This is a genomic window from Bacillus changyiensis, from assembly GCF_027706145.1.
GTDB lineage: Bacteria > Bacillota > Bacilli > Bacillales > Bacillaceae > Bacillus > Bacillus changyiensis.
The window spans coordinates 1151154-1208824 of record NZ_JAQFWW010000001.1 but is presented as its reverse complement, the minus strand read 5'-3'; the positions used below and the strand labels follow the sequence as shown (position 1 = coordinate 1208824).

Sequence of the window (57671 nt, the reverse complement as noted above, 5' to 3'; positions counted from 1 at the left end):
ATGATACCGAAAAGTCCGTTCATTTATTTGAACAAGTTAAACCGATGCTAGCAGAGATAGAGGAGGAACGAGAAATTTTAACCTACTTTTCTTTGCTGGAGTTAAAACATAAACTAATGCTGTACGAAACGTTAGGGCAAACTATTGAACATCATCAGCTAAGTACTGATCCTAATATGACTTCTTACTATTATTACCTATTTTCAGGTGCTTATGAAGTCTATCAAAACAATTATGAAAAAGCGATTAGCCTTTATAAAATTGCCGAAAAAAAACTTGCTCATGTGCATGATGAAGTCGGAGTTGCTCAATTTCATGATAAAGTAGGGAAATTATATTATTATTTAGGCCAGAATTTAGTTTCACTAAATCATACCCGCCAAGCCTTAGACATCTTTAAAAGTTATCAAGGGCATGATATGAATCTTGTCTCTACATATATTACGATGGCAGGCAATTACACTGAGATGGGGAAATATAGAGAAGCAGAAGCTTATTTAACCGAAGCTCTCAGTAAAGTAAGAGATGCAGGTGATCATTTCAAAGAAATGCAGCTTTTACATAACTTTGGCCTTCTTTACTCGACGATGGACAAACCGGAAAAGAGTCTTCAATATTTGGAGACTGTTTTATCTGATCAAACATATGTTGCTTCAGAATATTATTTTAGTGCTGTTTTCTTGATGATTAAAGAACTGTTTAAATTGGGGGAACACGATCGGGCTATTGCTTTTTATCAAGAAGGGAAGGAAAGATCAAAAGGTTTGCGGAATAAAGTATTTGATGCAAAAATCAATATTTTATACACGACTTATGCAATAGGAGATGAAAAAGCGGTCCAACATAGTAAAGCGGATTTTGAGATCTTGTTCAACTCCAAGCAATACGACAGTGTGCGAGAATTAGCACTATTAGCGGCTAATGTTTACAGGAAGAAGTCTCTTTATAAAGAGGCAGCCTATTTTTTCTTGAAAGCTATTAAAGCAGAAGAAAAAATGAAAAAAGTGGAGGGAATGTTATGAAAAAACGGTTCATAATCACTGTACTGACTGCTGTTGTTTGTTTATCTAGTGAGATGCATATGCTTGAAAAAATGGTTGGGTAATATGTGTGATGCACATCTTTTATAATGAAATATGACTTTCATCGTTATTGGATCTGTTTGTGGGTGTTACGATGAGGTATTCTAAAGCAGTTGGTCATACCATGTAAACTAACTGCTTTTTTGTTTTTTCGAAGAGCTGTCTAACTCGGTATTTTTTGAAGTAGAGCTGATATGTGGCAGAATCTCGAGGTTGATCAAAAGCTGTTATTAAGAAGGTGTGAAGTGAAAAATCGTGAATGGTTGATAAGCGTCATATAAAGGATCGGTTTGAAACCTTGTAAGCTCAGTAGAGTCTGAAAAGCTAACAGCTTTAAACCGTTCGAATCTAAATACGCGAATTGGAGCTGTAATGCAAGGTCTATTGCTTAACTCCGCAAACATCAGTCGAATAATCAATGGATGATATCATGAAGCTCGTTCATTAGAAAAATTGCCGGAACCTCAGTTCTGGTTTTTTTCATGAGTGAGTGAACATAACGCAGAGAGAATATGAATAAACTAAATTAGATTCTATTATAAATAGAGGTGAACCGAGTGAAGCATTCTGAGGAATCATTCACCAAAGTAAAATCATATCGCCCTTTTCACAGTGCCTTTGATCCATGTCCACCGCTTGGGAAAAGATACTACCGAACACCTCCCAATTTATATTTAGGTTTTCAACCCCACGGTCTTCAACAATTCGCGCCAATGGAAGCTTTAAGAAGAGGAACACTTTGGCCTATTTTTTATGATCATTATGAAAATCCGTATGAAAATGGGAGGGAAGGAGGATGAAGAACACTTTAACACAAGACTACTATGAAAAGCTTCTTGAAATTCAGGCGGTAGATTTTGTGCTCGTTGAATTAACGCTGTACCTTGATACACATCCAGACGATATGGATGGGATTCAACAATATAATCAGTACGCTAGATACTCAAAAAAATTGAAAAAGAAATTTGAATTGAATTACGGCCCTCTTCTTCAGGGCAATCCAGATGAGACAGAATCGTACTGGAGTTGGAAAAGAAGTCCTTGGCCATGGCAAGTTTAAAGACGGAAGGGAGTCAATCTCATGTGGCTGTATGAAAAAAAATTGCAATACCCTGTGAAAGTGAGGGAATGCAACCCAAGACTTGCTAAATTTTTGATTGAGCAATACGGTGGAGCAGATGGCGAATTGGCAGCGGCCCTTCGCTATTTGAACCAGCGCTACAGTATCCCTGATAAAGTGGTCGGCCTCTTGACGGACATTGGTACAGAAGAATTCGCACATTTAGAAATGATTGCTACGATGGTTTATAAATTAACAAAAGACGCAACACCTGAACAGTTAAAAGAAGCCGGCCTCGGTCCCCATTATGCAGATCATGATAAAGCCTTGTTTTATCACAATGCCGCTGGTGTTCCATTTACAGCTACATACATCCAAGCCAAAGGTGATCCGATTGCAGATTTATATGAAGATATTGCCGCAGAAGAAAAAGCGAGGGCGACATATCAATGGCTGATCGATATGTCTGATGATCCTGATTTAAATGATGCGTTGGCATTTTTAAGAGAAAGAGAAATTATTCACTCACAACGATTCCGTGAAGCCGTTGAGATTTTAAAAGAAGAGAGAGATAGTAAAAAAGTGTTTTAAACAGATGTAAGCCGAAAACTCATGATTTTTATGGAGTTTTCGGCTTTTCTAATGCTGAAACCACAAAGTATTGAGCGATTCCTCCCGAAATGATCATTGCGCAACACGTCAGAAAAAGTACAGTACCACCAAATTTAATCAACATCAGCCCTCCTAAAAAAGGTCCAATTGTCCGGGATATGTCCCAGTTTAAACCGAAAAAAGCAAAATAGCGACCACGCATATGGACAGGAGCAAGCTTAGAGACAAAACTTTGCATATGATGTAACAAAATGCTTTCCCCACAAGTAAATATAAAGATTGATAATATGAGCCAAACGAGTGATGAAGAAAACGCAAAACCTAATGCAGAACCTGTATAACAGCTATAAGAAATCATTATAATCGTTTTCATCTCTAGCTTTTCCGAGCCTTTCACAAGGGGGATTTGCAGGGTTATACCTAGTAATGCATGACAGACATTAAAAATAGTAAGAATCACTAAAAAGTGATCAAAAAGCACTTCTAAGTAGAACCGGTAATTTGTTTCAAGCTGTGAATATAACAAACTGATTGGAAGCATAAACAACATCAGCACTAAAACTGAATCATGTCCTTTAACAGAAAAAGATTTTTTTTGCTGGAAAATCTTTTTTTGATGTTTTGACGGATATGTCTCTGGCATTTTAAAATAAACAGCAAACCAATATAGAAGAAATGAGCATGCTTGAAAGCTGAATACCATGGAAGGATGATAAGAATAGACAGCAACTCCAATAACCGGACCGATTGTTGCACCAAAGCGTTCAATAACATGAATGACAGCAAACACTTCAGCTCGCATCCCGCTTTTGGTACTGTCAGTGATTTGTGCTCGTTGAGTAGGGATGTATAAGCCGGCTCCAACACCGTTCATCGTATAGAAAAGTGCTAATAACCAAATATTTTCTACCATCATAAATCCGCATGCCGAGATTAAAGCTGGACAAGCCATCCAAGGCATTGTCCTAAACCAAGAAGGATGGATCAATTTTTATGATCTTTGGTTTCGAAAGCATTCGAAGTTGATGTGATGTTTCCAACTTTATGATGGTTCTTCGTTCACCCTTTTTCATGTATGGATAGCTATAACTATGAGCATGATTGTGATCAATGACATTTCAAAAAAATGAAGTTTGACGTAAAATAATCCTTAGCGCAGAAAACGTGTGAATTGGAGTGAAATTAATGAAAAAACGGTTTTTACTGGTTGTAGTGTTATTGGTTACTGTAGTTATTGGTTTGGGCTGTCAGTCTGAAAAAGGTGAATTAAGTCAAGACCATGAGAATGTGCAACTTACGGTTTCCGCAGCAGCTAGTTTGAAAGATGTTCTCACTGAACTAGCGTCCAAATATGAGAAAGAACATGGAAATGTCAAAATCAGGTTCAATTTTGGTTCATCAGGTGCTTTGCAGCAACAAATTGAACAGGGAGCTCCAGTAGACTTATTTTTTTCGGCTTCTGAAGATAAATTCAACAAATTGGTAGATAACGATTTCATTTCACAAAATAACTCCGTCAAACTGTTGAAAAATGACTTGGTCCTGATCGTTCCAAAAGGAAAAACAGATATTAAAAGCTTTAAAGATTTATCAAAAGATAGTGTTGAAAAACTTGCCATCGGCATCCCTGAATCAGTTCCTGCTGGAAAATATGCGAAGGAAACTTTGTCAAATCTTCATCTATGGAATCAAGTTCAATCAAAATTTGTTTATGGAAAAGATGTAAGACAAGTGCTTTCATATATTGAAACAAATAATGCAGATGCTGGCTTTGTTTATCAGACGGATGCTCTTGCTTCCGACCAGATCGAAATAGTAGACATCGCTAAAAACAATCTACATAGCCCGATTATCTATCCGCTTGGTATTGTGAAAAATACGAAGCACCGCAGACAGTCTGACGAATTATATCAATTTCTGCATAGTGATCAGGCCATTGAAGCGATGGAAAAGTACGGATTTAAGAAAGGCTGATCACTGATATGCTGTCTGAGGAATTTCTTTCACCTATTAAAATCTCTATCCAAGTGTCAGTTGCTAGTGGGATCATTGCTGTCTTGTTCGGGACTATTGTCGCAAGAATTTTAGTGCGTAAAACTTTTAAAGGAAAATCCGTCATCGAGACAATGATGATGCTACCGCTCGTTCTTCCTCCAACTGTTGTTGGTTTCTTCTTAATTGTCATATTTGGTAGACAAAGCGTAATCGGTCAGTTGATTGAAAAGGTATTTCACGCGCCGATCATCTTTACTTGGTGGGCAGCGGTCATTTCGGCTGCAGTTGTCGCTTTTCCGCTTATGTATCAGTCGGCAAAGTCAGGGTTTTTGAGCGTTGATCGTGAAATAGAAGATGCCGCAAAAGTTGACGGGGCAAGCGAGTGGCAAGTATTTTTATTCGTGACACTACCGCTCGCTTCAAATGCAGTTATAACTGGTAGTGTACTTAGTTTTGCTAGAGCACTCGGTGAGTTTGGGGCTACACTTATGTTTGCTGGCATTATACCAGGGGAGACACAAACGGTTCCTACTGCGATCTATATGGCGATAGACTCAGGGAATTTAGAATTGGCCTGGTTGTGGGTAGCATCAATTGTACTCATCTCATTTTTGATGTTGTTTTTTGTACAGTTTAAACAAAAATAATAAAATTCCACCTCATTTTCCCTAGTTTTGGAGAATGGTTATTTTATTGCAGGTTCGATAAAATAAAAGAAAAGAACGTAGAAAGGAGCCGGACACGTGGGAGTATTATTTTTATCAGGCAGGTCCGGGAGTGGGAAAACGACGTTTATCTTAGATGAAATGAGGGGGAAACTTCGCCGTCACCCTCTCGGTAAACCGATCATTTTTCTAGTCCCGGATCAGATGACGTTTTTAATGGAATATGAGCTTAGTATGACCCCTGATTTAGGTGGAATGTTTCGAGCTCAGGTTTACAGCTTTTCAAGGCTAGCCTGGTGGATTCTCCAACGTACTGGGGGAATCAATCGTAAGTTTCTAACAAGTTCAGGTATTCAGATGTTGCTACGCAAGCTGATTGAAGAACATAAAGCAGAGTTTAGAGTTTATCAGAATGCGAGTGATAAGAACGGTTTTACTGAACAGGTCGAACGGATGTTAGCCGAATTTAAAAGGCATTGTCTGTCACCTGAACGTATTCGGGAGGTTATGCAGGGTAGCGAGGTATCAGAATATGAGGATGAACGAGTTCTTTCTGATAAGTTGCATGATCTATATATTTTATACAGAAAGATGGAAGAAAGTCTTGAACATCAATATGTTCACTCAGAAGATTACTTGCAACTTTTGGCAGAGCAAATTCCGTATTGCGAAGAGCTCAAAGATGCTGTTATATATGTTGATGGTTTTCATCGGTTCACACCACAGGAGATGAACGTTCTTGAAAAGCTGATGGTTCACGCGCAAGAGATGACGTTTTCTTTCACAACGGACGAGCCTTTTACTGAACAAGTCCCTCATGAATTACACCTATTTCGGATGACAGGAAAGATGTATTTTGACCTTTATCAGAAAACAAAAGAACTTGGCCTTAACATGTCAGTAAAGCATTTGACAAATGTGAACCGTCACAAGCATGTTGAGGAGTTAAAACATTTGGAACGATATGTGGCTGAAAGGCCGTTAAAAGTGTATAAGGATAGAGCAGAAGCACTGTGCGTCATGCAAGCGGCAAACAGAAGAACAGAGATAGAAGGAATCGCAAGAGAAATTAAATCCCTCGTTCGGACAGGTCGCCTCCGCTTCAAAGACATTGCTGTCATTGCCCGCAATGTTGAAGACTATAAAGATACGATAAAAGAGGTATTTAAAGATTATGAGCTAGCTTTTTTTATAGATGGAAAGGAACCGATGCAGAACCATCCACTGATTGAATTGATTCGTTCAACCCTAGATGTGATTAAAGGAAATTGGGGATATGAAGCAGTGTTTCGTTGCATAAAAACAGAACTGTTGTTTCCTCATGACGAACCGAAGAACCTCGTACGTGAACAGGTTGACCAGTTGGAAAACTACTGCATTGCACATGGGATAAAAGGAGATCGATGGACAAGAAAAGATCGTTTTATTTATAGAAGATATGCTTCTTTGGATGAAGACTTTGTACAGACAGACCGAGAAATAGAAATCGAGAATATGCTTAATAAGCTAAAAGACTGGATTGTGCCACCTGTTTATCGGTTGCAAAAACGCATGAAAGAAGCGAAATCAGTCAAAGCAATGGCTGAAGCTGTGTATCTTTACCTTGAAGAGGCTGAAATTCCGCTGAAACTTGAAGAAGAAAGGCTGAATGCAGAAGAAAACGGCAAAATCTTAGAATCGAGACAACATGATCAAGTATGGAACGCTGTTATTCAATTGTTGGATGAGTTTGTTGAAATGATGGGAGATGAGGACATATCGTTTTCCTTGTTTCGACAAATGATGGAGACTGGTTTGGATACGTTGAGGTTTGCGCTAATTCCACCAGCCCTTGATCAGGTATTTATCGGCAATATGGATCTTTCAAGAATGTACGATGTGAAATGTACGTTTATGATTGGGGTTAACGATGGTATTCTGCCAGCAAAGCCAGACGATGATGGCGTGCTGTCAGATGATGACAGGGAGTGGTTGAAAAGAAACGGTGCGGAGCTTGCGGCAACTGGAAGAGAACGGTTGTTAGATGAAAATTTTTTAATCTATATGGCTTTATCAAGTCCTTCTGAAAAGCTTTACGTGTCATATCCTATTGCAGATGCCGAGGGGAAAACATTGCTTGCTTCAACAGTTGTGAAACAGTTAGAAGAGCTTTTTCCTGGCCATGGTAAAAAGTTGCTGAGCAATGAACCTGAACAACTAAATGATGAAGAACAACTTGAATTTCTTGTCAATAAAAGTACTGCATTAAGTTATTTGGCAAGTCAGCTTAGCCTTTGGACAAGACAGTATATGATTAGTGATGTCTGGTGGAGTACATACAACTTTCTGATGAAAGGTTCGGACCGCTCTTTTTCTCAAAACATTCTCTCAAGTTTGTTTTTTAGAAATAAGGTTCACAACCTCAATCAGCATATGACGCGTGAGTTGTATGGGGAGAATATTCAAGGAAGCGTATCACGGATGGAAACGTACAATGCCTGTCCATTTTCTCATTTTGCTTCACATGGATTAAAGCTGAAAGAACGGCAAATTTTTAAACTTGAGGCTCCTGATATCGGTCAGTTATTTCACTCTGCACTAAAGTTAATCGCAGACCGTCTCCATGAGTTAAAGCTTGATTGGCGTGACTTGACAAAAGAACAATGTGATAAATTATCTTTTGATGCGATTGAACGACTTGCACCCAAATTACAAAAAGAGATCTTACTTAGTTCAAATCGTCATCATTATGTGAAACAAAAACTGCAGAAAATTATTGCTCGGGTATCAGGCATTTTAAGTGAGCACGCGAAAGCGAGCGGGTTTACCCCAGTCGGCCTTGAGCTTGGATTCGGTGGCAAGGGGCCGCTTCCCCCGATGCGGTTTACCCTTAAAAACGGCTACACCATGGAGCTTGTAGGGCGAATTGATCGGGTAGATAAAGCTGAAAGTTCAAAAGGACTGTTGCTTCGCATTGTTGATTATAAATCAAGTGATAAAGGACTTGATTTAGCCGAAGTATATTATGGTCTTGCATTACAGATGCTGACCTACCTAGATTTATCCATCACATATTCAACTGATTGGCTTGGAATGAAGGCAACGCCTGCAGGTGTCCTGTATTTTCACGTTCACGACCCAATGATTCAGGCTTCCGTTCCACTCGGATTTGATGAAATAGAAAAGGAAATTTTTAAGAAATTTAAAATGAAAGGTCTTCTTTTAGGTGATCAGGAAGTTGTCAAACTGATGGATACGACACTTGAACAGGGCAGATCTGACATCATCAGTGCGGGCTTAAAAAAAGACGGCTCACTCCGTTCTGATTCGGCTGTTATTAGTGAAGACCATTTTCAATTATTAAGGCATCACATCCGTCGAACTTTTCAAAAAGCCGGAGAGGAAATTACCAATGGTAAGGTATCTATTGAGCCATATAAACTAAAAGATCGAACACCATGTACATTTTGTTCTTACAAGTCATTTTGTCAGTTTGACGAATCACTTGAGGAGAATCAGTATCGAGTATTAAAACCGGAAAAAGACAATGTGGTATTGGACTGGCTGAAAAAGGAGGATGAGACAAATGGAGATTGATAAGCCTAAAGATAGCATCTGGACTGATGATCAATGGAAAGCGATTGTCTCATCTGGCCGTGATATTTTAGTTGCTGCAGCTGCAGGTTCCGGAAAAACGGCTGTCTTGGTTGAACGAATCATTCGTAAGATTACAACAAAAGATAACCCAATTGATGTTGACAGACTCCTTGTTGTAACATTTACAAATGCATCAGCAGCTGAGATGAAGCACCGTATTGGTGAGGCGCTTGAAAAGGAACTCGCCGAAAATCCGGCTTCTCTACATTTGCGCAGACAACTTGCCTTATTGAACAAGGCCAATATATCAACATTACACGCATTTTGTCTTCAGGTTGCTCGCAAATATTATTATATGATCGACATTGATCCAGCCTTTCGCATTGCCGATCAGACAGAAGCTGAGCTTTTAAGTGATGAGGTGCTGGATGAGCTGTTTGAGGAACAATATAAAAAAGGAGATCCTGCATTTTTCGAGCTTGTCGACAGATATACGACAGACCGTCATGATCTGGATTTGCAATATTTAGTGAAGCGAATCTATGAATATTCTCGTTCACATCCCAATCCGGAACAATGGCTTGAAACATTTGTCCATTTATATGATATTGCGTCAGATTCCAAAGTGGAGTCGCTTCCATTTTATACTATTATTCAAGAAGATATTGCGCTTATTCTAGAAGGTGTGCGGAAAATGCTAAAGCGGGCACATGAAGTAACAAAACAGCCAGGTGGCCCCGCTCCCCGTGCTGAAAATTTGCTCGATGATTTAGCGCAAATTGATCAGTTGATCAAAAATCAGGATGATTTTGTAGCACTGTATGAGCTTGTACCGACTGTTTCTTTTACAAGAGCCAAACCCTGTAAAGGGGACGAATTTGATCAGATTTTAATAGAAGAGGTGACAGAGCTTAGAGGCAGTGCAAAAAAACAGTTAGAAAAGCTAAAAAGTGATTATTTCATGTGGAGTCCTGACCAGCATCTCAAGAGCCTGAAGGAAATGAAGTCCGTTATCCAGACGCTTGTTCAACTTGTTATCTCTTATGGAAAACGTTACATGGCTCAGAAAAAGGAAAAAGCAATTGTTGACTTCTCAGATCTTGAACATTATTGTCTTGCAGTTTTAACAAGGAAAAATGAATCTGGGGAAACAGAACCGAGTGAAGCAGCTCAACACTATCAACATCAATTTCATGAAGTGTTGGTTGATGAATATCAGGATACAAACCTTGTTCAGGAAGCTATTTTAAAGCTTGTCGCCAAAAAGGAACACGAAGGAAACCTATTTATGGTTGGGGATGTGAAACAATCAATTTATCGCTTCCGTCTTGCTGAGCCTCTTTTATTTCTATCAAAATATAAACGATTTACAGAAGATGGTTCAGGCAGCGGTCAAAAAATTGATCTGAATCAAAATTTCAGAAGCCGGTCTGATATTCTGGATAGTACGAATTTTTTGTTTAAACAGTTGATGGGTGGAAAAGTTGGCGAAGTTGACTATGACGAACAAGCTGAATTAAAACTCGGGGCATCATACCCTCCTCATGAAGCAACGAAAACTGAAGTCTTAATCATAGAAAATCAAGCGCAATTAGAGGATGAAGAAACCGAAGAACTTGAGACGGTTCAACTTGAGACAAGAGCAATAGCCAGCCAAATTAGGCGCTTAATTTCCGGGCAGTTTCAAGTTTATGATGGCAAAACAAAAACAACCCGACATATCCAGTACAGGGATATCGTGGTTTTGTTGCGGTCAATGCCTTGGGCTCCACAGATGATGGACGAACTTAAACAGCAGGGGATACCAGTTTATGCCAATCTAGCATCAGGGTATTTTGAAGCGACTGAAGTTTCAATCATTATTTCATTGCTCAAAGTCGTTGATAATACCTATCAGGATATTCCGCTTGCTTCCGTTCTTCGATCACCAATTGTTGGTCTTAAGGAAAATGAACTATCATTAATTAGAATTCAAGATCAAAAAGCGCCATTTTATGAAGCGATGAAAGCATATCTAGCTACTTCTGACAAGGATGACAAGCTTTATGAAAAGCTTTATCGTTTTGACCGGTTTCTTAAAAAGTGGCGGACATATGCGAAGAACCATTCAGTGGCTGAACTGATCTGGGACATTTATCGCGATACAAAGTATTTAGATTATGTCGGTGGAATGCCAGGTGGGAAGCAACGTCAGGCCAATTTGCGCGTCCTTTATGATCGGGCCAGATCATATGAAGCGACATCGTTTCGCGGATTATTTAGATTTTTAAGGTTTATTGAACGTATGCGAGAACGAGGCAATGATCTTGGAACGGCGAGAGCACTGAGTGAACAGGAAGACGTCGTCAGACTGATGACAATTCACTCAAGTAAAGGTCTAGAGTTTCCGGTCGTGTTTACAGCAGGTCTAGGTCGGAGTTTTAATACGATGGATTTAAATAAATCCTATTTGCTTGATAAAGAGCTTGGCTTTGGGACAAAATTTATCGATCCGAAGTGGCGGATTAGCTACCCAACATTGCCGCTAATTGCAATGAAGAAAAAAATGCGCCGTGAACTTTTGTCTGAGGAACTGCGTGTTTTGTATGTTGCACTTACTAGAGCAAAGGAAAAACTTTATTTGATCGGTACAGTAAAAGATAAAGAAAAATCTTTAACGAAATGGCGTTCAGCCGCTTCACAGACTGAATGGTTACTTCCTGATTTTGAACGTTTTCAGGCTAGATCTTATATAGATTTCATTGGACCTGCTTTAATGCGGCATAGAGGTATGGAGGATGCCAGTCTCCATCCATTAAATGAAGAAATTTCTCATCATCCGGCCCGTTTTGCTGTCAACTGGCTGTCTCTTTCAGAGCTTCAGGCTGAAAATCAGGTGCAAACGGAAGCGGGAAAACAAGAGTTGCTCGCTCTGATCAAAAAAGGACAACCTATCGAAGGTACTTTTGCTTATCAAAATGAGGTGCAAGCACGGCTGACATGGTCATATTCTCATCAGGATGCAACACAAGTTCGCACGAAACAGTCAGTATCAGAAATTAAACGACAAAAAGAATATGATGATGAATATGGAGATCGTTCTTTGGTTCGTCAAGCTCCAAAGGTATCCATGTATAGTAGACCTATCTTTATGATGACAAAAGGATTGACCCCTGCCGAACGAGGAACAGCCATGCATACAGTGATGCAACATCTTTCCTTGACACATGTATATGAAAAAGACGAACTTGGCTGTTTTCTAGACATGCTTGTCGAAAAAGAGCTTTTAACAGGAGAACAGCGGGAGGTCATTGACGAAGCTGACATCCTCGCATTTTTTGATACAGACATTGGTAAAAAGATACAGAGTGCCGCTTGGGTTGAACGTGAAATTCCGTTCAGTATGACAATTCCATCTAAGGAGATTTACCCTCATTTAAAAACGACTGATCCGATATTGATTCAGGGGATGATTGATTGTTTGTTTGAAACGGAAGATGGTATTTATTTGCTTGACTATAAAACAGATCGAATCCACGATAAATTCCGAAGTGGCTTTACAGAAGCCGAACCCATTTTAAGAAAGCGTTATGAAACACAGATCAAACTTTATGCACGAGCGGTTGAAACGATCATCAAGAGGCCACTTGTAGGTCGCATTCTTTACTTTTTTGATGGTGGATATGTGCTGAATATTTAACATGAAGGTGCTTTCCTTTGACACAGTTTGTCAAGGGAAAGCTTTATTACAAGAGGAGTGAATAGGTTTGCGAATTTTACATACCGCTGACTGGCATTTAGGAAAAACACTTGAGGGCAGAAGCCGGTTAAAGGAACAGGAGGACTTTCTCGACGAGCTCACAGAGATTGTAAAAGACGAGAAAATCGATGCCATTGTGATGGCCGGAGATGCTTTTGATACAGTGAATCCACCAGCTCATGCCGAACAGCTCTTTTATGAGAGTCTCTCCTCACTGTCTGACAAAGGAAAGCGTCCAGTCGTTGTTATTGCTGGAAATCATGACAACCCTGATCGTCTTTCAGCTGCGTCTCCGCTAACGGTAGACCAAGGTATCTACTTAATTGGGTACCCGAAAACAGAACCAATTGATATAGAAGTTACTTCTACAGGAGAAATTCTTTCGATAGCAGCACTAGCGTATCCTTCTGAATCAAGATTAAATGAAGTTCTTTCTGAGACATTTGCTGAAAAGTTGCTTCGCGATCAGTATGACATAAAAATTAGACAGACGTTCCAACATATGGGTCGTCAGTTCAGAAAAGATGCTGTACAAATCGCGGCTAGTCACATATATGTTGCAGGTGGTAGCCAGACTGATTCAGAACGGCCGATCGAGGTTGGGGGCGCATATACAGTGGCTGCAGAAAGCCTTCCTGCAAGTGCTGCTTATGTAGCACTTGGACATCTTCACCGACCACAAATGGTAAAACGTGCCGAGACGGTTGCAAGATATTCCGGTTCTCCACTCGCTTACAGCTTTTCAGAAGCGGGCTATGCAAAATCTGTTACAGTTGTTGAAGCTTTCCCAGGTAAGCAAGCATCTTGGAAAGAGGTTTTCTTGACAAGTGGCAAACCGCTTGTCAAATGGAAAGCAGAAGAAGGTGTTTCTCAAGTATACAGTTGGCTTGAAGAAGGGCGTGACCAAAATGCATGGATTGATCTGGAAATTCATTTAGACGATCAGCTTTCAATTGAAGAGATTCATCACATTAGAAAAGCGCACCAAGGGATTATTCATATTCGCCGGTTCTATCATGACAATCCAGCAGTCCAAAAAACGGTTCAGTCGCAACATGCCCCAATTGAAGAGAGGTTTAAAGCGTTCTATGAAAGGCAAACAGGCGGAGCAGTTCCTGATGATGAGACTGTTAAGCTGTTTTTAGAGCTCGCCTCTGGTACGGAACAAGAAGAGGGGGATGAAACATGAAGCCCATTTCCCTATCCATTAAAGGTTTACACAGTTTTAGAGAAGAACAAGTCATTCATTTTGAAAACCTTTGTGATGCAGGTGTATTTGGGATATTCGGTCCGACTGGAAGTGGAAAATCGACAATTCTTGATGCTATGACACTGGCTTTATATGGGAAAGTAGAGCGAGCCTCCAACAATACACAAGGTATTATCAATCATGCTGAAAATCAACTTGCTGTCTCTTTCACATTTAAACTTCAAACCGGTCATGAGACAGCTTATCGCGTCGAGCGAGTTTTTAAGCGAACAGACGATGTGAAAGTAAAAACCTCTATTTGCCGCTTAATTGAGATAAACGAAGAACGAACAGTTTTGGCTGATAAAGCAAATGAAGTTAGCCGCAAAGTTGAGGAGCTGCTTGGCTTAACGATCGATGATTTTACAAGAGCGGTCGTTTTGCCACAAGGAAAGTTTGCCGAATTTCTTTCATTAAAAGGAGCGGAACGAAGGCAAATGCTTCAGCGTCTTTTCAATCTTGAGCAGTATGGTGACCGCTTGGTTAAACAGCTTAAAAACGAAGCGCAAAAAGCGAGTGCAAAAAAAAATGAAATGCTTGCTGAACAGTCAGGTCTTGGTGATGCTGGAATAAATGCGCTACATCGGGCGGAACAACAGCTTGAAGCAACTGAAAAATCTTTAAAAGCTAAGGAAGCTGAACGCAACAGAGAGCTGAAGCGATTTAACGAATTTCAGGAGATTTGGGAATTACAACAGGAACAACAAAGCTATCTTCATGATGCAGAAAGGCTTAGAAAGCAAAAAGAAATCATCAAGGAAAAAGAAGATCGGCTTCAGCTTGCTGAGATGGCAAATACATTAAAACCGTATGCAGATGGGTATCTCGAAGCTCGGAATGCTGTTGCCTCTGCTGAACAAACAGAAAACAAGGTTTTGACGGCATTGCGGAATCAACAAGCCAATTATGACAAGATTCAGCAAAACTATGAAAAATTTAGAAATGAAAAAAATGAAATCGAACCGCAGCTTCGTAAACAAGAGGAACAACTTACGGTGTTAAAAGAAATTGAAACAAAGCGGACTGCTGTCGAAAAACAAGTGAAAGTCAAACAAACAGAAAAATTTAAAAAAGAAGAAGAGATCAAAAACACTGCTGATCAATTGGCTGAGGAGAAAGAATGGCTTGAACGTGGGACAAGTAAGCAAAACCAGCTGAAAGCTAAGTTGAAATCTGTTCAAGTATCAAGCGAAGAACGAAAACAGTGTCACAAAGCGATACAGCTTGCTCTTCAAATCAAGCAACGTAAACAGGAGCTTGAATTAGAACAAAAGCAGGCTGAGAAGCATCAGATAGAGCTTTCTCAACTACAGCAACAAAAAAAAAGCTTAGAAAAAGAAATGAAAACTGAAGAAGATCATATTGGTCATGTTTTTGTTGCTGTTCAAAGGGTTTATGCGTTGATTTGTGAGACGGAGAGATCTCTATCTGAAACTGTTCATCTTGCAACTGTTAAGCGTGAGAACATTTTAGCAAAACGGGACCAAGCGAAATTTGATCAGCTGACTAGAGAGCTTTCCAAACAGCTCAAAAAAGGAGAACCTTGCCCTGTCTGTGGCTCTACACAACATGAAAAGTTGGTCCATACAGATGTAAAGAACCTATCTTTCAATGAGTCCGAACTACATGAAGTGGAAAAATTAATGAGTGAATCAGCAGTATTAGCTCAAGAATTTTTTACAGCAAAGGTGAAACTTGAACAACAGTCGGATTATTTAATGAATGAGTGTCCTTTTCTACAAAAGAGTGAATCAGTGGCAGAGGTTGCCGCATCACTTGAGGGCGACTCAATTTCTAAACGGTTCGAGCAAATTAACTTTGAATGGAAGGGAATTAAGCAAGATTTATCAGGAACAAAAAGCCGGGTTTCCAAGATTCTCACCGCTTACAAACAGGCTACGAAAAAACATGAACAGCTTTGTGAGCAGATGAACTATGAATCAAAGGAACAGGAGCGCCTTCAAAAACGCTATGATGAACTTACTGCTATATTGAGCGGATTAGTGAACAATTTGAGTAGACAATTTGCTGGAATCTCTTCTGAACAGGCAGAAAAGTGGCAAGAGATCATTGAAGAAAAAGACCGTGCCGCAGAAAAATGTGAAGAAGCTATTGAAAAAAGTGTTCATTTTCTAAAGGAAAAAGAACAGCTGAAAGAGAAATTGACCGAGCATCTTTATACACTTGAGAAAGAACAGTTAGATCTTCACTATTCCCTTGAAAGTCTGAACAATGAATTAAGTGAATATCAAAAACAGCTGAAAGATTATCCTGATACAGATGTAATTGACGAACAGCTTCAAGCCACAAGAAGCAAATTGACAAAGTTGAATGAACAGGACCAGACACTTTATGATCAATTGAAGAAAACAGAGGCGAATGTCAATCAACTAAGCGGTCAGGCGAAAGCCTGTCAGTCGGCTTTACAGGAAGCCATATCAAGGCTTGAGAAGGTAAAAGAAACCTGGGTAGAAAAATCGGGAAGTACCGTATTTGCAGATGTTGCAGATGTTCAAAACTATATCATTGGCCGTGCAGAGTTCAATCAACTAAAACAAGACATTGAAGTCTATTGGGATCAAATCAAGCAAAGTGAAGCTAATATAAAACGAATCACATATAAACTCAATGGTCGCTCACTTACTGCGGAAAAATGGGAACAAGCTGCTCAATTTAGAAAACAAGCAGAAGATTCGTTTACAGCTGCACTTGAGGAAAGGGGTGCGGCAAGAAAAGCGTTGCTTGTCATTCGTGAGAATCATAGAAGATTTAAGGAGCTTGAAGCAGCTCTGAAAGATTGGCAAGCCTATATTGACCGTCTTGATAAACTTCAAGCTGTATTTAAAGGCAATGCCTTTGTGGAATATTTAGCAGAGGAACAGCTTGAAAGTGTAACAAGAGATGCTTCAGCCAGACTTGGTGAATTGACAAGACAAAGATATGCGATTGAGGCTGATTCAGAAGGGGGGTTTGTGATGAGGGATGATGCCAATGGTGGAGTCAAACGTCCTGTTACTAGTTTATCAGGTGGTGAAACCTTTTTGACATCTCTGGCACTTGCTTTAGCCCTGTCCGCTCAAATCCAGCTTCGGGGTGAGTATCCGCTACAATTTTTCTTTTTAGATGAAGGATTTGGAACACTTGATCAGGAGTTGCTTGATACGGTGATTACCGCTTTAGAAAACCTTCAATCTGACAATTTATCAGTTGGTGTTATCAGTCATGTTCAAGAGCTGCGGGCAAGACTTGCCAAAAAACTGATTGTCCACCCAGCTGAGCCAAGCGGAAAAGGAACCGTCGTTTCTCTTGAAATGATGTAATTGCCCACCTAAATAAGCAGTCTCCTCCAAAGTGGAAGAGGCTGCTTCATTTATGCATTACCAGCAATATTTTGGTCGCTTACATCAGGGTCTACATAGTTTGTTGCATTTATTCCACTGTTTACAACAAGGAAGTCTCCTGTATTACCAGCACCAGAACCGAGTGCAGATTTTGAAGAGCTTTTCGGAGAAAGGTAAAAAGAATCACCAAAATTTACTACTCCACCTGAGATTGTGTTAATTTTAATAGGTCCGACTATGGCTGGCATAATTGATCGACACCTTTTTTTGAAGTCTTAAAAATAGTATATGCCGGCGTGTTTTTATTGTGAGGCAGTACGAGGAAGCTGTCTAATATGTTTGACTCTTATATCGGCATTAATTCGCTTTGTCGAGCCCACCTGTACAACCGAGGATGTGCCAATACCACCGATTTTTACTGCCCTAACACGAATCACCGGGATTTCATGAAAAAATGAGGAACTTACTCCGGTTTCCGGTAGCAACTGAGGAATTGGCTGCTGAAAAAGCGGAAAGTCATCCTGTTTGAAGGATCCCTCATGACCGTGAAAACGAGAGCGATACCTTTGAATAGCAAGAACTTTTGCTTTAAGTACAAGCTCTTCTGTATCACCGATTTGCAGGGCACTCGTCGTTACAACAGTCTGTGCTTTTAAAAATTGTACTTTTGATGTTCTCATCTTCTTGTTTCAGGTGCCAGCGGTGTAAATGGTCCAATAATAAGAGATTCCGGAGGTGTATCAAAAATGGAGGAAAGTGAAATGCTTTCGGTATCTCCAATTAAAAATACAGATGAGCTAGAAACAGCAGTAATTCTAATGTTGCCTACATCAAAAGAGCGATTCACAACGGTAAAATTCATTCGTTTTCATTTCCTTTCATTTCTTCAGGTAACGATTTTAAAAAGTGTTCGATGGTTCTAGTAATATCTTGTTTTACATATTGGGCCAGCCGGTCAGCATGTTCTTTAGGAGAAGCCGATTCCTCCTGTTTTAAATGTTGGGCGTAATAGCGGATGCGGCTGTCTATTTGTTTGCGAATGTCTTCAATCATATGATATCTGTTTGAATCATCCAGTTTACTGTCATATCGGTCTTCCAACTGTTCTAGAAGCAGTGGCATTTCTTCATTGAAATATGCATCAATCAGCTGTCTTGTTTGTTGTAGCAATTGGCTGTCAAGTTCTTGCTGAAGTTTTCCGATTCCCGGTTTTTGCTGACTGATTTCAAAGTTTTCGACACCATCGGGATCTAACGGATTGAGTCCAATATTAAGCGTTCCATCCAATTTTTCAATCTTTAATTGATCAAATTTATACTCAATTCGGTCGATTCGTGTTCTCGGCTGTTCCCTTATCCGAATTAACTCTTTTTGCAGGGCGGCGAGTTGTCTTTCAAGCTGTTGAATTTTTGTAGTCTGTTGTTGGAAATAGTCAGACCAGCTATGTGTATAAGAGGGATTATAATTCATAGATTCGATCTCCCTTTCATCATATTGTAATCGCAGGTGCCGTGAGAGGAACAAGTGTAGAAGGAGGCTCCTCTTCAAAGGTTTCCTGTACTATTTCTTCTTCAGGAGGGACAGGCGGTGCAGGCTCTGTAAAACTTCCAGTATTATAAAGGTTGGAGAGTGTTTTAATTGACCCGGCACTTCCAATCTGTAAAACGGAGGAATTGCTGATTCCTTCTACTCGTAAATAATTGATTTGAATTGTCTGATTGATATAGAAGTTCATTGTCTCACCCCTTACAAATTACCTACAATTGGTTGATCAATCCTATCGTTATCATATGTGTTTGTAATGCTGTTCTGGTTGTATACGCTAACTCCATCACCGGTATTAAAGCTCCCGGCACCCGCAAATGTTTTAACTTCAGCATAAGGAGAAATCGTAATACAATCACCTACATGAATAACTCCACTTGTACCGACGGCATTAACTTTAAAAGCTCCGACAATGGCTGGCATAGAATAACACCCTTTTCATTGAAACTGGGCTATACACCATATCTTATGTATATGTGGCATAGTTGTGATAAAAAATGAGGGGATGATCTCAGGCGAACGTTCAATAGTATTTGAGCTAAACATTCTTGTTGAGGGTTTGTCATGGAATGTTGTCACTATTTTTTTGTTTTAATGGAACTTTCAAGTTTCTGCATTCTTTCATTCAGGAGGTTGTCCAATTCTTGACTACATTGAATCGCCTCTTTTGAATTGATTCCAAATTTTTCAGCTGTTTCAATCAAATGTAATCGTTTTGCTTCAATTTTACTGTTCAACATGGCAGTCTCCAACTTTCGAAAGGAATTTTGAATATGCTATAGATAGTATACCCTAATTTGTGATAAAAGGATTTTTTTCGTCAATATGACAATAAATGTGACATTTTTTTTAACTGTTCTAGAAAAAATGGAGAGCTGTCTGGCTTACAGCCGAGAAAGCTCTGAAAGTAAAAAGCGTTTTCTTTTTTCAATGTAATCAAAAATCTGCTTTTGTTCATCTTCCAGGTGAGCAGTGGTAATATTTGTATAGGGATCATATTCAAGGTAAGGACTGATCTCAGTATGCCAGTTTAGTAAATATGGGGATAGTTTTCTAATTGTGAAATCATGTTGCAACACGTTTCTCATCAGGAGAAGGTATTGAGACTGGAAAGCTGGAATATCAAGAAGCCTAGCGGATAATGTATTGTAGCCTGTTAACGGAATTCGATCATAATTCATCTTCTCCCCGTTAATATTCCGGCCCCAAGTAGCATCATAATCCCAAGGGATGATTTGAAATGTGTTTGTTTGTTCGTTTAAATATAGCGCATAATTATGAACAAATCCATCGAAGTTTTGTGTACAGACAACACCAATTAACCATAACAAATATTGTTTTACATTAAGATAGTTTTTAATATCTTTTTCAAAAATGTCATCTTTTGCAGTATTTATAAAATAGATGAATTCTTCTAAGTATCTGTCATGATCTGTCGAGCCAAGTTTTTTTTCATAGCCGAGCAGCAAATTCTGTTTAGCTTGTTTCTCAAAAGAACTCAGCAGAGAAAAATTGGCATCATCATCAACTGCATAGTAAATGGCCCCACTTTCTAAATTTCGTCTTTTTAAGAAATGATCATCAACAGATTCTATTTTTAAATATAGTCCCTGTTTTTTTTTGTTTAAATAAAGAAAAACATGTGAAGCTTTTGGGGAAAGGACACCGATTTTCTCAAAAAAAAGAAAGGAAAGTCGATTGCGGATGTATGATGGGTCATTGTACTCAGCGTTTAAGTGAAATTCAGTTTTTTTTATCGTCTGTTTTCGAGATTTAATTAAATAGGATTTTTTTGTTAATTTGCGAATATGGTTCCCTCTAAAAGATACGACCACAGGAGCTGTTGCTGTATCGGATTTCAGTACACCCGGAACACCTTCATCATTCCACACATCTCGTTTAAGCTCGTGCAGGTAACTGGGATGGATATGCATCCTCATCGTTGGGATCGCACTCATCATGATTTCCTCCTTTTTCAGCTAAATTATTATATGTGAAGAAATCTTGGGAGTGAATCGCCTAAGTTTCAGTAAAACAGTCATTTGCCTTAGTACACCTGTCTTTCCCCTCGCGTAAGATAAAACCAGGATATATATCAATTAAGATAGGAGGTTTAATCGTGAGTGATGTCCATGAACATGATATCAAAAAGGCTGTAAATCAGTTGAAAAGCGAGGGAAGAGATCAATATTTAGACCGTGAACCTGACTCATCAAGCTCGAGCAAAAAGAGACAACATGACTTCTGGGATCTGTGGTGGGGGATAAAACCGCACCGGAGTGAGAAACATCACAAAAGCAAGTCCCATAGAAGTAAATCATATAAAAGCAAGTCTCACAAAAGCAAAAAACATGACGATTGCAAGAAGTCTCACAAAAGCAAAAAACATGACGATTGCAAGAAGTCTCACAAAAGCAAAAAACATGACGATTGCAAGAAGTCTCACAAAAGCAAAAAACATGACGATTGCAAGAAGTCTCATAAAAGCAAAAAGCATGATGATTGCAAGAAGTCTCATAAAAGTAAAAAGAGCAGTCATAAGAAGCCGAAGCATCACCATGGCAAAAAAACACATCACCATAAAAAAGACAAAAGTGGCTTTCATAAATATACAAAGTGGTCTGAGGGGAATTTAACAGAAGTTAGATATATAAAACGCTAACATCTACGGCTTACAGATTTGTGAGCCGTCATTTTTTTGATGATAAAATGGGTCTTTAGAATTGGTTTCAGAAAATGAAAAGGGTTTTTGAAAGTTATGCAGAAATATTTTGTAAGTAATAATTAAATGGAAAAAATAACTGCGGGGGAGTCTCTAATGAAGTTTGCGACAGCCGAGTTGCACAGTCGGATATTTATAGGACTGGTGTTGGATGATAAAATAATGGATTTGCAAAAAGCGGAAAAAAAGCTATTTGAGTTTGAAACGATACCTGACACACTTATTGAGTGTGTTCGTGAGGGAGAAAAGTTTGTCCAACATATCAGCCAGCTTGTTGAATGGTACAAGAAGAAAGACAATATTGAAAGCGCCTCGTTTATTTATCCGCTGGCAGATGTCAAATTGCTTGCACCTTTTCCTAAGCCGCAAAAAAATATATTTTGCATCGGTAAAAATTACCGTGAACATGCAATTGAAATGGGGAGTGAAGAAGATATACCGGAGGAAATGATCGTCTTCACAAAAGCTCCAACCGCGGTGATTGGGCATCAGGAGGAAATAGATCTCCATCAAAATGTGACAGCAAAGCTTGATTATGAGGGTGAACTTGCAGTTGTCATTGGGAAAGGTGGCAGATCGATTTCAAAAGATCAAGCGCTTGATCATATATTCGGTTATACCATCATAAACGATGTGACAGCTCGGGATCTGCAGAAGATACATAGACAGTTCTTCATCGGAAAAAGTTTAGATACATCATGTCCAATGGGACCGTTTCTTGTCCATCATTCAATGGTGAAAGATCTAGAACATTTGAAAGTGGAAACTCGTGTGAATGGAGAGCTTCGTCAATCGGGTTGTACAAAAGATATGCTGTTTTCGATTCCCGAAATCATTGAAACACTCTCAAGAGGAATGACCCTTGAGGCCGGAGATATCATTGCGACAGGAACACCATCTGGAGTCGGAAAAGGCATGAATCCACCGAGGTTTCTAAAGGAAGGCGATCAAATCGATATTACAATCCAACCGATTGGAACTCTTTCCAATCAGATGAAATTGTTGTAAGATTATCATTTATTTTATATAATATAAACGATAAATCTACGAAATGAGGGATGTGCGATGAAACAAACAAATTTAATTTTGGAGTGTCAATTGTTCAGAGCACAGCCCATGTAAAATAAATGACTGGTTATCTTCAGATGATCTGGTGATATTCCATGGGCTGTCAACGCAGTTCATGGTTTTTTTATTTTTATGAAAATCACCAGAAAATGAGGAGGAAACCTAATTGAATTTATCAGCATGGGGTGTCAATTATATCAGTAAGGAATTAAAAGAAACAGAGTTTATCCTAGGAAGGGTTGTCCTTGAGCATAAAAGATTATACAGGGTGTGGACAGAACATGGTGAGTGGCTGGCTGAAGTTTCTGGTCGGTTTAAGTTTATAGCAGAACACCGTGATGATTATCCAGCTGTGGGAGATTGGGTGTATATGCGGCCACGCGTCCATGAGAAAAAGGGTACGATCGTGGAGATTGTTCCCCGTTTTAGTAAGTTTTCTCGCAAGGCCGCCGGTGAACGAACAGAGGAGCAAATCATTGCTGCAAATATCAACACGATTTTTCTTGTGAATGCCCTTAATCAAGATTTTAATGTGAGAAGAATTGAGCGATATTTATTGCTTGCGTGGGAAAGCGGGGCGAATCCCGTGATCGTCTTGACAAAGGCTGATATTGGCAGTCTGATAGAAGAAAAGGTTCGTCTGACAGAATCTGTTGCATTTGGTGTACCGATTCATATCGTCAGTGCACACCAAGACAGAGGAATGGATGACCTGAAAACATACTTGAAAGAGGGGGAAACAGTCGCTCTTTTAGGCTCATCAGGTGTTGGAAAATCAACCATGATTAACTATTTTTTAAACGAAAAACGGCAAGCTGTTCAAGAGGTCCGTGAAGCTGATGACAAGGGCAGACATACGACAACGCATCGAGAGCTGTTTTTATTACCTGAAGGCGGGCTTTTAATCGATACTCCTGGAATGAGGGCATTGGAACTTTGGGAATCAGAAGCAGGGCTTGAGCAAAGTTTTGCTGATATTGATCAGCTTGCGCTTCATTGCAAGTTTACGGACTGTCGGCATGATCAAGAGCCGGGTTGCGCTATACAATTGGCGATTTCGGAAGGGAAAATAGATCAACACCGATTCGAAAGTTACCTAAAATTGAAAAAAGAGCTTGCATACCTCGCTAGAAAAACGGATAAGTTGGCCATGAAGCAGGAAAAGAACCGTTGGAAACAAATATCGAAAAGTGTGAAAAAGTATAAAAAAAGATAAGTGAAAAGGCGCTGTGTTGATGATCAGCGCCTTTGTTGCTAAAAACATACAATATTCACATCTTTTGTTTAATAGACCGTTTCATGCTAATATGAAAGCGATACATATGACGAAACAGGGGGAAATTTGTATGACGACACATTGGCACATTACGGCGTGGTTGATTACGCTTATTCTAGTAGTTGTTGTTTATGCACAGTATTCTCGAGGCGGCGGGAAAGGTGCAAAAATTACGCATATGATTCTTCGTGTCCTCTATTTACTTGTGATCTTGACAGGGGTGGAACTGTTTTATAGGTTTACCATTTGGAACGGTGAATCAATTGCTAAGGTAGTTCTCGGTGTTCTTACTATCGGGCTGATGGAAATGCTTTTAATCCGCAAGAAAAAAGCAAAATCAGTCACCGGGATGTGGGTCGGCTTTATTATCGTCTTACTTTTAACACTTGCACTTGGACTTCGTCTGCCTTTAGGTTTTAAAATTTTTTAAGTAGGAGGGCCTTCAGCTGAGATTGTTACAATCCGTTCTCCGTCTGAAGTTGTCCATTCAAATCTGTCTTTTTTCTTATCTGCCCGCTCGTAGTGATGTTGTAAGGCGCATTGCTTTACATCATTTGAAAACTGATAAAACGACACACCCTTTGTCATATCAGGATGAACTGAAAAACTTAATCCATTATATGCGTAAACACAATCAAATACAGAGAATCCAAGACTGTTTAATTGATCCATTAAAGAGTAAAATTGTCCATCTTCCAAATCGTTCAAAAAATCTGCTAAGGCTTGTTTGACATTTTTTAAATAGCGTATTGATTCACCACCTGTTAATTGAATCTGTCCGAATCGTTCTGTGACAGCAAATGGAGCGATCAGTTCTGTTTTCAGCCATTCACCGTCTATTTGAATATAGACACCAGGGCTTAGCAAACTTTCAATTAACAATAAGTCACCTGCCTGGTTTTCAATCAGGCAGATCCCCTCTTCAATGATAATCGTACCGTACATCCATTTTCGTTTTTCATTATAAATTCGTTGTTCTCGTTCACTGTCCATCTCATAGTGCTCCTTTCCTTCTTTTTTCTTTCCAAAACGGGCTTGTCTCATACAAGTGTTGGTGGACAATTCAATTATCTGCAAATGACGCATAAAATAAAAAAAAGGAGGCTAAAAAGAGAAAGAATACGAGAATTGGAGCTGATCGACAATGTGTGGAATTACGGGGTGGGTAGACTTTCAAAAACCGCTTATCCGAGAGCGGCCGATTATGGAGAAGATGACTGAAACACTTTCAAAAAGAGGACCTGATGATACAAATACTTGGGGAAAGAACCATGTTTTATTCGGACATAAACGATTGGCTGTTGTGGATTTAGAGGGTGGCAGACAACCGATGACCCGTTCACATCAAGAAATGGACTATACGATTTGTTATAATGGAGAATTATATAATACGGAAGATTTGCGAAAAGAATTGCAAGAACGCGGGCATCGCTTTAGAGGTCATTCTGATACAGAAGTCTTGCTGCACTCATACATCGAATGGAAAGAAGAGTGTGTACACAGGCTGAATGGAATTTTTGCATTTGCTATATGGGATGAACAGCAGGATCGGTTATTTGCTGCACGAGATCGGATCGGAGTTAAACCATTTTTCTATTCAGAACAAGGGACATCATTTCTGTTCGGCTCAGAAATCAAAGCCATCCTTGCTCATCCAAGTATGAAAGCAAAGCTTGACCGCGATGGTCTTGCGGAGATTTTCGGGCTTGGCCCTTCAAGAACGCCAGGTAGTGGTGTTTTTAAAGGGATAAAAGAAATTCGTCCAGGGCATGCGATGATCTTTTCGAAAAACGGTTTGACTGTTTGGCGATATTGGAATGTGGAAAGTAAAGAACATACCGATCGCTTTTCAGAAACGGTTTTTCAAGTCCGTTCCCTATTTGAAAATGCCGTGATCAGACAGCTTGTTTCAGATGTTCCGGTTTGTACGTTTCTCTCTGGAGGAGTCGATTCCAGTGCGATTACGGCGACAGCTGCAAAACAATTCGAAAAGGAAGGAAAAGCTCCGCTCCATACGTTTTCCATTGATTATGAGGACAATGACCGTTTCTTTTCAGCAAGCTCATTTCAACCGAATGCGGATGGTCCTTGGATCAACAAGATGGCAGATGCCTTTAAAACCAATCATCATCACTGCATTATTTCTCAAGAAGATTTGGCAAGTTATTTAGAAGAAGCTGTGATTGTTAGGGATTTGCCAGGAATGGCTGATATCGATTCTTCATTGCTTTGGTTTTGTAAAGAGATTAAAAATAATTTTGTCGTCAGTCTTTCTGGAGAATGTGCAGACGAAATTTTTGGTGGATATCCTTGGTTTCATGCAACTGATCAAGTCGAAGGCTTTCCATGGATGAGATCGATGGACGAACGGATTGGTCTTTTGCAGGATACTTGGCAGAAAAAACTGAAACTTAAAGAATATGTGAATGCCAAGTATGAGGAAACAGTTAAGGAAACACCGCTTTTAGATGGAGAAACAGGAACAGAGAAAAGAAGAAGACAACTGTTTTACTTAAATATGCTTTGGTTTATGACGACACTGCTTGATCGCAAGGATAGAATGAGTATGGGTGCAAGCCTTGAAGTCCGTGTGCCATTCGCTGATCACAGACTTGTTGAATATGTTTGGAATATTCCATGGGACATGAAAATGCATGGGAACAGAGAGAAAGGGATCTTCCGCAAAGCATTGGAAGGAATTTTGCCAAATGATGTGTTATATCGGAAAAAAAGTCCGTATCCGAAAACACATCATCCCGACTATACAAAAGCCGTTAAACAATGGTTGGAACGTCTACTTCAGCAAAAAGATTCAGCTCTTCATATCTTTCTAGATCAGAAAAAACTGGATCAGCTCATGGAGACAGATGGTGCGTCTTTTGAAATCCCTTGGTTTGGCCAACTGATGAAAGGGCCACAGCTTCTCGCTCATCTTGCGCAAATTCATACTTGGTTTGAAGCATATCGGATTGATATTGAAGACTAAAAAGGTGGGCGTCCACTATGTAAATTTTTTACTATTGGATGCCCTGTTCATGTTTAACAAACACTGATAAATCAACAATATTGAATCATAAATTTTACAATTTTGCTTTTTTCGGACAGGTCCTTTCTTAGTTTCTGATGATGATATAAATCATATAGGCAATGTAAGCAATTGCGAGTATCACCCCTTCTGACTTGGCAATTTGAGAATGCGATCTAGAGAAAATAAATAATACAATTGTTAAAATGATCATCAAGATTACATCAATAAACATTTTACTATCTACGACTAGAGGGGAAATGATAGAAGATGCACCAAGAACAAATAATATATTGAAAATATTACTTCCAACAATATTACCTAAAGCAATTTCACTTTGTTTCTTAATTGCAGCAGTAATAGATGTAATCAACTCAGGTAGTGATGTTCCCACTGCCACAATTGTTAAACCAACTAATGACTCGCTCATACCAAGGGTTTTCGCAATTTTGATACTACTATCAACCACAAACTCTCCACCAACAATGATGGCAGCAAGACCAGCTAACGTAAAGAATATATATTTCCCTCGAGATCGTTTATCTGCCTTTGATTCGTTTTGAAGATTGTCATCTCGACTGTTTCTTGCTACTTCAAAAATGTAATACATAAATACAGCAAAGATAAGTAAGAAGATTAATCCGTCGCTTCTTGTAATCAAGTTTTCTGAAAAATATTGAAGAGTCACATCACTCATTAAAACAAGCAATACGATGCTTGCCAATAATGTAAAGGGGATTTCTTTTCTAATCGTATTACTTTCAACCTTTAAGGGATTAATTAATGCTGTTACCCCAATGACAAGGCTAATGTTAAAGATATTACTACCTACGACATTACCGATAGCTACCCCTGGATTTCCTTCAATGGCAGCGAGGATACTAACAGTTGCCTCAGGAGAGCTTGTCCCAAATGCCACAATGGTTAGCCCAACCAATAACGGAGGTATATGAAGTAGTGTTGCAATTTTAGAAGCGCCATCAACAAAATAGTCCGCTCCCTTTATTAATAAAACAAAGCCCACTAACAGTAAAATATAGGTCATTCTATTAGTTCACCTCGCTACATTAATCTTTATTCTTTGTTTTATATTAGAATTATTTTACTTCTATTAAGGGGGGATGTCGGGAGTCCAATCGAGTCCATAAAGATTAAAAACCAACATTGAAAATTAACCCTCAACAACTCACCAGCTAAAACAGAGGAGAAACGATTACGCACGTCATTTGCGTTCATCCTTAAAAACCGTTACTGTCTATATTTCAATCTACAGACAATCCCAATGCTATCACGTTTTTATTTTCAATGAGGTAAAAGGGAGCTATAACAACTAAGCAAAATGAAAAACGATTTACAAAGTTAGCGTCTATAAAAACACGTAATAGCTTTAGTTTAAAGAGAACACCAGAGATTTATACATAACAAAAGACGGATTGAGGAGGACACCGTCTTTTGCATAAACATGTTAAGCAGCAAGCCCCTTTTCGATCCAAATTTTAGAGCGCCACCTTCTATACATCAAAATGCCTCTAACCCATTCATCAGCAATAAATGAAAACCAAATACCTGCTAAACCGAGGTTTAGGTGAATACCAAAAATATAGGCGATGGGAAGCCCAATTCCCCACATTGAGATGATGGCCATATAGACAGGGAATTTAGCATCACCGGCAGCTCTGAGAGAGTTGATGATGATCACATTAAATGATCGGCCTGGTTCAAGAATAATCGTCATGAACATCAGCATGCTAGCCGTTGCGATGATTTCGGAATTGCTACTAAAGATCCCAATTAGCGGTTTTGAAAAAACAGCTAATAGAAAAGAAGTCACTGTTGTAACCGCTAAAGCCCACCACAGGCTTTTTAAACATCTGCTATAGGCGGCATTAAACTGTTTAGCACCTATATAATGGCCAATCAATATTTGTGTTCCTTGACTAATCGCGATTCCAAACAGCATGATTAGCATCATCAAATTTTGGGTGTATACTTTTGTTGTTAGTGCTTGCGCACCTAACAATGTAATAAAATAGGTAATGATCATCTGTGACGCATTATATGAAAGTTGTTCACCGGCTGAAGGGATTCCGATTTTCAACAGTTTTTTTAAATATTCCTTTTTAATAAGGAAAAACTGTTTTGATAAAAATATCATCCCGATTCGTTTTTTAACGAGGAAGATGATGACGACTAGACCAAGAATCCGGGATATCGAAGTTGACAGTGCCACACCTGTAACGCCTAAAACCGGTAAACCAAACGGCCCGAAAATGGCAAAGTAATTGCCGGTGATATTTAACATATTCATTCCGATCGTTACAGCCATCATATCTTTAGTAAAACCATAGCTTTTTAGAATGGCACTGAATGTCATAATAAGTGCTTGGATAAATGACAGTCCGCCAACAATCTTTAAAAAGACCGCCGCCTCACTTAGCAACTTTTCTGAAAGTCCCATCATCAATAAAAGTGGTTCGGCAAACAAATAAATGGCGGCGCTAATGAATAGACTAATGATCAAATTGGTGCTAATTGATATATAACCAATTTTCATCGCTTTTGCATTTTGCTTCGCACCTAAATATTGTGAGATGACAACCGTTGTACCAGTCGCAATAAAACCGAACATGACGATGATCAAATTGAGCATTTGGTTGCTGACACCGACTGCTGCGACACTGTTATCTGAGTATTGACTGAGCATCAATGTATCAGCATTCCCCATCAGCATATATAATGAAACCTCGATAAAAATTGGCCATGTTAAACTGAATAAAGAGAGGCTTTGCATGTTTGTTTTTTTCATAGAGGGATCCCCTTTCTTTTCAAAAATCGTTTTATAGTTTACCCCACGTTTCTTATAATAGAAAGAGATGAAACCGATACTTTTTGAAGAAATCCGACCAAATCCAAAGGGAGGAAAACATGAACCATATCGTTTTTACAATACCGCCCCTCCCAGTTCTCATCACTTGTGGAGAAGGGATATTCAAGCAGGGAGAGAAACATGTGAAACGCAAATATCCGGTCTTTGATCTTTTATATGTGGTTAAAGGAGCGATGTTTTTAACAGAAGACAGAGAGTCTCACCACATTTGTGAGGGGGAGTATATCATTCTTGTTCCGGGACTTGAACATTACGGACATAAAGGTTGTCAGGAAGATACGTATTACTACTGGCTTCATTTTCAAGAGCCATCATACGAACTTTCGCAAAAGGGTGGGGAGAACTGGTCCGAACTTAAACTTCAACAGGGAACATTTGAAATACCGCCTTCATATCATTTAAGGCTGCCGAGGAAGGGCAAGATCGCGCAAAAGGCCTTTATTGAAAAGCAGTTCAGTAGATTAATTGATTATTCAGGAGAGAATTCTGATTTACCGCTTTTTAAACAACTTCAGTTTGAAGAATTGTTCATTCATTTGCAAAAAGAAGCGTTTCATATTCCTTCTGCTAATGAGCGCGTTGCCTCTGAAGCACAGCGTTATATCGAGTGCCATTACCAAGAAAAAATCAGCATGGAACAGCTTTCTGGTGCTCTTCACTATCACCAAGATTACATCACACGCTGTATGCAAAAGGTTTACAGTATGACACCAGGGCAATATGCCAATAAGGTGAGGATTTTGGAAGCAAAACGACTGTTGTCGGCAACAAATGATAAGATGTCAGCAATTGCTGAACAAGTCGGCATTGATGATGCACCTTATTTTTCAAAGCTTTTCAAACAAATTGAAGGAATTTCACCTATTGAATACCGAAAGATGATCAAGAGGAATATTGAGTAAGAAATGGGGGAAAGCACTTGACCATTATCAATGGTAGTAAGGTCACATTGCGATCGTTAACAGTTGATGATCTGCCTTTGTTATGGAGGATGATTTATGGGGTAAAACAACCAGAGTGGAAACAGTGGGATGCTCCTTATTTCTCGTTACAGCCTGAGCCATATCAATATTTTGCCGATTCAATTTTAGCGGCTTTAAAAGAGGATCCGCCTCGTTATGTGGCAATAGAGATCGAGGGTCAATTAAAGGGGACTGTTTCTTATTACTGGGAATGCAGACCGACTCACTGGCTTGAATGTGGTATTGTCATCTATGATCCATTCTATTGGAATGGAGGATATGGAACTGAGGCGATCATCTTATGGGTCGATCATTTGTTTGCTAAACTGAACATTCCAAGGATTGGGATGACGACTTGGTCGGGAAACAAGCGGATGATGAAATGTGCTGAAAAAGCAGGATTTACGATGGAAGGGCGTCTGCGGAAGGTTAGGTATTACAATGGGGTCTATTATGATTCAATCAGGTATGGTGTGTTAAGAGAAGAATGGGAAAAACGAAATCCTGCCCGTTATAGCTGACAGGCAGGATTTCTTATCTAGTTGGTGCTCAACCGTTTATTGAAAATTTCGTCTCTTTTTGCTGAATATAATGTGTTAAATTCGCGGTCAAATCAGATCTTAAAAACGGTGTGATCAGATAGATCCCATTAAACAGATCACAGGCGGCATCAAGCAGAGAACGGGCAATAGCGAGCCCTTCTTCCGTCTGTTTTTGTTTATCACTGCCGGCGAGAGCCATTTTTTCACGAATGGTGTCTGATAGTTTAATACCGGGGATTTCATGATGGATAAATTCGGCGTTTCTACTGCTTGTTAACGGCATGACGCCGATGTAGATCGGTGTGTCAAGATGTTTTGTTTCGTTATGAATGTTGATGAGCTGTTCCTCTGAGTAGACGGGTTGAGAAATAAAATAATCAGCTCCGCAATTCACTTTTTTCTCAATCCGCTTGACTGCTTTATCAAGGTGCCTGACATTCGGATTAAAAGCAGCGGCAACAGAAAAATTTGTTTTCTTACCAAGGGGCTTTCCCGAATAAGACAAACCTTCATTAAACTGCTTGATGAGACTGATTAGATCAAATGAAGTGAGGTCATAAACAGATGTAGCTCCTGGAAAGTCACCGATTTTTGAAGGATCTCCGGTTATGGCTAATACATCACAAAGTCCGAGTGTATCAAGCCCCATTAAATGGGACTGAAGGCCGATCAGGTTTCTGTCTCTGCAAGTGATGTGAATCAGAGACCTCATATCAACCTCCTGTTTTAAAAGGGTACCGCAGGCAACATTGCTAATTCGTGGTGTTGCCAGTGAGTTATCCGCCAATGTTAAAGCATCAATTCCGGCTGACTTTAACTGTTGGGCTGCATCCAGAAATTTCTGAAAGTTTAGTTGTTTAGGAGGATCTAATTCAACGATAATCGAGCGTTTTTCATTTGCAAGTTCATTTAAAGGAGGCTCTGTCCGATGATGTTCTATGGGGGCAGTTGCCTGTTTTCTGATTTTTATCTGTTTTTCAGTGATCGGCAGAAGCCCTTTAACTGCTTCAGCCATAGCCCTAATATGGTTTGGTGTTGTTCCACAGCAACCGCCAATGACTCGGGTCCCCTGATTGCGGAATTCGATTGCACTGTTTCTAAAGTATTCGTCATCTGTTTCATAAACGAGCCGTCCCTCGACAAGTGATGGGAGACTACTGTTTGGGTAGACGGAAAGATAAGTATCTTTTAAAAGGGGCACTTCTTCAAGTGCATGAATCATATGATAAGGGCCAAGGCGGCAATTGATACCGACGACATCTGCTCCAAGATTGGCCAACAGCGTCAAGCCTTCACTGAGCGGGGTTCCGTCTTGAAGAACACCTTCTTCATGCATCGATACATTGAGAATGATTGGCAGTGTAGTCTCCTTTCTGGCGATTTCCAATACTTCACGGGCTTCTTCCAAATCATAGTAGGTTTCCAAAAGAAGTCCATCTGGTTCTTCATTTAGAAGAAGATAAAGCTGTTCGCGAAAACTTCTTTTAATGTCATGCAAAGAATAAGCGTTTTTATTAAAGGTGCGAATGCCGCCAATCGTTCCAAGAACATAGCGAGATTCAGCGGCAGCACGGGCGAGGTGAACCGCTTTTTTATTGATTTGTTTTGCCTCATCCTCAAGACCGTATCTGGACAGCTTAATAAAGTTAGCACCATATGTATTGGTTTGAATGATATCAGCACCTGCCTGCACATAGGCTTCATGGATACGCTGTACTTCATCAGGTTTTGAAATATTCAATTCCTCAAAACAGCGATCAATTCCATAAGAATATAGAAGTGTTCCCATCGCACCGTCAGCTATTAAAATTTTATTTTGTAGATCTTCTAATATTCCCATATGAAATCCCCCTTCATGTTCATGGAAAATAAAAAAGTCTTCTAAAGGAAGAAGACTTTTTAGTACCTGGTCTGTCTTCTCATCTTTCAAGCATCATGCTTGCTGGATTTAGCACCTTGGTCATACACCGGTTGCTGAGGCTTCACTGGGCCAGTCCCTCTACCTCTCTTGATAAGAACTTATTTGATTACTTTTATTCAATTTACCGAAAAATAAAGCAATAATCAACAGTAAATTTTGAATTTATCGAAAATTTATAAATTGAACATCGATGGGGAGATCGATTTCCTTCACCATAGCGATGATTTGCTGAAGATCATCTTTATTTTTTCCGGTTACACGGATTTGATCATCTTGGACTTGAGATTTGACTTTAAGTCCCGATTTTTTGATCAGTGTATTGATTTTTTTGGCATTTTCTTTATCGATTCCTTGAACAAGTTTCCCCCGTTGTCTGACTGTTCCCCCTGAAGCATTTTCCAGTTTAGAATAGTCGATGTTTTTTGTTGGGACACCTCGCTTAATTAGCTTGCCGATGAGAACGTCTTTTAATTGATTCATTTTAAATTCGTCATCAGATATGAGTACAAGTTCTTCCCCGTCAAGGGAAATGCTACTTTTTGATCCTTTAAAATCGTAGCGGGTCCCAATTTCTTTTAGGGCAGTTTGAATTGCATTTTGTACTTCCGGTATTTCAATTTTTGATACAATATCAAATGAACTTTCTTTGGCCATCCTAAAAAAACCTCCATCCTTTTATCTTATGAGTTAATTATAGTAGAATAAGATGAAACTTCCAATCATGAGTCGTTTTGTTTAAATATCATATGGATATAATTGGAGTATTGAAAATAAGAAAGGAAGAGTAAGCATGAGACCGGGACAGCAATTAACATTAGAAATAGATCATCAAGTGGATTATGGATACTTTTTAACTGATGGAGAAAAAAACGTTCTTCTGCATCGTAGTGAGATAACGGAAGATATTGAAGACATGGAAGAAGTCACTGTCTTTTTATATGCAGATCATGAGGGGCGTCTGGCAGCAACAATGAAAAAACCCCTAATTAGTGCTGATGAATATGGTTGGGTCGATGTTGTGGATGCCGTAAGTGATATGGGAGTTTTCGTAAATGTTGGACTTTCAAAAGATGCCTTAGTCGCTACAGAACATCTTCCACCATATGAGTCGGTTTGGCCACAAACTGGTGATAGGCTATATTGTATGTTAAAGATCACAAGTCATGGAAGAATGTTTGCTAAACCAGCTCCCGAAGATAAAATTAGCGAGCTGTTTAGCGAAGCGACACCTGATCTGATGAATAAAGAGCTGTCTGGAACCGTTTATCGTTTGACCGCTTCAGGCTCTTTTGTTATTTCTGATAGTGGCATTAGAGGGTTTATTCATCCATCGGAAAGAAAACAAGAACCGCGACTAGGAGAGAAGGTGACGGCAAGGGTCATTCAAGTAAAAGAAGATGGCTCTGTCAATTTATCACTTCTCCCGAGAAAGCAAGATGCCATGTCAGTTGATGCCGAAGAAATCTTGGCATATATCAAATCGAGAAATGGTGCAATGCCATATTGGGATAAAAGTGATCCAGATGATATTAAAGAGCGTTTTAATATGAGCAAAGCGGCATTCAAAAGAGCGCTCGGCCGTCTCATGAAACAAGAGCGAATTTATCAGGAAGACGGCTGGACATACGAGAAAAAATAGGTGTGACGGCGTGCATTGCTGACGCCGCCACTTGTTTTATAAATGATGCGGTTTTTTTGAGTTCTGGTGCTTACCGGCTTGTCTGTTTTTTTCAGCGAGCCGGTTTTTTTGCTGATTGACAGCATTGTTGTCAACCGGTTTTTTATCATCATCTTTCATGACACATAACCTCCTCCTTTTAGATTGTCCATTCTAGCGCTCTCTATGTAGGCTATGTTTTTACCGCTAAGTTTAAGATTTCTTAAAAAAAGAGCATAAATATAACTATGACCTGAAAAAGGAGGCATGATATGAAACATTGTTGTTCCATTTGTATTGAGAATGTTGCGGACGGAGGAATTGTTAATTTTGGCGGGGCATATCAAATTACTCCAATCATGGTGTCAAAAACGGTAGAAGGCTCAGGGGGGAGTAACACGGGTTATGCAGTTGAAAATTTTTTAGGTGATGGAATTTCTCCAGTGATCACTGAAGAAACGTGATAAGGGGCCTGCTTATAGCAAGCAGGCTTAGCTTTTTTTATTCCCAGGAAAGAAGATCGCCAATGTCCCAGGTCCAGAATGAGCACCGATGGCCGAACCGATCATGTTGATGATGATTTCCTTCGGATGAAATTCAGCTTCAATCAGCTGTTTAAACTCTTCAGCTGTTTCGATGTCATCCCCATGGCTAATACCGATTGTCTGATTGCTTAAATCAAGACCTCTTTCTCTCATTAGTTCAATCATTCGTCTGATCAGTTTCTTTTTCCCTCTGATTTTTTCCAGCGGAATTAATTTACCGTCTTCAACGTGCAACAGAGGCTTAATATTTAAAAGTCCTCCGACGAAAGCGGATGTTTTACTAATTCTGCCGCCTCTTGCCAAATAATTCAAATCATTTACGGTAAAAATATGTTGAAGAGATTTGCAAAAATCCTTTACAGACGCTTCAATTTCTTGTATTGTATTGCCGTCAGTACTAAGTTGAAGCGCATATTTTATCGCAAGTCCGTAACCTAATGAAGCACACTTTGAATCAATGATCCGAAGATCAAAGTTGGGAAACTCTTCCTTGATTTCGTTTGCCGCCATCACAGCTGTCTGGTATGTACCGGAAAGCTCTGAAGAAAAAGCGATATATAATGCGGTAGCATCTTTTTCCGCAAGTTTGCTAAAGACATCTTTAAAGGTTTGTAAAGATGGCTGTGAGGTTTTAGGTACTTTTCCGTTGCGCATCGCTTCATAAACGTCATGAGGCTGAATTGAAACAAGGTCTTCATATTCTGTTTCGTCGAGAAATACCCGTAAAGGAATGAAAGAAATATGATGTTGATCATAAAATTGTTTAGGCAAATCTGCCGCACTGTCAGCCAAAAGGTGAACAGTCATGTGAACCCCTTCTTTCGTAAAAAGATGAATTTTCCAATACATATCCATTCACCATCACAGTGTTTTTTGATGAATGGGTATCGGATTTGTGACGACTTTAGAACAACTATATCATATTATTTGATTTTGACGTTTTCAAAATAATGTTTATAGGGTAAACCAAATATATATAGATTAAGCGGAGGAACTCAAAAAATGGTCATAGCGGAAGCAAAAAAAATGTTTATTGTCATCATTGGCGCCTTATTAAATGCCATCGGTTTAAATTTATTTCTCATCCCTGCTGATGTTTACGCAAGTGGCTTTACGGGTGTTGCACAGCTTTTGTCAAGTGCATTAGATCAATACAGTCCAATTTATTTTTCAACGGGAACACTTTTGTTTCTCTTAAATATTCCCGTCGGTATATTGGGCTGGATGAAGGTCGGCCGTTCATTTACAGTCTACAGTATTTTAAGTGTTGCGCTCACAACGATTTTTCTGGGAATGGTGCCTGAAGTACGATTGTCAAACGACATTTTGCTAAATGCTGTTTTTGGCGGTGTTATTTCTGCGATTGGTGTCGGTCTGACACTAAAATACGGGGCTTCAACAGGTGGTCTCGATATCATCGCGATGATTTTAGCAAAGTGGAAAGATAAGCCAGTTGGCACCTACTTCTTTATATTAAACGGAGCGATCATTTTAACAGCAGGATTAATGAATGGCTGGGAAAAAGCATTGTATACACTTGTAACACTTTATGTGACAACAAGGGTTATCGATGCCATTCACACCCGTCACGCTAAACTGACAGTGATGATTGTAACAAAGAAAGCGGATGAGATTAAGGAAGCGATTTACGGAAAAATGGTCAGAGGAATTACGACTGTTCCGGCAAAAGGCGCATTTACCAATGAACAAAAAGAGATGATGGTCATCGTGATCACAAGATATGAATTATATGATTTAGAAAAAATTATTCAAGAGGTTGATCCGCACGCATTTACCAATGTTGTTCAAACAACTGCAGTCTTAGGGTTTTTCCGCAAAGATTAAAGGGGGGATTTATGAGACTAATTGCAATGATCATGCTGCTATTTGTCGGAGGATGCAATCAAATTGGGGAGAATCATCCTGACAAGGAGGTAACAGGGGAAATGAGTAAAGGTGTTGTATTATCTGTAGAGCCTGTACAAAAACAGGGGAAAGTTGAATTTAATATGTCGGTTAAGAACAATACGGATAAAACGGTTGAATTTCACTTTAAGAGCGGTCAAAAATTCGAACTGACAGTAGTTGATGAAAAAGGCAATGAAGTGTATCGCTATTCAGAAGGAAAAGTATTTACACAAGTTTTGGAAACCATGAATTTAAAACCCGGTGAATCATATGATTTTAAAGATGTATGGACATCAGTGCCTGGCCCAGGCAAATATAGTGTAAACGTAACATTCCTGGGAAGAGCGGAACTTTCTACCCTTCAAGAAAGAAAAACCTTTACCGTGAAATAATCGGATAAAAAACTGTCGAGAGAAACTCTCGACAGTTTTTTATATGCGCTTGTGTACATCATTCAATGTGGGAAAGTCCTTAATAATTGGGGACAGTAGAGGTTATATGGCAACATACGAAAAAAGGGAAGTGTCTGTGGCATTTATATGAATTGGAAGCATTATTCAGTAGACATCATGACTTTTCGATTGCTTACAAATGTTATTGAGATTCTAATAAGGAGTAATTAATTCGGAAAGCCCTTGGATGAAAATCCCCCAAAAAGAACATCATTCTGTCGTTTTTACACTTACTAAGACATTCTTTTTCAGAATAGACGAACTAAGCAAAGTACATATACAAAAAAAGCGCAATGACAAATAAAAAGAACACCTGCAACAGCAGGAAGAAGATATGGGTTAGATTTCGCAATTTTTTCAGATTTAAATATTGACTATCAGCCAAGTGTAAAATAGTCTTTTAATCGATTCGATCAATGTTATGAGACTTATCTTCAAATTTGTTTTTCTTCAGATTTTGCGACATATAAACAGTCCCTTATCCAGTGCTGTTTTAAGTCTAATATCTGATATGATGATTTTCAGTAAAAAAGGGTAATGAACACGATGTATTTCAACATTAAATTTAGCTAAACAAATGCTGTATTTTATTGTATGTAAACCAAATTATAGGATATGATGATGAGGGGTTTTGGAAAGAAAAGAATTTTTCGGATAAATATTCGAAAAAATGAATAAAATCTGTAAACAAGAATGGCTATTCACTTAAAACCACATATTATTAAATAAGAATGGAGGCTTTGGAAACTTGGAAAATGAAACTGTAATACCTTATGATCTAGTTGCTACAAAAATGAACCATTGGTATGTCGCTTTAAAAAATGATTGGCTAAAAATCGCTGAAGATATGAAAGAGCAAGTGAAGCTGGAAATTCAGGTGATGGAAGAAAATCAAGACGCACTAATATACTATTCTCTGCTAGAATTTCGTCATAAACTGATGCTTGATTACCTTTGCCCAGATTCTGCAAGAAATATGGAAATAGATGAAGATTATCAAGAGATCAAGAGAAAAACAAAAGGCGGGAAAAACCTGAATGGGATGCTTGAATACTATTATCATTTCTTTTCAGGAATGTATCATTTTAGACAAAAAGAGATATTGCATGCCATACATTATTATAAAAATGCTGAAGCTCAGCTTGAATCGTTTGACTGTGAAGAGGTCGAAAAAGCGGAATTTTATTTCAAGTTATCTGAAACATACTACTATCTAAAACAAACTTATCTTTCTATGTATTATGCAAATCGTGCTTATCATATTTATTTAGACTATCCTACATATGGTCAACGTCGTGTGCAGTGCCAATTTATGATTGCTTGTAACTGGTTGGATAAATTTCAACCTGAAAAAGCATTGCATCACAATAATCAAGCTCTTACGAATGCTAAAGAACTGAAAGTAGATCATTTAATTGGTTCGTCACATGTAAACATTGGGCTATGTTACAATCAACTTGAAGAACTCAACAAAGCCGAAAACCACATCACAAAGGCAGTAGAACTTTATAAAAACGATCAGCCTAGTTATTTACCAAAAGCACTTTTCAACCTCTCATATATAAAAGCAAGACTAGGGAAGAGGGCTGAAGCAGAAGACTTGTATTTTGAATGTAAAGCTAAAGCTGAAGAACTAGGAGATCGTGAGTATCTTACAAAACTGAATTTAATTTATGGGTTGTACATATCATTTGATGTCGACTTACTTAGGGAAACTTTTAACTCGTTAAATAAAATAGGAATGTATGCGGATATGGAGGAATATGGGGTTGTTGTAGCCGAATTTTTACAAGAAAAAGATATGTTGCGTGATTCACTTGAATTTTATCGTAAAGTAGTTGAAGCAAAAAGGCAAATTCAAAAGCAAATTTAATTCAAAGGCGAGGGGGTACTCCCCCCGCCTCGATTTTTCAGGACAGCCGCTCAAGCTGATCCTGGAGGGCATGAAGTTCTTGCCGTTCTGGATCAGTAGAATTGGCGTAGGCTGAAGAAAGTGCATTTTGTGCCCTTTCAATCGCTCTTTTCCGATTGCCTTCACCAGCTGTTACAGCTTCATGAACGGCATGTTTCGCCATTTGAAACAATTCGTTTCTCATGTTACAGTCCTCCGCATTCTGTCGGACCGGTACGCTGTTCGGCCTCTTCTAATGTTGAACGGTAAGGGAACCTCTCGGCATGCTGTTTAATGGAATCTTTGCCTTGCTGAATAAACCTTTTTGACTTGCTTCGTTTACCCATCTTATTTGCCCCCTAAACATGAGCTCGACAATCTTAAAGATCGTCACATATAGTTTGCATCTTTCATTTTGTATTATGAATGGCAAAAATAAAATTATAATGAGAAATAATCCTTCAAAAAGACAGCGATGCCGTCTTGTTCATTCGATGTTGTCACATGGTTGGCAATTTGTTTCACTCCTTCAATCCCGTTACCCATCGCCACACCACAGCCAGCGAACTCAAGCATTTCTAGATCGTTATCTTCATCTCCAAAAGCGATAATGCGCTCCTTTGGCACGTTATAGTAGTTCGCTACTTTTTCTAATCCAATTGCTTTATTAATACCGCTTCTAATCAATTCAATGACATGCCATGGAGCTGCCCAGCGTCTATGATCGACTACTTCTGCATGAACATCTGATAAATAAGTACGTATTGATGGGACATCTTCTTCTTTTGCGTGGATCAAAACACTTGTGACATTAGCACCAAGGTTTTTTCTTAAATCACCAACTGTAATATTGGGGCTACCCATTGTAAAGATGTCAATTAATTTTTCGTCATGGTAATGAAAATAGACGTCATCAGTGACTTCGGCAAGGATATTGTGGACATTGTATGATTCACTCACTTCAACAATCTGTTTGACAACGCCAAGGTCAAGTGAAGTATGAAATCTCCCCCAGTTCTCGTTTTTCGGGTGATGAACAAACGCTCCGTTAAAATTGACGATCGGTGTATCAAGTTGCAGCTGGTCATAATACATCGAACTTGCTCTGTACGGTCTACCTGTGGAGATACAGACATGGTGCCCTTTTTCTTTAAGCTGCCCAATTACTTCTTGTGCGTTCTTAGAAATGGTCTTGTCATCTTTTAATAATGTACCGTCTAAATCCAATGCGATTAAATATGGTTTTGTCTCCATAATGGCTCCTTTAATCCGGTAATTTTTTTAAACGTTCTAATTTATAGTGTATCTTTTTACCTTCTTTATTGTCTACATGTTAAACTGATGATAATGGATACCCTAAAAGGAGAGAATGAACGTGATAGTGATCGATAAACAAGAAATCTCAAACATCCCTTTTTTACAAATTGTAAAGGAGGGGCAAAAAGATAAGGCTCTCCCTCTTGTTTTTTTTATACACGGATTTACAAGTGCAAAAGAGCATAACCTCCATTACGCATACTTGCTTGCTGAAGAAGGAATGCGGGTGATTTTACCTGAAGTTGCTTATCATGGAGAAAGGGCTGAACAGCTGACTCAAGAGGAGTTTGCTGCTAAGTTTTGGGAGATTGTCATCAATGAAATTCAAGAACTTGAAATGTTGAAAAACCATTTTGAGCAAGAACATTTGATTGAAAATGGTCGCATTGGTATGGCTGGAACCTCTTTGGGTGGAATTGTGACCCTTGGTGCGTTAACACAATATGACTGGATAAAAGTTGCGGTAAGTCTGATGGGTACCCCAGCTTATCTGGAGTTCTTCGATATGCAGCTGTCAAGCATTCGTGAAAAACAAATCAAACTTCCGATCACTGAAGAACAAATCGAACAGCAACGTGAAAAATTGAAACCATTTGATCTCACACTTCAACCGGAAAAATTGAAGCAAAGACCATTGCTTTTTTGGCACGGAAAAAAGGATCAATCTGTCCCGTTTGCACCAACCTACCGCTTTTATGAACTTCACCATGATCATGAAAAACCTGAGCTTCTTCAGTTCATTGCCGATAAACATGCAGATCATAAAGTGTCAAGAGAAGGGCTTTTACGAACAGTGATGTGGTTTGCATCACACTTGTGAAAAACCTAATCGTTTAGAATTGAAATGATGTAAGTTATACTAATGAAAAGGAGGGATGGTATATGGATGAAGCTTTAAAAGAAAACGTGATGGGTGCGCTAGAACAAGTCATTGACCCAGAACTCGGTGTTGATATTGTCAATCTTGGGCTTGTATATGAGGTTGATATGGATGAAAACGGCAAAACGGATGTTACGATGACATTGACATCGATGGGGTGTCCGCTTGCGCCGGTTATTGTCGATGAAGTGAAAAAAGCGCTAGCAGATATTCCAGAAGTAAAAGAAACGGAAGTCCATATTGTCTGGAATCCGCCTTGGACGAAGGATAAAATGTCTAGATATGCAAAAATTGCACTTGGTATTCGGTAATGGTAAGGAGTCTGATCTCATTTGATCAGGCTCTTTTTTTAATGGATTAAATTTGAATCTTTAAGAAAAAGGACTCATATACTCTAAAACGACCAATCTTCATTTTTGGACAAAATTAATTAAATATACAATTGAATTAATTTTTATTCATGTTATAATGTTAAATAATTTCTCGGTACAGAAGAAGGTGAATGAATTTGAAAGTAGGTATTATTGGAGCTACTGGCTATGGTGGAGCAGAAATGATGAGAATTATGAAACGGCATCCTTATGTAGATGAATGTATACTGTATTCATCTAAGCATCAAGGAACAACCTACTGTAAACAGTATCCGCATACTGTAAAGCTAACAGAGCAAACGCTTGAACCGATTGAAGCGGCACAAATAGTAGCTGACATTGACTTTTTATTTATGGCAGCACCTTCAGGTGTATGTAGCAAATTAATTGCTGAGTTTGAGCCTTATGACATACCTGTGATTGATTTATCGGGTGATCTGAGAATGAAGGATGCAGCTGTTTATGAGAGTTGGTATCATCATGCCGCACCTCCACAATCCGCTCTTGAAAAGGCTGTGTACGGTTTATCAGAATTGAATCATGATGAAATCAAAGTTGCAAAATACATAGCCAATCCCGGATGTTTCCCGACCGCAACGCTTCTCGGTTTAGCGCCGCTCATAAAAAATGGATTGATCAATGAATCTTTTCTCATTATTGATGCAAAGACAGGAGTTTCAGGAGCCGGAAGAAAAGCTTCCATCGGCACACATTTTTCTGAGGTCAATGAAAATTTAAAAATATACAAGGTCAATGAACATCAACATCTACCTGAAATCGAGCAAACAATAAGGTACTGGATCCCGGTTTTCCAACCGATCACTTTCAGTACACACTTAGTGCCAATGACAAGAGGAATTATGGCAACCATTTATACAGAACTTAAAACAAGCATGAAAACAAACGAATTACAAACTGTTTTTTCTGACTTTTACCAAAATTCCTATTTTATCAGGGTGAGAGAAGTCGGACAATTTCCAGAGACAAAGGAAGTGTATGGTAGTAATTTTTGCGATATTGGAATTAGTGCGGATGAACGGACGAACAGAGTGACTGTCGTATCTGTGATTGATAACTTAATGAAGGGAGCCGCAGGGCAAGCTGTTCAAAATTTCAATATCATGAACGGTTGGAGTGAAACGACAGGTCTTGAATTTGCGCCAATTTATCCATAAGACAGGAGAGAAGTAGCATGTTTCAAGTAAGCCAAAAAAATATGACAAAAATTGATGGAAGTGTTGCATCACCAAAAGGTTTTTCTGCTAAAGGTGTACACTGCGGACTGCGCTATTCGAAAAAGGACTTAGGGCTGATTTTTAGTTCAGCGCCGGCAGTCAGTGCGGCGGTATATACACAAAGTCATTTTCAAGCTGCACCAATTAAAGTCACCCAAAACAGCCTTAAAAAAGATAGCTATTTGCAAGCGGTGATTGTAAACAGCGCAAATGCCAATGCATGTACCGGAGAGCAAGGGCTTCTTGATGCTTACGAAACGCGTCAAAAACTGGCTGACATGCTTGGGATCGAGTCTGAACTAGTCGCTGTGTCTTCAACAGGTGTGATTGGTCAATATCTTAATATGGAGAAAATTCATCAGGGAATCAGCCTTCTGGAGCAAATAGCGCCTAGTCATAGCGATTTTGAAAAAGCTATTTTGACAACTGATACCGTTACAAAACGTACCTGCTATCAACTGATGATCGATGATCAAACCGTGACAATTGGCGGAGCAGCGAAAGGATCAGGGATGATTCATCCGAATATGGCAACAATGCTAGGGTTTGTTACGACAGATGCTTGTGTAGAAGAAGGTGCACTACAAAGAGTTTTAAGAGAATTGACAGATGTTTCTTTTAATCAAATTACTGTTGATGGTGATACATCGACAAATGATATGGTTCTAGTGATGGCCAATGGTTGTGCCGGAAATGACTGTCTTGATGAAAAACACGAAAACTGGTCGGTTTTCAAAAAAGGTTTACAGTTCGTTTGTGAAGACCTTGCCAAACAAATTGCAAGAGATGGAGAAGGAGCGACAACCTTAATCGAGGCCGAAGTGAAAGGGGCAAAAAGCAATCTTGAAGCTCAAATGATGGCTAAAAAAATTGTTGGTTCTAATCTGGTGAAAACAGCGGTGAATGGATCTGATGCTAACTGGGGTCGAATCATTGCCGCAATTGGTGACAGTACAGCGTCTGTTACAGCTGATAAAGTTGAAATTCATCTTGGGGGACAGTGCCTCTTTAAAAACAGTCAACCACAGCCATTTTCCGAAGTGCTGGCTAAAAACTACTTAGAGAATAGTGAAGTCAAAATTTTGGTGCAAATGTATGAAGGTCATGGAACAGGTGTAGCTTGGGGTTGTGATTTAACGTATGAATACGTCAAAATTAATGCGAGTTATCGCACATAAAAAGGGGAAGGGAATGAAAAAAATAATCGTTTTTAAATGCGGTGGAAGCGTGATACGTCAACTCTCTGTCAGCTTCTTTGCTAGTTTAAGAGAATTGATTGAACAAGGATGGAAGATTGTGATCGTTCACGGTGGAGGTCCTGAGATCTCCAGTATGCTAAGCAGGCTAAACATTGAAACAGAATTCAGCCAAGGACAGCGAAAAACGACAAATGCTATTTTGGAAGTGACCGAGATGGTGCTCACAGGTTCAATTAATAAGTTTATTGTTTCAGAGCTGATAAAACACCGTCTGGATGCTGTTGGCATTTCCGGGGTAGATGGTCAGTTGCTTCTTGCTGATTATTTAAATGAAAAAGAATATGGCCAAGTCGGTCGAGTGAAAAAAGTAAACAGTGAAATCGTTGACATTGCGCTGGACAATGGATTTATTCCAGTTATCGCACCAATATCATTGACAGAGACTGGTGAGAAACTCAATGTGAATGCAGATCTGGTAGCATCAGCGGTTGCCGGTGCTTTACATGCTGATCAATTACTATTTGTCACAGATGTGAAAGGGATCTTGAAAGATGGGAATCTTCTTTCTTCCACTACTCCTGAACAGCTAGAGCTCTTGATTGCCAATGGTGTTGTTTCTGGAGGGATGATACCAAAAGTACGTGCCGCTATAGCAGCACTTTCAAATAACATCAATGAAGTCATGATTATTAGTGGAAAAGAGTCTTTTCTGGCAAAAAACAAGTTGATTGGAACAAAAATTAAACGACAATTAGAAGGTGTATAGATGAGTTATTTATTTGAAACCTATATCCGAAATAATATTCAAATTAAGCAAGCAAAAGGCACAATTGTAAAAGATGAACATGGAAAAAGCTATCTTGATTTTATTCAAGGAATCGCGACTTGTAATTTGGGACACTGTCCTGATATTGTCACAGCACCTCTTAAAAAGCAGCTTGATCGTGTTTGGCATGTCTCAAACCTATTTCAGAACGACCTACAGGAAAAGGTTGCAGAGCAGCTTGTCCAACATAGTGCAGGAGATCTTGTGTTTTTTTGTAATAGTGGAACAGAAGCCAATGAAGCTGCAGTTAAGTTAGCGCGCAAACATACGCAAAAAACGACAATCATTTCATTTGAAAAATCTTTTCATGGCAGAACATATGCAGCAATGGCAGCAACCGGACAGGAAAAGATTAAAACGGGATTCGGTCCAATGCTGCCAGGCTTTCATCACCTTTCTTTTAATAGACTAGGGGAGTTAGATCAATTCATGAATGATGACATTGCAGCTGTGATGCTTGAAACGATACAAGGAGAAGGAGGTGTCATTCCGGCAAGCCAAGCATTTTTACAAGAAGTAGCAGCTTTTTGCAAAAAGAAACGGGCCTTGCTTATTGTTGATGAAGTTCAGACTGGAATCGGTCGGACAGGAAAAGCTTTTAGTTATCAACATCAAGGACTTTCGCCAGACATTATCACTGTTGCCAAAGGGCTTGGAAGTGGATTCCCTGTTGGGGCAATCATCGCAAAAAAAGATCTTGCTTCATCCTTTTCACCAGGTTCACATGGAACGACATTTGGCGGAAATATGTTGGCGATGACTGCCGCAAATGCAACCTTAGAAACGATTTTTCAGAAAAGCTTTCTAGAAGCCGTAAAAGCAAAGGGTGATTTTTTTCAGGAGAAACTGAAAACGCTCCTTCAATACCCGCTTACAAAAGAAATGAGGGGAAAAGGGCTGCTGATTGGAATTGAATGTACAGTACCTGTTCAACCAGTGATTGAACAGTTGCAAAGTGAAGGGTTGCTCGTCCTTTCGGCTGGTTCAAATGTGATCAGAATGTTGCCGCCATTAACGGTCGCTACTGACGAACTAATGATGGCAGTTGAAAAGCTAGACCATGTTTTTGAGAAAGCGAAAATCAATTATGAAGAAGAGGATTTTTTTTCGCTCCAATAGTATAAAAATACATTATTATAGATATTTATTCATAGAAGGTGGTCATAGAATGGAAGGGTATTTAGTTCTCGAAGATGGAACATCTTTCAATGGTAAATTGGATCAATCCTTGAATTGTACTGGTGAAGTCGTATTTTTTACAGGAATGACCGGTTATCAGGAGGTGCTAACAGATCCATCATACAAAGGACAAATTATCGTTTTTACTTATCCCTTAATTGGAAACTACGGTATTAATGAAAGCGATTTTGAAAGCAAAAGACCACAAGTACAAGGGGTAGTCGTCTATGAAGCATGTGATCGGTTTTCACATTATCAGGCCAGTAAAAGTTTACGAGATTACTTAACAAACTGGGATATTCCCTTGCTGACTCATGTTGATACTAGAGCAGTCGTCAAACATATTAGAGCAAAAGGGACACTCTTTGCCTCCATTACCAATAAGACAATCAATTGCCCTTTAGGTGACCATGTTGAGAATTTCGCTGTCCAAGTCACAGGGAATGAAAATGCTACATTTGGTAAAGGCAGAACACATATTGTTCTCATTGACTTTGGCTATAAAAAATCAATTGTTTCAGCCTTAACAAAACGAGATTGCCGAGTAACCGTTGTTCCATATCACATGATGAGTGATATTTCGAAACTGGCCCCTGATGGAATCGTTTTGTCAAATGGACCAGGTGATCCAAAAACACTCACACCATACTTGGAGATGTTAAGGAGTATCATCAGTTCCTACCCGACACTTGGTATTTGTCTCGGACACCAATTGATAGCACTCACTTTTGGGGGAAATACTTATAAACTGCCATTTGGACATCGAGGTGCAAACCATCCAGTGACAGATATTGAAACAGGCCGTGTTTTCATGACTAGTCAAAATCACAGCTATGTCGTAGATGAGCGTTCACTCGATCACAACATATATAAAACTCGCTTTCGTCATCAAAATGATGGTTCAGTTGAAGGACTTATGCATAAAAGATTGCCAATCATATCTGTTCAGTTTCATCCGGAAGCCCACCCAGGTCCAGCTGAAAGTGAGTGGATATTCGATGAATATTTGCGTGAATTAAATAAAGCAAGAGGAGAAATTGTCCATGTCTAAAATCGATAGCATAAAAAGCATTTTAGTGATCGGTTCAGGGCCGATCATGATCGGGCAGGCTGCAGAATTTGATTATTCAGGAACTCAAGGGTGTATGGCTTTAAAAAGCGAAGGTTATCGAATCATCCTTGTCAACAATAATCCTGCAACCATCATGACAGATGAATCATTTGCAGATGAGATTTATTTTGAACCGCTGACAGTTGAAAGCCTTACCCAAATTATTAAGCGAGAAAAACCTGATGGGTTACTTGCTAATTTGGGCGGGCAAACGGCGCTAAACTTAGCTGTAGCACTTGAAAAAGCCGGTGTCTTAAAAAAATATCAAGTGAAGTTGTTGGGGACTTCAATAGAAACAATTGAGAAAGGCGAGGATAGGGAAAAATTTAGGACACTTATGAAAGAATTGAATGAACCAGTACCTGATTCAGTTATCGTTGATAACGCAAAAGATGCACTCGATTTTGCACATTCCATCGGTTTTCCGATTATTGTTCGTCCTGCTTATACACTAGGAGGAAAAGGGGGTGGGATAGCTAAAACAAAACAAGAATTGCTTCCATTAATTGAGAAAGCCCTTCTTGCAAGCCCGATTCATCAAAGCCTTGTCGAAAAAAGCATTGCTGGTTTTAAAGAAATTGAATATGAGGTGATGCGTGACAAAAAAAATAATTGTATCACGGTTTGCAATATGGAAAACATTGATCCTGTCGGAATTCATACTGGGGATTCGATCGTTGTCGCTCCTTCTCAAACGTTAACAGATGTCGAGTATCAAATGCTGAGGACTGCAAGTTTGAAGATCATTTCTGCGCTTGAGGTGATCGGCGGTTGTAATATTCAATTTGCACTTGATCCAGGCAGTAAAAAATACTATGTCATTGAAGTGAATCCAAGGGTAAGCCGTTCTTCAGCTCTTGCTTCAAAGGCAACTGGTTACCCAATCGCGAAAATGGCTGCCAAACTTGCTGTCGGCTTTACACTTGACCAAATTAAAAACCCGTTAACTGATTCGACATTTGCAAGTTTTGAGCCAGCACTTGACTATGTTGTTGTCAAATTTCCACGCTGGCCGTTTGATAAATTTAAACACGCTGATCGTAAGCTTGGTACAAAAATGAAAGCAACGGGAGAGGTTATGGCCATTGATCGGAACTTGGAAGCTGCTTTACAAAAAGCAGTTGCATCCCTTGAATTAAAAACGCGCGGGATCCATTTAACAGAACTCAAAAATATTACGTTAGATTTATTGTTCGATTTACTGCATGAGCCTGATGATCGGCGTTTTTTTGTGATCATGGAACTGTTAAACCGAGGAATTTCAATCGAATATCTCCATGCAAACACAAATGTTGATCGATATTTTTTGCATGTATTTCAAAATTTGATTCATCTTGAACATCAACTGCTTCAACAGAAGGAGACACTCTCCACAACTCTTGTGAAATCAGCAAAAGAAAAAGGATTTACAGATTTTACAATTGCTTCGCTCACCGGTCGAACAGAAGAAGAGGTGAGGGCTTTTCGTAAACAAAAAGGAATAACGGCTTCTTTTAAAATCGTTGATACATGCGCTGCAGAATTTGCGGCAAAAACAAACTATTTTTATTCGACTTATGCTGGGGAAAGTGATGCGAATCTTCTGCATAAAACGAAGAAACGAGCTTTAATTATTGGTTCCGGCCCAATTCGGATTGGTCAGGGGGTAGAATTCGACTATAGTGCTGTACATAGTGTGATGACCCTTAAAAAACTTGGGTATGAAACCATTATGTTAAATAATAATCCAGAAACGGTTAGCACCGATTACGAGATGGCGGATCGTTTGTACTTTGAACCGATCACACTTGAACATATTCTAAATGTCGCTGAAGCAGAAGATATCGATTTTGTCATTGTCCAATTCGGCGGTCAATCTGCTATTAATGTTGCAGAAGCGCTTGAAAAATCTGGGATCGACCTTTTAGGAACAACATCGAAAATTCTGGATATCCTTGAGGATCGTGACCAGTTTTATCAGTTTCTTGATGACCTCAGCCTTTCTCACACGAAAGGAGAAACAGTGACATCCAAAAAAGAAGCGTTAAAAGTAGCAAGGAATATTGGCTATCCCGTACTGATCAGACCATCTTATGTTATTGGTGGAATGGGCATGATCACCGTTCATTCAGAACAAGAACTTTCAGCATGCTTGACTGAAATGTCTTATCCTATCCTTATTGATCAATATATAGATGGAAAAGAATTTGAAATCGATCTACTCAGTGATGGCGAGCATATTTATATTCCAACATATATCGAACATATTGAAAAAGCAGGGATTCATTCAGGTGACAGCTACGCAATTGTCCCGGGGCCTACCATTACCGCTGACCTGAAACGGTCTTGCCTAAATGCGGCTGAAAAAATGGTCCGCAACCTTGATTTTAAAGGAATCATGAATATCCAATTTATTGTTCATCAACATCAACTGTTCATCCTTGAAGTTAATCCAAGAGCAAGTCGTACCGTTCCGGTTGTGAGCAAAGTGATGGGGGTGCCAATGATTGAGCTAGCAACAAAACTTTTAGCTGGTCATCCTTTAAAAGAGCTTAACCCGGTTCAGCGAAATCATCATGGAGTTGCTATTAAATTCCCGGTTTTTTCGACGCACGCCCTTCCAGATGTTGATTTAAAACTAGGACCACAAATGAAATCAACAGGTGAAGGAATGTATGTAGCGTACCATTATAAAAGTGCGATGAAAAAAGTTTTTGCTGATATTTGGAAAATGAAAGGCTCAATTTTTCTTCAACCATCAGACTGTGAATTAAAAACACTTGCCGAGAAAACTGGTTTTACTGTGGAAACAGACAATTTTACAGACTGGATCAAACGGACAGACAAAATCCTTCACATCAATTTAACCGATTCTCAAGAAGCGAAACAGCAGCGGATCGAAGCGATCATCCATGGTTTGTCAGTCATCACTGAAAAAGAGACAGCCCAAGCTTTTTTTGCCAGTGAATTAGGCTTAACAGAGCCTATTTCGCTTCACGATTTATACCAAAAGGAAGTGAACATATGTCAGTTATAAAAGATGTACATTTAAAAGGTAAAGATTTTTTAAGTTTAAAAGATTTTATGCAAGAAGAAATCCTTTATTTGCTTCAGGAAGCAGCTGTTATGAAACAAAACAAAATCGATCATATTTTAACAGGAAAAACATTGGCGATGATCTTTGAAAAGTCTTCAACAAGAACTCGTATTTCGTTTGAAGCGGGGATGTCCCAGCTTGGCGGTCATGCATTATTTTTAAGCAGCCAAGATATGCAGCTTGCCAGAGGGGAAACACTTGCCGATACGGCAAAAGTGCTTTCGGGTTATGTTGATGCCATTATGATTCGTACTTTTGAACACGAGAAAGTCGAAACGCTCGCAAAATATGCCGATATTCCGGTTATCAATGGTTTAACTGACCTTTTTCACCCATGTCAGGCACTTAGTGATCTTTTCACCATTCAAGAAATAAAGGGCAGTTTAAAAGGAATAAAAGTTGTTTATGTAGGTGATGGGAACAATGTAGCACACTCGCTGTTAATCGCTTGTGCAAAGGTGGGTTGTAAGATGACTGTAGCTGCACCTAAAGGATATGAACCTGATCAAGAAGTTGTCACACTGGCAAACACATATGCTGATCAATCAGGCGCAGTGATTGAGGTCACAAATGACCCTGTTTCTGCCGTGAGAAACGCTGATGTCATCTATGCTGATGTTTTTACAAGCATGGGGCAGGAAGCGGAGGCAAGCGAGCGGTTGAATATCTTTTCACCATATCAAGTAAATGAAACGCTCGTTTCTTATGCCAAACCAGACTACTTATTTTTGCATTGTCTTCCAGCTCACAGGGATGAAGAGGTAACGACAGAGATTATCGACGGTCCGAATTCTGCTGTATTTCAGCAGGCTGAAAATCGTCTTCATGTTCAAAAAGCATTGTTAAAAGCGTTATTGATATAAAAAAACCTGCTGATAAGCAGGTTTTTTTAAGCAAATATGAAGACAGCACCACCAACAATGAAGCAATAAACAGAAAAATAGATTAAATTGCCTTTCGCCATAATATTCATAAACCAGCGTAATGAAAAATATGTTGCGATAATTGAGGCGATGAAGGCAAATAAATAAGGAACGAATAGTTCAGATAAGTGTGGATCGTGAAATATGTCATTGATACTTAAAATTGTTCCACCGAGACTGACTGGTATGTACAGTAGAAAAGAAAAACGCAATGCGGTTTCAGATTTAAGGCCAAGTGCCATAGCCGGTACGATCGTCGCTCCTGAACGACTGATTCCGGGAATGAGTGCAATCATTTGTGAAAGCCCAATAATCGCTGCATCTTTTAACCGCATTTCACCATCGTGCTTTCGTCCGCGCAAATTACGAATCAAAAATAAAGCTAACCCGGTAATCAGCAGTGTGATAGCTGTTACACGGATACCGTCTTTAAAGAAAGCCGATATTTCATCATCAAATAAAACACCAATGACCCCAGCAGGGATCGTAGCGATGATTAAATAAATGATAAATCTGAAATCTGCTTTTCCTTTTTGATCTTTTGTCACCACATAAGACAAGCCGTTTTTTGTTAAGCGAATGATGTCTTTTTGATAAACAAGTAAAACGGCAATTAAAGATCCGGCATTTACCAGCAGTTCAAAGCTAAAGCCTTCTATTTTCAAGCCTAAAAAATGCTGAGCCAGCACTAGATGTCCGCTTGATGAGACAGGGATTGGTTCGGTTAATCCTTGAAGCAATCCCAGCAGGATGTACTTGATCAACATAAAAAAATCCATTTATTTTCCTCCACTTCATACGACTTCTAACACCCACTGAAAAGACGGAACAAACAACTGATTTGTTTCAGTTCTCATGAAACTTTAATAAGCGGGGAAATCTAGAACAAAAGGGGTGAAATCATATGGGACAACAGCATCAATTCCGTCCGGGTCAAAAAGCACCTAATAATGGGGTGTATGTAGAGATTGGCGAAACAGGGAGTATGGTAAAAAACCCGCAACAAATTAGATTGACTGCAGGTGAATTTTTTCCAGAAACGTCCAATCATAACCGACTTTGGACATATAAAAGGAAACCTTAGAAAAAAACCCTGTCTCTTCAAGAGCAGGGTTTTAGTGTTGACTTTTTTCCTTGTTCATAGGCATAATTTCTCCAAGAACAACAACCATCGCAAAGATGACAACACTCATGATTGAGCTTTTGGTTAGATCTAACCCGGCATGACCACCCATGGCTCCTACAATATAAGTCGCCATACATGTTAAAAGGAAAGTCCAAAATAGCCCTACGACAAATCGCATGTTTCCACCTCGTTCTTTTCATTCAATTCTAAAGTTTATCATAACACACATAAATTAAACGATAAAGGGCGTTTTCGTGAACAAAAAGCAGGAATAACCGGAATAGGCGGTTGATATTGGCTTTTCATCATGAGACTGGGACTTTTCCTTATTCGTTTACTCTGTTTTCAACATAAAATAATGTACAGATTACGGCAGGAAGGAGGCAGGCAAATGATGAAGATAACCGAACGTTTTTTTAAAGTCGATTCAGAATGGAATGTCATTCACCTTCCATATCAGCCAAATGGTTTTGCAGTCTTTATTTTCGGTGATCGAAATCATTTTGTTGGTGAAGATTCAAGCTTCTGGCTCCAGCATTATGACAGAAAACGACTTTTAGCCTGTTTAAAAAACGAAGGCTATACTGTTGTAAACAGCAACTTGTTTGGAAGGCATTGGGGTTCTGAAAAAGCGGTTGAATACGCCAAACAGCTGATCCAATATGTCTTCAGACAAGAAATTTTAAATGAAAAAATTCATTTATTGGCAGAAGGGATAGGTGCACTTGTAGCCGACGAACTCCTTCGTTTGATTCCGAATCAGATCCGTTCAGCTGCCTTGCTCAATCCCTGCTTAGATCTTCAAGCACATCATCTTAGCGAAAAAGAAAATAAATTTTTTTATAAACAATTTATGAAAGAGATTTCAGAAAGCTATAGTATTTCTGAACGAGAAGCTATTAGTTATCCATTTAAAACCATTTCACCATACCATAATCTTGTGCCTGTTCATATTTGGCAAAAAATGACTGGTTCACCATATCCCTACACGAGACATGCGAAACCATTTGAAGAACGTCAGCTTAGAGGGAAGTATCAAGTAGAGTTAACGCTTCATTTATTTGATCGGTCAGACCGCATCACTTCAGCAATCGTTGATTTTTTCAAAGCGCATGAAAAAGTATTATAAAGAATAGAATAGTAGCAGCCTATTTTTTATGAGGGCTGCTTTATAGTGAAAAGCTAAGATGGAAAGGTGGTCTCGGAATGGAATCCGTACTTGTCTATGGAGCAGATGAATTTTTCGGCCTTTCATTTTGTGAACATCTGATGGAAGAAGATATAAACGTCGATGTCGTTCTGGCAGAAACAAACGATAAAACAAAACAACTTTTTCTAGATGAGCGTTTGATGTGGCTAGCGAGAAATGAAAAATTTCGTTTAGTCGAACAACATGATATAACGGATTATGATCAGGTGTTTATTCAATATACAGGTGTTGGTCTTGGGGAAATCCAACAACCAATCGTGTTATTCATATATGAACATCAACTGATAAAAGAAGAGCTAAAGGAATGTGCTGAACATATTCAAACGATTGTGCTACCGAAGATGTACGGTCCATGGGATGTGACAGAAATAGATAAAAAAAGCTTGGTAGACCATTTTTTTGTAGATGATGTGGCAGCACAACTCGTCAACTGTACCTGTCGAAAAAAATCATCTCCAATTCAATTTGAAAAAATAACGACAGAACAAGAAGCTTTTGCTAAAATTGAGGCATGGAAAAAACGAATTTCTACAATTTTCGACAATATGAACTGAAGAATCTTTTCATCATGCCCTTGTGGGGCTACAATAAAGATATAGGTATTTGTGTTAAAAGGGAGTTGACAACATATGGTGTACAGGCTCATCATGATCTTTTTGCTTGTTTTTGTCTTAGGTGCATGTGAACAGGCGCCACTCAAAGGCAAAATCGAAAAGGTCGGGATGCTTGTCCCTGATACAATAAGTGATCAAGTATGGGGAACGATAGGTTATAAAGGGTTATTGCGAATTCAGTCTAGCTTTAATGCTGATGTTTATTATAAAGAGAGGGTCGATAATGAAGCAGCCATTAAAATGGCTGTAAAAGACTTTGATAAAAAAAAGGTGAACTTAATTTTTGGACACGGTAGTGAGTATGAAAAAGTTTTCAATGAAATTTGTAAGCAATATCCAGACATTCATTTTGTTTTAGTGAATGGCAGGGCTGACCATGACAATGTGACAAGCATAGACTTTAATGGGGAAGCTATGGGGTTTTTTGGTGGTATGACGGCAGCTCAGAAATCCCATTCAAAAAAAATTGGTGTCCTTGCCACACATAGATGGCAACCTGAAATCAAAGGGTTTATTGAAGGTGCGAAATATGTGAATGCAAACATTGAGGTTGTGACATTGTATGTCGGTCAGTGGGATGATTCAGAAAAAGCCATGAAACTTTATCAAAAAATGAAAAAAGCCGGTGTAGATGTTGTATATCCGGCTGGAGATCGGTATAATGTCCCTGTTATTGAACAAATCAAGAAAGACGGACTTTTTGCGATCGGTTACATAAGCGACCAATCTGATTTGGGAAATAACATCGTTTTAACAAGTACCGTTCAGCATGTTGATGAGGCTTATGAGCTCATCGCCAACAAATTTGATCAAGGAAACCTAACAGGAGGACGGCAGAGGTTTGATTTTCAGGATGGTGTTATTGAAATAGGAAGATTTAGCCCGCAAATCAATCAGTCGTTTCGCGAAAAAGTGAGCGGACTTATTGAGGATTACAAAAAGACAGGGAAACTGCCAAACAAAACATGAGGTGATCGTATATGCAGCACGAAAAATCAATGGAATTTTTACAAATCGCAATGAAATATGTTCCAGAAGCAAAGGAAGAAATGGAGAAAGCGGGAATTGACCTTTCCCCTGAGATGCTTCAACCGTTTATGACATTGTTTACAAAAGTAATGGCAGAAGCGTATGAATTGGGTAAAGCAGACGCACAGCAATTTTAGGAGAATGCCGAAAGCCACTTTCATGTAAAAGTGGCTTTTTACTTGAAAAACTTATCTTTCAAGCTACCTACCATTGAGCCGATTTCTTTAAAGGTAGGTGTAAGTTTATCAATCGAGTCCATAATTTCCCCAAGCTGGTTCATAATATGCGTGTAATTAGCTTCTGTTTCGGATTCCGATTCTTTTTCAAGATCTTTATCAGATGGATCTTCTTGACTTGCTGAATCGGCGCCAAACATCATTTTCGAAAAAAAGTCTTCATCTGCCACTCGTAATCATCCCCTTTCTTCTTTTTATAGTTTTACTATATGAACAGTTTGATCTACTAGATTAGACGAATATATTGCCAACAAAAAAAAAATAAGGTAGGATTAGTACCAGATACTAATAATTACTCACAACATAAGTTGGGGAAAATCATAAATAAAGGAGTCTTTCCGATGAAAGCTGGAATTATTGGAATTGGTCGGTATATTCCTGAAAAAATACTGACAAATTTTGATCTAGAAAAAATGGTTGAAACTTCTGATGAATGGATTCGTACAAGAACAGGAATAGAAGAAAGAAGAATTGCCGCTGAAGAAGAGATGACATCTGATATGGCAGTTGCTGCTGCAAAAAAAGCGCTTGAAGATGCAAATATTGAGGCTGAAGATCTTGATATGATCCTGGTCGCAACGGTAACACCTGATCAGGCCTTTCCGACTGTATCTTGTATGATTCAAGAAAAGCTTGGCGCATTTAACGCCTGTGCAATGGATCTTAGCGCAGCTTGCGCCGGTTTTATGTACGGACTAGTGACGGGTAAACAATTTGTTGAAGCAGGTACATATCAACATGTACTTGTGATTGGAGTCGAAAAACTTTCAAGCATAACAGATTGGGATGACCGCAACACAGCTGTTCTCTTCGGAGATGGTGCTGGTGCGGCTGTTGTCGGTCCTGTCAGTGATGACAAAGGAATCCTGTCCTTTGAACTCGGCGCTGATGGTAGAGGCGGAAAACACTTGTACTTAAATGAAAAAGATCATACAATCATGAATGGCAGAGAGGTGTTTAAATTTGCCGTTCGCCAAATGGGAGAATCCTGTGTGAATGTGATTGAAAAAGCAGGATTATCGAAGGAAGATGTTGACTTTTTAGTGCCGCATCAGGCAAATATTCGAATTATGGAAGCGGCGCGTGAACGTTTGGAACTTCCTATTGAAAAAATGTCTAAAACGGTACACAAATATGGAAATACATCATCCGCATCCATTCCAATTTCTCTTGTCGAAGAACTTGAAGCAGGTAAAATAAAAGATGGTGATGTCATTGTAATGGTCGGTTTCGGCGGTGGGTTAACATGGGGAGCCATTGCTATCCGCTGGGGTCGCTAGAAAGAAAGGTGAGGTGCAACTTATGAAGAATAGTAAAAGAGTAGTCATTACCGGATTAGGTGCTTTATCACCACTCGGTAATGATGTCAAAACAAGCTGGAATAATGCGATTAACGGAGTTTCCGGTGTTGGCCCAATTACAAGGGTTGATGCGGAAGAATATCCTGCAAAAGTAGCTGCAGAACTGCAAAATTTTAATATAGAAGATTACTTGGACAAAAAAGAAGCAAGAAAAATGGATCGATTTACCCAATATGCTGTTGTCGCCTCAAAAATGGCTGTAGATGATGCAAAATTGGAGATTAACGACCAAAACGCAAACAGAATCGGTGTTTGGGT

Annotated in this window: 60 protein-coding genes and 1 riboswitch (2 of these 61 cut by a window edge); of the genes, 38 read left to right on the top strand and 22 right to left on the bottom strand. The window is 39.1% G+C overall.

What is annotated here, in order from left to right:
• The 4 genes from PDT38_RS06315 to PDT38_RS06300 all read left to right on the top strand — a co-directional run.
• Positions 1–1022 carry the 3' portion of a Rap family tetratricopeptide repeat protein gene (locus PDT38_RS06315; RefSeq protein WP_270799830.1) on the top strand. The gene continues 67 nt to the left of window position 1, outside the view, so the window shows 1022 of its 1089 coding nt (coding positions 68–1089); its start codon lies beyond the left edge, outside the window; it ends in the stop codon at positions 1020–1022.
• Between the two features lie 617 nt (positions 1023–1639).
• Positions 1640–1882 carry a spore coat associated protein CotJA gene (locus PDT38_RS06310; protein WP_270799828.1) on the top strand — a complete coding sequence of 81 codons (243 nt, stop codon included), beginning with the start codon at positions 1640–1642 and terminating at the stop codon, positions 1880–1882.
• Positions 1879–2142 carry a spore coat protein CotJB gene (locus PDT38_RS06305; RefSeq protein ID WP_270799826.1) on the top strand — a complete coding sequence of 88 codons (264 nt, stop codon included), beginning with the start codon at positions 1879–1881 and terminating at the stop codon, positions 2140–2142. The genes PDT38_RS06310 and PDT38_RS06305 overlap by 4 nt, the downstream gene beginning before the upstream one ends.
• A 21-nt stretch (positions 2143–2163) precedes the next feature.
• Positions 2164–2733: a manganese catalase family protein gene (locus PDT38_RS06300; protein WP_270799825.1), complete on the top strand. Its 570-nt coding sequence runs from the start codon at positions 2164–2166 to the stop codon at positions 2731–2733.
• 28 nt (positions 2734–2761) lie between these two features.
• Here PDT38_RS06300 and PDT38_RS06295 read toward each other — a convergent pair whose 3' ends face one another.
• Positions 2762–3706, bottom strand: coding sequence for an MFS transporter (locus PDT38_RS06295; protein WP_270799824.1), 945 nt, complete (start codon positions 3704–3706; stop codon positions 2762–2764).
• A 233-nt stretch (positions 3707–3939) separates the two neighbouring features.
• Here PDT38_RS06295 and modA point away from each other — a divergent pair, with 233 nt between their 5' ends.
• The 6 genes from modA to sbcC all read left to right on the top strand — a co-directional run bounded on the left by modA (position 3940) and on the right by sbcC (position 17298).
• Positions 3940–4728 carry a molybdate ABC transporter substrate-binding protein gene (gene modA, locus PDT38_RS06290; RefSeq protein ID WP_270799822.1) on the top strand — a complete coding sequence of 263 codons (789 nt, stop codon included), beginning with the start codon at positions 3940–3942 and terminating at the stop codon, positions 4726–4728.
• Between the two features lie 11 nt (positions 4729–4739).
• Entirely contained in the window at positions 4740–5396 is a 657-nt protein-coding gene (gene modB / locus PDT38_RS06285; protein WP_270800153.1) for a molybdate ABC transporter permease subunit, read from the top strand.
• Positions 5397–5492: 96 nt separating this feature from the next.
• Positions 5493–8990 (top strand): helicase-exonuclease AddAB subunit AddB, encoded by a 3498-nt coding sequence (addB, locus tag PDT38_RS06280; protein WP_270799820.1) that lies wholly within the window; start codon positions 5493–5495, stop codon positions 8988–8990.
• Positions 8980–12669 carry a helicase-exonuclease AddAB subunit AddA gene (gene addA, locus PDT38_RS06275; RefSeq protein WP_270799818.1) on the top strand — a complete coding sequence of 1230 codons (3690 nt, stop codon included), beginning with the start codon at positions 8980–8982 and terminating at the stop codon, positions 12667–12669. Before addB ends, addA begins: the two co-directional genes overlap by 11 nt.
• Before the next feature lie 67 nt (positions 12670–12736).
• Positions 12737–13918: an exonuclease subunit SbcD gene (gene sbcD / locus PDT38_RS06270; protein WP_270799815.1), complete on the top strand. Its 1182-nt coding sequence runs from the start codon at positions 12737–12739 to the stop codon at positions 13916–13918.
• Complete coding sequence (sbcC, locus tag PDT38_RS06265) at positions 13915–17298, top strand: exonuclease subunit SbcC (protein WP_270799813.1); 3384 nt, start codon at positions 13915–13917, stop codon at positions 17296–17298. The genes sbcD and sbcC overlap by 4 nt, the downstream gene beginning before the upstream one ends.
• Positions 17299–17348: 50 nt before the next feature.
• Here sbcC and PDT38_RS06260 read toward each other — a convergent pair whose 3' ends face one another.
• The 8 genes from PDT38_RS06260 to PDT38_RS06225 form a co-directional block, all read right to left on the bottom strand.
• On the bottom strand, positions 17349–17567 hold the full coding sequence (locus PDT38_RS06260) for a spore germination protein (RefSeq protein WP_270799812.1): 219 nt from the start codon (positions 17565–17567) through the stop codon (positions 17349–17351).
• Positions 17568–17621: 54 nt separating this feature from the next.
• A complete protein-coding gene (locus PDT38_RS06255) occupies positions 17622–17999 on the bottom strand; it encodes a spore germination protein GerPE (RefSeq protein WP_270799811.1) in 378 nt (125 codons plus the stop codon).
• Complete coding sequence (locus PDT38_RS06250; protein ID WP_270799810.1) at positions 17996–18181, bottom strand: spore gernimation protein GerPD; 186 nt, start codon at positions 18179–18181, stop codon at positions 17996–17998. The genes PDT38_RS06255 and PDT38_RS06250 overlap by 4 nt, the downstream gene beginning before the upstream one ends.
• Positions 18178–18789, bottom strand: a complete 612-nt coding sequence (gene gerPC / locus PDT38_RS06245) for a spore germination protein GerPC (protein ID WP_270799809.1) — start codon at positions 18787–18789, stop codon at positions 18178–18180. The genes PDT38_RS06250 and gerPC overlap by 4 nt, the downstream gene beginning before the upstream one ends.
• Before the next feature lie 19 nt (positions 18790–18808).
• The gene (locus tag PDT38_RS06240) at positions 18809–19054 is read right to left on the bottom strand and encodes a spore germination protein GerPB (RefSeq protein ID WP_270799807.1); all 246 of its coding nucleotides are present in this window, start codon (positions 19052–19054) and stop codon (positions 18809–18811) included.
• Positions 19055–19065: 11 nt separating this feature from the next.
• Positions 19066–19287 carry a spore germination protein gene (locus tag PDT38_RS06235; protein ID WP_270799805.1) on the bottom strand — a complete coding sequence of 74 codons (222 nt, stop codon included), beginning with the start codon at positions 19285–19287 and terminating at the stop codon, positions 19066–19068.
• A gap of 155 nt (positions 19288–19442) precedes the next feature.
• Complete coding sequence (locus tag PDT38_RS06230) at positions 19443–19601, bottom strand: aspartyl-phosphate phosphatase Spo0E family protein (protein WP_394356223.1); 159 nt, start codon at positions 19599–19601, stop codon at positions 19443–19445.
• A gap of 147 nt (positions 19602–19748) precedes the next feature.
• The gene (locus PDT38_RS06225; RefSeq protein WP_394356222.1) at positions 19749–20822 is read right to left on the bottom strand and encodes a CotH kinase family protein; all 1074 of its coding nucleotides are present in this window, start codon (positions 20820–20822) and stop codon (positions 19749–19751) included.
• A 161-nt stretch (positions 20823–20983) separates the two neighbouring features.
• On the opposite strand from PDT38_RS06225, the gene cotG reads away from it, so the two are divergent.
• The 4 genes from cotG to PDT38_RS06205 all read left to right on the top strand — a co-directional run bounded on the left by cotG (position 20984) and on the right by PDT38_RS06205 (position 24360).
• Positions 20984–21526: a spore coat protein CotG gene (gene cotG / locus PDT38_RS06220; RefSeq protein WP_394356221.1), complete on the top strand. Its 543-nt coding sequence runs from the start codon at positions 20984–20986 to the stop codon at positions 21524–21526.
• Between the two features lie 156 nt (positions 21527–21682).
• The gene (locus PDT38_RS06215; protein WP_270799799.1) at positions 21683–22594 is read left to right on the top strand and encodes a fumarylacetoacetate hydrolase family protein; all 912 of its coding nucleotides are present in this window, start codon (positions 21683–21685) and stop codon (positions 22592–22594) included.
• Positions 22595–22820: 226 nt separating this feature from the next.
• Positions 22821–23870: a ribosome small subunit-dependent GTPase A gene (gene rsgA / locus PDT38_RS06210; protein WP_270799797.1), complete on the top strand. Its 1050-nt coding sequence runs from the start codon at positions 22821–22823 to the stop codon at positions 23868–23870.
• A 130-nt stretch (positions 23871–24000) separates the two neighbouring features.
• Positions 24001–24360, top strand: a complete 360-nt coding sequence (locus PDT38_RS06205; protein WP_270799795.1) for a YisL family protein — start codon at positions 24001–24003, stop codon at positions 24358–24360.
• On the opposite strand, the gene PDT38_RS06200 is transcribed toward PDT38_RS06205, so the two are convergent.
• A complete protein-coding gene (locus PDT38_RS06200; RefSeq protein WP_270799793.1) occupies positions 24357–24923 on the bottom strand; it encodes a DUF2777 domain-containing protein in 567 nt (188 codons plus the stop codon). The genes PDT38_RS06205 and PDT38_RS06200 overlap by 4 nt on opposite strands.
• Before the next feature lie 151 nt (positions 24924–25074).
• Here PDT38_RS06200 and asnB point away from each other — a divergent pair, with 151 nt between their 5' ends.
• On the top strand, positions 25075–26916 hold the full coding sequence (asnB, locus tag PDT38_RS06195) for an asparagine synthase (glutamine-hydrolyzing) (protein WP_270799791.1): 1842 nt from the start codon (positions 25075–25077) through the stop codon (positions 26914–26916).
• 127 nt (positions 26917–27043) lie between these two features.
• Here the strand turns inward: asnB and PDT38_RS06190 are convergent, their stop codons facing one another.
• Positions 27044–28000, bottom strand: coding sequence for a calcium/sodium antiporter (locus PDT38_RS06190; RefSeq protein ID WP_270799789.1), 957 nt, complete (start codon positions 27998–28000; stop codon positions 27044–27046).
• A gap of 420 nt (positions 28001–28420) precedes the next feature.
• A complete protein-coding gene (locus PDT38_RS06185; RefSeq protein ID WP_270799788.1) occupies positions 28421–29761 on the bottom strand; it encodes an MATE family efflux transporter in 1341 nt (446 codons plus the stop codon).
• 119 nt (positions 29762–29880) lie between these two features.
• Between PDT38_RS06185 and PDT38_RS06180 the strand changes: the two genes are divergently transcribed.
• Together PDT38_RS06180 and PDT38_RS06175 are read left to right on the top strand one after the other, a co-directional pair.
• Positions 29881–30744 carry a helix-turn-helix transcriptional regulator gene (locus PDT38_RS06180; RefSeq protein WP_270799787.1) on the top strand — a complete coding sequence of 288 codons (864 nt, stop codon included), beginning with the start codon at positions 29881–29883 and terminating at the stop codon, positions 30742–30744.
• Positions 30745–30761: 17 nt separating this feature from the next.
• On the top strand, positions 30762–31325 hold the full coding sequence (locus PDT38_RS06175; RefSeq protein WP_270799786.1) for a GNAT family N-acetyltransferase: 564 nt from the start codon (positions 30762–30764) through the stop codon (positions 31323–31325).
• 28 nt (positions 31326–31353) lie between these two features.
• Here the strand turns inward: PDT38_RS06175 and PDT38_RS06170 are convergent, their stop codons facing one another.
• Together PDT38_RS06170 and PDT38_RS06165 are read right to left on the bottom strand one after the other, a co-directional pair.
• Complete coding sequence (locus tag PDT38_RS06170) at positions 31354–33186, bottom strand: bifunctional homocysteine S-methyltransferase/methylenetetrahydrofolate reductase (protein WP_270799784.1); 1833 nt, start codon at positions 33184–33186, stop codon at positions 31354–31356.
• A 76-nt stretch (positions 33187–33262) separates the two neighbouring features.
• Positions 33263–33364, bottom strand: a riboswitch (SAM riboswitch).
• A 65-nt stretch (positions 33365–33429) separates the two neighbouring features.
• Positions 33430–33921 (bottom strand): YajQ family cyclic di-GMP-binding protein, encoded by a 492-nt coding sequence (locus PDT38_RS06165; RefSeq protein ID WP_270799782.1) that lies wholly within the window; start codon positions 33919–33921, stop codon positions 33430–33432.
• A 136-nt stretch (positions 33922–34057) separates the two neighbouring features.
• On the opposite strand from PDT38_RS06165, the gene PDT38_RS06160 reads away from it, so the two are divergent.
• Positions 34058–34906, top strand: a complete 849-nt coding sequence (locus tag PDT38_RS06160; RefSeq protein ID WP_270799780.1) for a CvfB family protein — start codon at positions 34058–34060, stop codon at positions 34904–34906.
• 36 nt (positions 34907–34942) lie between these two features.
• Here the strand turns inward: PDT38_RS06160 and PDT38_RS06155 are convergent, their stop codons facing one another.
• Entirely contained in the window at positions 34943–35065 is a 123-nt protein-coding gene (locus tag PDT38_RS06155; protein WP_270799779.1) for a DUF3941 domain-containing protein, read from the bottom strand.
• Between the two features lie 131 nt (positions 35066–35196).
• On the opposite strand from PDT38_RS06155, the gene PDT38_RS06150 reads away from it, so the two are divergent.
• Positions 35197–35388 (top strand): spore germination protein, encoded by a 192-nt coding sequence (locus PDT38_RS06150; RefSeq protein ID WP_270799778.1) that lies wholly within the window; start codon positions 35197–35199, stop codon positions 35386–35388.
• Between the two features lie 27 nt (positions 35389–35415).
• On the opposite strand, the gene PDT38_RS06145 is transcribed toward PDT38_RS06150, so the two are convergent.
• Positions 35416–36276: a DegV family protein gene (locus PDT38_RS06145; protein WP_270799776.1), complete on the bottom strand. Its 861-nt coding sequence runs from the start codon at positions 36274–36276 to the stop codon at positions 35416–35418.
• Positions 36277–36471: 195 nt separating this feature from the next.
• Here PDT38_RS06145 and PDT38_RS06140 point away from each other — a divergent pair, with 195 nt between their 5' ends.
• The 3 genes from PDT38_RS06140 to PDT38_RS06130 all read left to right on the top strand — a co-directional run bounded on the left by PDT38_RS06140 (position 36472) and on the right by PDT38_RS06130 (position 39702).
• The gene (locus tag PDT38_RS06140) at positions 36472–37314 is read left to right on the top strand and encodes a YitT family protein (RefSeq protein ID WP_270799774.1); all 843 of its coding nucleotides are present in this window, start codon (positions 36472–36474) and stop codon (positions 37312–37314) included.
• 11 nt (positions 37315–37325) lie between these two features.
• Positions 37326–37769, top strand: coding sequence for a BsuPI-related putative proteinase inhibitor (locus PDT38_RS06135; protein ID WP_270799773.1), 444 nt, complete (start codon positions 37326–37328; stop codon positions 37767–37769).
• 808 nt (positions 37770–38577) lie between these two features.
• Complete coding sequence (locus PDT38_RS06130; protein WP_270799771.1) at positions 38578–39702, top strand: Rap family tetratricopeptide repeat protein; 1125 nt, start codon at positions 38578–38580, stop codon at positions 39700–39702.
• Between the two features lie 37 nt (positions 39703–39739).
• On the opposite strand, the gene PDT38_RS06125 is transcribed toward PDT38_RS06130, so the two are convergent.
• The 3 genes from PDT38_RS06125 to PDT38_RS06115 all read right to left on the bottom strand — a co-directional run bounded on the left by PDT38_RS06125 (position 39740) and on the right by PDT38_RS06115 (position 40974).
• Positions 39740–39925, bottom strand: coding sequence for a DUF3813 domain-containing protein (locus PDT38_RS06125; RefSeq protein ID WP_270799768.1), 186 nt, complete (start codon positions 39923–39925; stop codon positions 39740–39742).
• A gap of 1 nt (position 39926) precedes the next feature.
• Positions 39927–40067, bottom strand: a complete 141-nt coding sequence (locus PDT38_RS06120; protein ID WP_172294070.1) for a hypothetical protein — start codon at positions 40065–40067, stop codon at positions 39927–39929.
• A 94-nt stretch (positions 40068–40161) separates the two neighbouring features.
• Positions 40162–40974 carry a Cof-type HAD-IIB family hydrolase gene (locus PDT38_RS06115; protein WP_270799766.1) on the bottom strand — a complete coding sequence of 271 codons (813 nt, stop codon included), beginning with the start codon at positions 40972–40974 and terminating at the stop codon, positions 40162–40164.
• 121 nt (positions 40975–41095) lie between these two features.
• On the opposite strand from PDT38_RS06115, the gene PDT38_RS06110 reads away from it, so the two are divergent.
• From PDT38_RS06110 to argF, 9 genes are all read left to right on the top strand, one after another.
• Positions 41096–41857, top strand: a complete 762-nt coding sequence (locus PDT38_RS06110; protein ID WP_270799764.1) for a prolyl oligopeptidase family serine peptidase — start codon at positions 41096–41098, stop codon at positions 41855–41857.
• A gap of 62 nt (positions 41858–41919) precedes the next feature.
• Positions 41920–42228 carry a metal-sulfur cluster assembly factor gene (locus PDT38_RS06105; protein ID WP_270799761.1) on the top strand — a complete coding sequence of 103 codons (309 nt, stop codon included), beginning with the start codon at positions 41920–41922 and terminating at the stop codon, positions 42226–42228.
• A 197-nt stretch (positions 42229–42425) separates the two neighbouring features.
• Complete coding sequence (gene argC / locus PDT38_RS06100) at positions 42426–43463, top strand: N-acetyl-gamma-glutamyl-phosphate reductase (RefSeq protein ID WP_270799760.1); 1038 nt, start codon at positions 42426–42428, stop codon at positions 43461–43463.
• Positions 43464–43480: 17 nt separating this feature from the next.
• Positions 43481–44701, top strand: coding sequence for a bifunctional ornithine acetyltransferase/N-acetylglutamate synthase (gene argJ, locus PDT38_RS06095; protein WP_270799759.1), 1221 nt, complete (start codon positions 43481–43483; stop codon positions 44699–44701).
• Positions 44702–44714: 13 nt separating this feature from the next.
• On the top strand, positions 44715–45488 hold the full coding sequence (gene argB / locus PDT38_RS06090) for an acetylglutamate kinase (RefSeq protein WP_270799758.1): 774 nt from the start codon (positions 44715–44717) through the stop codon (positions 45486–45488).
• The gene (locus PDT38_RS06085; RefSeq protein WP_270799756.1) at positions 45489–46667 is read left to right on the top strand and encodes an acetylornithine transaminase; all 1179 of its coding nucleotides are present in this window, start codon (positions 45489–45491) and stop codon (positions 46665–46667) included. It abuts the gene before it with no gap.
• A gap of 49 nt (positions 46668–46716) precedes the next feature.
• Positions 46717–47778: a carbamoyl phosphate synthase small subunit gene (locus PDT38_RS06080; RefSeq protein WP_270799754.1), complete on the top strand. Its 1062-nt coding sequence runs from the start codon at positions 46717–46719 to the stop codon at positions 47776–47778.
• Positions 47771–50854, top strand: a complete 3084-nt coding sequence (locus PDT38_RS06075) for a carbamoyl phosphate synthase large subunit (protein WP_270799752.1) — start codon at positions 47771–47773, stop codon at positions 50852–50854. The genes PDT38_RS06080 and PDT38_RS06075 overlap by 8 nt, the downstream gene beginning before the upstream one ends.
• Positions 50842–51777: an ornithine carbamoyltransferase gene (gene argF / locus PDT38_RS06070; RefSeq protein WP_270799750.1), complete on the top strand. Its 936-nt coding sequence runs from the start codon at positions 50842–50844 to the stop codon at positions 51775–51777. Before PDT38_RS06075 ends, argF begins: the two co-directional genes overlap by 13 nt.
• Before the next feature lie 26 nt (positions 51778–51803).
• On the opposite strand, the gene PDT38_RS06065 is transcribed toward argF, so the two are convergent.
• Entirely contained in the window at positions 51804–52616 is an 813-nt protein-coding gene (locus PDT38_RS06065; protein WP_270799748.1) for an undecaprenyl-diphosphate phosphatase, read from the bottom strand.
• A gap of 125 nt (positions 52617–52741) precedes the next feature.
• Here PDT38_RS06065 and PDT38_RS06060 point away from each other — a divergent pair, with 125 nt between their 5' ends.
• Positions 52742–52921, top strand: a complete 180-nt coding sequence (locus PDT38_RS06060; protein WP_270799747.1) for a YjzC family protein — start codon at positions 52742–52744, stop codon at positions 52919–52921.
• Between the two features lie 31 nt (positions 52922–52952).
• On the opposite strand, the gene PDT38_RS06055 is transcribed toward PDT38_RS06060, so the two are convergent.
• Positions 52953–53141, bottom strand: coding sequence for a YjzD family protein (locus PDT38_RS06055; RefSeq protein WP_270799745.1), 189 nt, complete (start codon positions 53139–53141; stop codon positions 52953–52955).
• A 216-nt stretch (positions 53142–53357) separates the two neighbouring features.
• On the opposite strand from PDT38_RS06055, the gene PDT38_RS06050 reads away from it, so the two are divergent.
• The 4 genes from PDT38_RS06050 (at position 53358) to PDT38_RS06035 (ending at position 55953) form a co-directional block, all read left to right on the top strand.
• Complete coding sequence (locus PDT38_RS06050; protein ID WP_270800152.1) at positions 53358–54092, top strand: hypothetical protein; 735 nt, start codon at positions 53358–53360, stop codon at positions 54090–54092.
• Between the two features lie 77 nt (positions 54093–54169).
• Positions 54170–54727 (top strand): hypothetical protein, encoded by a 558-nt coding sequence (locus tag PDT38_RS06045; RefSeq protein WP_270799743.1) that lies wholly within the window; start codon positions 54170–54172, stop codon positions 54725–54727.
• 75 nt (positions 54728–54802) lie between these two features.
• Positions 54803–55756: a BMP family ABC transporter substrate-binding protein gene (locus PDT38_RS06040; protein WP_270799742.1), complete on the top strand. Its 954-nt coding sequence runs from the start codon at positions 54803–54805 to the stop codon at positions 55754–55756.
• An 11-nt stretch (positions 55757–55767) separates the two neighbouring features.
• The gene (locus PDT38_RS06035; protein ID WP_270799739.1) at positions 55768–55953 is read left to right on the top strand and encodes a ComZ family protein; all 186 of its coding nucleotides are present in this window, start codon (positions 55768–55770) and stop codon (positions 55951–55953) included.
• Between the two features lie 38 nt (positions 55954–55991).
• Here the strand turns inward: PDT38_RS06035 and PDT38_RS06030 are convergent, their stop codons facing one another.
• On the bottom strand, positions 55992–56222 hold the full coding sequence (locus tag PDT38_RS06030) for a hypothetical protein (protein WP_270799737.1): 231 nt from the start codon (positions 56220–56222) through the stop codon (positions 55992–55994).
• A 171-nt stretch (positions 56223–56393) separates the two neighbouring features.
• On the opposite strand from PDT38_RS06030, the gene PDT38_RS06025 reads away from it, so the two are divergent.
• Both PDT38_RS06025 and fabF read left to right on the top strand, forming a co-directional pair.
• Positions 56394–57332, top strand: a complete 939-nt coding sequence (locus PDT38_RS06025) for a beta-ketoacyl-ACP synthase III (RefSeq protein ID WP_270799735.1) — start codon at positions 56394–56396, stop codon at positions 57330–57332.
• Positions 57333–57354: 22 nt separating this feature from the next.
• On the top strand, positions 57355–57671 hold the start of the coding sequence (fabF, locus tag PDT38_RS06020) for a beta-ketoacyl-ACP synthase II (protein ID WP_270799733.1). The gene runs 925 nt beyond the window's last position; 317 of the gene's 1242 nt are visible here — the first part of the coding sequence; the start codon lies at positions 57355–57357; its stop codon lies beyond the right edge, outside the window.

Excerpts from the sequence above, each read along its gene's own strand:
- PDT38_RS06080 (WP_270799754.1), top strand. The coding sequence starts at position 46,717 with ATGGAAGGGTATTTAGTTCTCGAAGATGGAACATCTTTCAATGGTAAA.
- PDT38_RS06235 (WP_270799805.1), bottom strand. The coding sequence starts at position 19,287 with ATGCCAGCCATTGTCGGAGCTTTTAAAGTTAATGCCGTCGGTACAAGT.
- argF (WP_270799750.1), top strand. The coding sequence starts at position 50,842 with ATGTCAGTTATAAAAGATGTACATTTAAAAGGTAAAGATTTTTTAAGT.
- PDT38_RS06025 (WP_270799735.1), top strand. The coding sequence starts at position 56,394 with ATGAAAGCTGGAATTATTGGAATTGGTCGGTATATTCCTGAAAAAATA.
- PDT38_RS06250 (WP_270799810.1), bottom strand. The coding sequence starts at position 18,181 with ATGAATTTTACCGTTGTGAATCGCTCTTTTGATGTAGGCAACATTAGA.
- addA (WP_270799818.1), top strand. The coding sequence starts at position 8,980 with ATGGAGATTGATAAGCCTAAAGATAGCATCTGGACTGATGATCAATGG.
- PDT38_RS06260 (WP_270799812.1), bottom strand. The coding sequence starts at position 17,567 with ATGCCAGCCATAGTCGGACCTATTAAAATTAACACAATCTCAGGTGGA.
- PDT38_RS06170 (WP_270799784.1), bottom strand. The coding sequence starts at position 33,186 with ATGGGAATATTAGAAGATCTACAAAATAAAATTTTAATAGCTGACGGT.
- PDT38_RS06125 (WP_270799768.1), bottom strand. The coding sequence starts at position 39,925 with ATGAGAAACGAATTGTTTCAAATGGCGAAACATGCCGTTCATGAAGCT.
- asnB (WP_270799791.1), top strand. The coding sequence starts at position 25,075 with ATGTGTGGAATTACGGGGTGGGTAGACTTTCAAAAACCGCTTATCCGA.
- PDT38_RS06075 (WP_270799752.1), top strand. The coding sequence starts at position 47,771 with ATGTCTAAAATCGATAGCATAAAAAGCATTTTAGTGATCGGTTCAGGG.
- PDT38_RS06190 (WP_270799789.1), bottom strand. The coding sequence starts at position 28,000 with ATGACCTATATTTTACTGTTAGTGGGCTTTGTTTTATTAATAAAGGGA.
- PDT38_RS06120 (WP_172294070.1), bottom strand. The coding sequence starts at position 40,067 with ATGGGTAAACGAAGCAAGTCAAAAAGGTTTATTCAGCAAGGCAAAGAT.
- PDT38_RS06160 (WP_270799780.1), top strand. The coding sequence starts at position 34,058 with ATGAGACCGGGACAGCAATTAACATTAGAAATAGATCATCAAGTGGAT.
- PDT38_RS06155 (WP_270799779.1), bottom strand. The coding sequence starts at position 35,065 with ATGAAAGATGATGATAAAAAACCGGTTGACAACAATGCTGTCAATCAG.
- PDT38_RS06305 (WP_270799826.1), top strand. The coding sequence starts at position 1,879 with ATGAAGAACACTTTAACACAAGACTACTATGAAAAGCTTCTTGAAATT.
- PDT38_RS06135 (WP_270799773.1), top strand. The coding sequence starts at position 37,326 with ATGAGACTAATTGCAATGATCATGCTGCTATTTGTCGGAGGATGCAAT.
- PDT38_RS06140 (WP_270799774.1), top strand. The coding sequence starts at position 36,472 with ATGGTCATAGCGGAAGCAAAAAAAATGTTTATTGTCATCATTGGCGCC.
- PDT38_RS06150 (WP_270799778.1), top strand. The coding sequence starts at position 35,197 with ATGAAACATTGTTGTTCCATTTGTATTGAGAATGTTGCGGACGGAGGA.
- PDT38_RS06105 (WP_270799761.1), top strand. The coding sequence starts at position 41,920 with ATGGATGAAGCTTTAAAAGAAAACGTGATGGGTGCGCTAGAACAAGTC.
- PDT38_RS06300 (WP_270799825.1), top strand. The coding sequence starts at position 2,164 with ATGTGGCTGTATGAAAAAAAATTGCAATACCCTGTGAAAGTGAGGGAA.
- PDT38_RS06205 (WP_270799795.1), top strand. The coding sequence starts at position 24,001 with ATGACGACACATTGGCACATTACGGCGTGGTTGATTACGCTTATTCTA.
- PDT38_RS06055 (WP_270799745.1), bottom strand. The coding sequence starts at position 53,141 with ATGCGATTTGTCGTAGGGCTATTTTGGACTTTCCTTTTAACATGTATG.
- PDT38_RS06050 (WP_270800152.1), top strand. The coding sequence starts at position 53,358 with ATGAAGATAACCGAACGTTTTTTTAAAGTCGATTCAGAATGGAATGTC.
- argB (WP_270799758.1), top strand. The coding sequence starts at position 44,715 with ATGAAAAAAATAATCGTTTTTAAATGCGGTGGAAGCGTGATACGTCAA.
- PDT38_RS06240 (WP_270799807.1), bottom strand. The coding sequence starts at position 19,054 with ATGAACTTCTATATCAATCAGACAATTCAAATCAATTATTTACGAGTA.
- PDT38_RS06115 (WP_270799766.1), bottom strand. The coding sequence starts at position 40,974 with ATGGAGACAAAACCATATTTAATCGCATTGGATTTAGACGGTACATTA.
- PDT38_RS06180 (WP_270799787.1), top strand. The coding sequence starts at position 29,881 with ATGAACCATATCGTTTTTACAATACCGCCCCTCCCAGTTCTCATCACT.
- sbcC (WP_270799813.1), top strand. The coding sequence starts at position 13,915 with ATGAAGCCCATTTCCCTATCCATTAAAGGTTTACACAGTTTTAGAGAA.
- PDT38_RS06045 (WP_270799743.1), top strand. The coding sequence starts at position 54,170 with ATGGAATCCGTACTTGTCTATGGAGCAGATGAATTTTTCGGCCTTTCA.
- PDT38_RS06165 (WP_270799782.1), bottom strand. The coding sequence starts at position 33,921 with ATGGCCAAAGAAAGTTCATTTGATATTGTATCAAAAATTGAAATACCG.
- argJ (WP_270799759.1), top strand. The coding sequence starts at position 43,481 with ATGTTTCAAGTAAGCCAAAAAAATATGACAAAAATTGATGGAAGTGTT.
- PDT38_RS06200 (WP_270799793.1), bottom strand. The coding sequence starts at position 24,923 with ATGGACAGTGAACGAGAACAACGAATTTATAATGAAAAACGAAAATGG.
- PDT38_RS06035 (WP_270799739.1), top strand. The coding sequence starts at position 55,768 with ATGCAGCACGAAAAATCAATGGAATTTTTACAAATCGCAATGAAATAT.
- PDT38_RS06185 (WP_270799788.1), bottom strand. The coding sequence starts at position 29,761 with ATGAAAAAAACAAACATGCAAAGCCTCTCTTTATTCAGTTTAACATGG.
- PDT38_RS06060 (WP_270799747.1), top strand. The coding sequence starts at position 52,742 with ATGGGACAACAGCATCAATTCCGTCCGGGTCAAAAAGCACCTAATAAT.
- PDT38_RS06065 (WP_270799748.1), bottom strand. The coding sequence starts at position 52,616 with ATGGATTTTTTTATGTTGATCAAGTACATCCTGCTGGGATTGCTTCAA.
- modA (WP_270799822.1), top strand. The coding sequence starts at position 3,940 with ATGAAAAAACGGTTTTTACTGGTTGTAGTGTTATTGGTTACTGTAGTT.
- PDT38_RS06215 (WP_270799799.1), top strand. The coding sequence starts at position 21,683 with ATGAAGTTTGCGACAGCCGAGTTGCACAGTCGGATATTTATAGGACTG.
- PDT38_RS06145 (WP_270799776.1), bottom strand. The coding sequence starts at position 36,276 with ATGACTGTTCACCTTTTGGCTGACAGTGCGGCAGATTTGCCTAAACAA.
- gerPC (WP_270799809.1), bottom strand. The coding sequence starts at position 18,789 with ATGAATTATAATCCCTCTTATACACATAGCTGGTCTGACTATTTCCAA.
- PDT38_RS06295 (WP_270799824.1), bottom strand. The coding sequence starts at position 3,706 with ATGGCTTGTCCAGCTTTAATCTCGGCATGCGGATTTATGATGGTAGAA.
- PDT38_RS06255 (WP_270799811.1), bottom strand. The coding sequence starts at position 17,999 with ATGAGAACATCAAAAGTACAATTTTTAAAAGCACAGACTGTTGTAACG.
- PDT38_RS06225 (WP_394356222.1), bottom strand. The coding sequence starts at position 20,822 with ATGAGTGCGATCCCAACGATGAGGATGCATATCCATCCCAGTTACCTG.
- PDT38_RS06085 (WP_270799756.1), top strand. The coding sequence starts at position 45,489 with ATGAGTTATTTATTTGAAACCTATATCCGAAATAATATTCAAATTAAG.
- PDT38_RS06040 (WP_270799742.1), top strand. The coding sequence starts at position 54,803 with ATGGTGTACAGGCTCATCATGATCTTTTTGCTTGTTTTTGTCTTAGGT.